This is a genomic window from Stenotrophomonas koreensis (genome assembly GCF_001431525.1).
Taxonomy (GTDB): domain Bacteria; phylum Pseudomonadota; class Gammaproteobacteria; order Xanthomonadales; family Xanthomonadaceae; genus Stenotrophomonas; species Stenotrophomonas koreensis.
Genome location: NZ_LDJH01000002.1, coordinates 115,343 through 166,606, shown reverse-complemented (window position 1 = coordinate 166,606; position 51,264 = coordinate 115,343). Strand labels below are relative to the sequence as shown.

74 protein-coding genes and 1 tRNA gene (2 of these 75 only partly in view) are annotated in these 51,264 nt (G+C 65.4%); 23 read left to right on the top strand and 52 right to left on the bottom strand.

Annotated elements, in window-relative coordinates; genetic code table 11:
• The 3 genes in view from ABB25_RS01085 to ABB25_RS01075 are tightly spaced (each overlapping or abutting the next) and all read right to left on the bottom strand, a layout consistent with a single transcriptional unit that may run on beyond the window.
• Positions 1-24 carry the start of a hypothetical protein gene (locus ABB25_RS01085; protein WP_057662460.1) on the bottom strand. Its footprint begins 657 nt before the window's first position, so only the first 24 of its 681 coding nucleotides appear in the window; it begins with the start codon at positions 22-24; its stop codon lies off the left edge, out of view.
• Positions 24-512 carry a hypothetical protein gene (locus ABB25_RS01080; RefSeq protein ID WP_152980889.1) on the bottom strand — a complete coding sequence of 163 codons (489 nt, stop codon included), beginning with the start codon at positions 510-512 and terminating at the stop codon, positions 24-26. Before ABB25_RS01080 ends, ABB25_RS01085 begins: the two co-directional genes overlap by 1 nt.
• Entirely contained in the window at positions 509-1,306 is a 798-nt protein-coding gene (locus tag ABB25_RS01075; RefSeq protein ID WP_057662456.1) for a hypothetical protein, read from the bottom strand. Before ABB25_RS01075 ends, ABB25_RS01080 begins: the two co-directional genes overlap by 4 nt.
• 795 nt (positions 1,307-2,101) lie before the next feature.
• Between ABB25_RS01075 and ABB25_RS01070 the strand changes: the two genes are divergently transcribed.
• On the top strand, positions 2,102-2,503 hold the full coding sequence (locus ABB25_RS01070) for a Rap1a/Tai family immunity protein (protein ID WP_152980887.1): 402 nt from the start codon (positions 2,102-2,104) through the stop codon (positions 2,501-2,503).
• Positions 2,504-2,505: 2 nt separating this feature from the next.
• A complete protein-coding gene (locus ABB25_RS01065; RefSeq protein ID WP_057662450.1) occupies positions 2,506-2,748 on the top strand; it encodes a hypothetical protein in 243 nt (80 codons plus the stop codon).
• Here ABB25_RS01065 and ABB25_RS01060 read toward each other — a convergent pair.
• The 29 genes from ABB25_RS01060 to ABB25_RS14115 form a co-directional block, all read right to left on the bottom strand.
• A complete protein-coding gene (locus tag ABB25_RS01060) occupies positions 2,745-4,934 on the bottom strand; it encodes a hypothetical protein (RefSeq protein ID WP_057662445.1) in 2,190 nt (729 codons plus the stop codon). The genes ABB25_RS01065 and ABB25_RS01060 overlap by 4 nt on opposite strands.
• Positions 4,934-6,445 (bottom strand): hypothetical protein, encoded by a 1,512-nt coding sequence (locus tag ABB25_RS01055; RefSeq protein WP_057662443.1) that lies wholly within the window; start codon positions 6,443-6,445, stop codon positions 4,934-4,936. Before ABB25_RS01055 ends, ABB25_RS01060 begins: the two co-directional genes overlap by 1 nt.
• Before the next feature lie 24 nt (positions 6,446-6,469).
• Positions 6,470-7,153: a hypothetical protein gene (locus ABB25_RS01050; RefSeq protein ID WP_152980885.1), complete on the bottom strand. Its 684-nt coding sequence runs from the start codon at positions 7,151-7,153 to the stop codon at positions 6,470-6,472.
• A 1-nt stretch (position 7,154) separates the two neighbouring features.
• A complete protein-coding gene (locus ABB25_RS01045) occupies positions 7,155-7,604 on the bottom strand; it encodes a GNAT family N-acetyltransferase (RefSeq protein ID WP_057662438.1) in 450 nt (149 codons plus the stop codon).
• Positions 7,604-8,149, bottom strand: coding sequence for a DUF6445 family protein (locus tag ABB25_RS01040; protein ID WP_057662434.1), 546 nt, complete (start codon positions 8,147-8,149; stop codon positions 7,604-7,606). The genes ABB25_RS01045 and ABB25_RS01040 overlap by 1 nt, the downstream gene beginning before the upstream one ends.
• Positions 8,149-8,370 carry a hypothetical protein gene (locus ABB25_RS01035; RefSeq protein ID WP_057662430.1) on the bottom strand — a complete coding sequence of 74 codons (222 nt, stop codon included), beginning with the start codon at positions 8,368-8,370 and terminating at the stop codon, positions 8,149-8,151. The genes ABB25_RS01040 and ABB25_RS01035 overlap by 1 nt, the downstream gene beginning before the upstream one ends.
• Positions 8,363-10,786, bottom strand: coding sequence for a sialidase/neuraminidase family protein (locus ABB25_RS01030; protein ID WP_057662428.1), 2,424 nt, complete (start codon positions 10,784-10,786; stop codon positions 8,363-8,365). Before ABB25_RS01030 ends, ABB25_RS01035 begins: the two co-directional genes overlap by 8 nt.
• Positions 10,786-11,145, bottom strand: coding sequence for a hypothetical protein (locus ABB25_RS01025; protein WP_057662425.1), 360 nt, complete (start codon positions 11,143-11,145; stop codon positions 10,786-10,788). Before ABB25_RS01025 ends, ABB25_RS01030 begins: the two co-directional genes overlap by 1 nt.
• A 64-nt stretch (positions 11,146-11,209) precedes the next feature.
• The gene (locus tag ABB25_RS01020; RefSeq protein WP_083488036.1) at positions 11,210-12,292 is read right to left on the bottom strand and encodes a phage capsid family protein; all 1,083 of its coding nucleotides are present in this window, start codon (positions 12,290-12,292) and stop codon (positions 11,210-11,212) included.
• Between the two features lie 6 nt (positions 12,293-12,298).
• The gene (locus ABB25_RS01015; RefSeq protein WP_057662418.1) at positions 12,299-13,012 is read right to left on the bottom strand and encodes a hypothetical protein; all 714 of its coding nucleotides are present in this window, start codon (positions 13,010-13,012) and stop codon (positions 12,299-12,301) included.
• A gap of 62 nt (positions 13,013-13,074) precedes the next feature.
• Complete coding sequence (locus ABB25_RS01010) at positions 13,075-14,973, bottom strand: portal protein (protein WP_057662416.1); 1,899 nt, start codon at positions 14,971-14,973, stop codon at positions 13,075-13,077.
• Positions 14,970-16,244, bottom strand: a complete 1,275-nt coding sequence (locus tag ABB25_RS01005) for a PBSX family phage terminase large subunit (protein WP_057662413.1) — start codon at positions 16,242-16,244, stop codon at positions 14,970-14,972. Before ABB25_RS01005 ends, ABB25_RS01010 begins: the two co-directional genes overlap by 4 nt.
• A gap of 3 nt (positions 16,245-16,247) precedes the next feature.
• Positions 16,248-16,673, bottom strand: coding sequence for a terminase small subunit-like protein (locus tag ABB25_RS01000; RefSeq protein WP_057662410.1), 426 nt, complete (start codon positions 16,671-16,673; stop codon positions 16,248-16,250).
• A 29-nt stretch (positions 16,674-16,702) separates the two neighbouring features.
• Positions 16,703-16,990 (bottom strand): hypothetical protein, encoded by a 288-nt coding sequence (locus tag ABB25_RS00995; RefSeq protein ID WP_057662407.1) that lies wholly within the window; start codon positions 16,988-16,990, stop codon positions 16,703-16,705.
• Position 16,991: 1 nt separating this feature from the next.
• The gene (locus tag ABB25_RS14470; protein ID WP_057662403.1) at positions 16,992-17,456 is read right to left on the bottom strand and encodes a lysis system i-spanin subunit Rz; all 465 of its coding nucleotides are present in this window, start codon (positions 17,454-17,456) and stop codon (positions 16,992-16,994) included.
• Positions 17,456-17,764 carry a hypothetical protein gene (locus ABB25_RS14465; protein ID WP_057662400.1) on the bottom strand — a complete coding sequence of 103 codons (309 nt, stop codon included), beginning with the start codon at positions 17,762-17,764 and terminating at the stop codon, positions 17,456-17,458. The genes ABB25_RS14470 and ABB25_RS14465 overlap by 1 nt, the downstream gene beginning before the upstream one ends.
• Positions 17,761-18,195, bottom strand: a complete 435-nt coding sequence (locus ABB25_RS00980) for a lysozyme (protein ID WP_057662396.1) — start codon at positions 18,193-18,195, stop codon at positions 17,761-17,763. Before ABB25_RS00980 ends, ABB25_RS14465 begins: the two co-directional genes overlap by 4 nt.
• Before the next feature lie 260 nt (positions 18,196-18,455).
• Positions 18,456-19,070, bottom strand: coding sequence for a hypothetical protein (locus ABB25_RS00975; protein ID WP_057662393.1), 615 nt, complete (start codon positions 19,068-19,070; stop codon positions 18,456-18,458).
• A 258-nt stretch (positions 19,071-19,328) separates the two neighbouring features.
• On the bottom strand, positions 19,329-19,694 hold the full coding sequence (locus ABB25_RS00970; protein ID WP_057662390.1) for a RusA family crossover junction endodeoxyribonuclease: 366 nt from the start codon (positions 19,692-19,694) through the stop codon (positions 19,329-19,331).
• Positions 19,687-19,845 (bottom strand): hypothetical protein, encoded by a 159-nt coding sequence (locus ABB25_RS14715; protein WP_160319388.1) that lies wholly within the window; start codon positions 19,843-19,845, stop codon positions 19,687-19,689. The genes ABB25_RS00970 and ABB25_RS14715 overlap by 8 nt, the downstream gene beginning before the upstream one ends.
• A 205-nt stretch (positions 19,846-20,050) precedes the next feature.
• Entirely contained in the window at positions 20,051-20,389 is a 339-nt protein-coding gene (locus ABB25_RS00960) for a Ref family recombination enhancement nuclease (protein WP_160319387.1), read from the bottom strand.
• A gap of 8 nt (positions 20,390-20,397) precedes the next feature.
• Entirely contained in the window at positions 20,398-20,712 is a 315-nt protein-coding gene (locus tag ABB25_RS00955; protein WP_057662382.1) for a hypothetical protein, read from the bottom strand.
• A gap of 40 nt (positions 20,713-20,752) precedes the next feature.
• Positions 20,753-20,956 carry a hypothetical protein gene (locus tag ABB25_RS00950; RefSeq protein WP_152980883.1) on the bottom strand — a complete coding sequence of 68 codons (204 nt, stop codon included), beginning with the start codon at positions 20,954-20,956 and terminating at the stop codon, positions 20,753-20,755.
• Positions 20,953-21,429: a recombination protein NinB gene (locus ABB25_RS00945; protein WP_057662377.1), complete on the bottom strand. Its 477-nt coding sequence runs from the start codon at positions 21,427-21,429 to the stop codon at positions 20,953-20,955. Before ABB25_RS00945 ends, ABB25_RS00950 begins: the two co-directional genes overlap by 4 nt.
• The gene (locus ABB25_RS14710; RefSeq protein ID WP_160319386.1) at positions 21,426-21,590 is read right to left on the bottom strand and encodes a hypothetical protein; all 165 of its coding nucleotides are present in this window, start codon (positions 21,588-21,590) and stop codon (positions 21,426-21,428) included. The genes ABB25_RS00945 and ABB25_RS14710 overlap by 4 nt, the downstream gene beginning before the upstream one ends.
• Entirely contained in the window at positions 21,587-22,087 is a 501-nt protein-coding gene (locus tag ABB25_RS00940; RefSeq protein WP_057662374.1) for a hypothetical protein, read from the bottom strand. Before ABB25_RS00940 ends, ABB25_RS14710 begins: the two co-directional genes overlap by 4 nt.
• Positions 22,080-22,964 (bottom strand): YdaU family protein, encoded by an 885-nt coding sequence (locus ABB25_RS00935; RefSeq protein ID WP_152980881.1) that lies wholly within the window; start codon positions 22,962-22,964, stop codon positions 22,080-22,082. Before ABB25_RS00935 ends, ABB25_RS00940 begins: the two co-directional genes overlap by 8 nt.
• Positions 22,961-23,248 (bottom strand): hypothetical protein, encoded by a 288-nt coding sequence (locus ABB25_RS00930; RefSeq protein ID WP_057662368.1) that lies wholly within the window; start codon positions 23,246-23,248, stop codon positions 22,961-22,963. The genes ABB25_RS00935 and ABB25_RS00930 overlap by 4 nt, the downstream gene beginning before the upstream one ends.
• A 184-nt stretch (positions 23,249-23,432) precedes the next feature.
• Complete coding sequence (locus ABB25_RS14115; protein ID WP_083488032.1) at positions 23,433-23,648, bottom strand: hypothetical protein; 216 nt, start codon at positions 23,646-23,648, stop codon at positions 23,433-23,435.
• A 102-nt stretch (positions 23,649-23,750) separates the two neighbouring features.
• Here ABB25_RS14115 and ABB25_RS00925 point away from each other — a divergent pair, with 102 nt between their 5' ends.
• The 20 genes from ABB25_RS00925 to ABB25_RS00850 all read left to right on the top strand — a co-directional run bounded on the left by ABB25_RS00925 (position 23,751) and on the right by ABB25_RS00850 (position 32,504).
• Complete coding sequence (locus ABB25_RS00925) at positions 23,751-24,416, top strand: LexA family transcriptional regulator (protein WP_244477720.1); 666 nt, start codon at positions 23,751-23,753, stop codon at positions 24,414-24,416.
• Between the two features lie 63 nt (positions 24,417-24,479).
• On the top strand, positions 24,480-24,827 hold the full coding sequence (locus ABB25_RS14460; RefSeq protein WP_152980879.1) for a hypothetical protein: 348 nt from the start codon (positions 24,480-24,482) through the stop codon (positions 24,825-24,827).
• 123 nt (positions 24,828-24,950) lie between these two features.
• Entirely contained in the window at positions 24,951-25,379 is a 429-nt protein-coding gene (locus ABB25_RS00920; protein WP_152980877.1) for a hypothetical protein, read from the top strand.
• A gap of 161 nt (positions 25,380-25,540) precedes the next feature.
• Positions 25,541-25,822, top strand: coding sequence for a hypothetical protein (locus ABB25_RS14455; protein WP_152980875.1), 282 nt, complete (start codon positions 25,541-25,543; stop codon positions 25,820-25,822).
• Between the two features lie 219 nt (positions 25,823-26,041).
• Positions 26,042-26,209, top strand: a complete 168-nt coding sequence (locus ABB25_RS14705; protein ID WP_160319385.1) for a hypothetical protein — start codon at positions 26,042-26,044, stop codon at positions 26,207-26,209.
• Positions 26,210-26,212: 3 nt separating this feature from the next.
• Complete coding sequence (locus ABB25_RS00915) at positions 26,213-26,572, top strand: hypothetical protein (RefSeq protein ID WP_057662363.1); 360 nt, start codon at positions 26,213-26,215, stop codon at positions 26,570-26,572.
• Positions 26,569-26,796, top strand: coding sequence for a hypothetical protein (locus ABB25_RS00910; RefSeq protein WP_057662360.1), 228 nt, complete (start codon positions 26,569-26,571; stop codon positions 26,794-26,796). The genes ABB25_RS00915 and ABB25_RS00910 overlap by 4 nt, the downstream gene beginning before the upstream one ends.
• A complete protein-coding gene (locus tag ABB25_RS00905) occupies positions 26,793-26,975 on the top strand; it encodes a hypothetical protein (protein ID WP_057662358.1) in 183 nt (60 codons plus the stop codon). The genes ABB25_RS00910 and ABB25_RS00905 overlap by 4 nt, the downstream gene beginning before the upstream one ends.
• The gene (locus ABB25_RS00900) at positions 26,968-27,279 is read left to right on the top strand and encodes a hypothetical protein (protein ID WP_152980874.1); all 312 of its coding nucleotides are present in this window, start codon (positions 26,968-26,970) and stop codon (positions 27,277-27,279) included. Before ABB25_RS00905 ends, ABB25_RS00900 begins: the two co-directional genes overlap by 8 nt.
• The gene (locus ABB25_RS00895; protein WP_057662352.1) at positions 27,276-27,530 is read left to right on the top strand and encodes a hypothetical protein; all 255 of its coding nucleotides are present in this window, start codon (positions 27,276-27,278) and stop codon (positions 27,528-27,530) included. Before ABB25_RS00900 ends, ABB25_RS00895 begins: the two co-directional genes overlap by 4 nt.
• Positions 27,531-27,693: 163 nt before the next feature.
• Positions 27,694-28,542, top strand: coding sequence for a hypothetical protein (locus ABB25_RS00890; protein WP_057662350.1), 849 nt, complete (start codon positions 27,694-27,696; stop codon positions 28,540-28,542).
• On the top strand, positions 28,539-29,213 hold the full coding sequence (locus ABB25_RS00885; RefSeq protein ID WP_211259270.1) for a lambda exonuclease family protein: 675 nt from the start codon (positions 28,539-28,541) through the stop codon (positions 29,211-29,213). The genes ABB25_RS00890 and ABB25_RS00885 overlap by 4 nt, the downstream gene beginning before the upstream one ends.
• A complete protein-coding gene (locus ABB25_RS14450; RefSeq protein ID WP_152980872.1) occupies positions 29,189-29,380 on the top strand; it encodes a hypothetical protein in 192 nt (63 codons plus the stop codon). Before ABB25_RS00885 ends, ABB25_RS14450 begins: the two co-directional genes overlap by 25 nt.
• Positions 29,356-29,802, top strand: a complete 447-nt coding sequence (locus ABB25_RS00880; RefSeq protein ID WP_057662345.1) for a single-stranded DNA-binding protein — start codon at positions 29,356-29,358, stop codon at positions 29,800-29,802. The genes ABB25_RS14450 and ABB25_RS00880 overlap by 25 nt, the downstream gene beginning before the upstream one ends.
• Entirely contained in the window at positions 29,783-29,983 is a 201-nt protein-coding gene (locus tag ABB25_RS00875) for a hypothetical protein (protein ID WP_057662342.1), read from the top strand. Before ABB25_RS00880 ends, ABB25_RS00875 begins: the two co-directional genes overlap by 20 nt.
• The gene (locus tag ABB25_RS00870) at positions 29,980-30,189 is read left to right on the top strand and encodes a hypothetical protein (protein WP_057662339.1); all 210 of its coding nucleotides are present in this window, start codon (positions 29,980-29,982) and stop codon (positions 30,187-30,189) included. The genes ABB25_RS00875 and ABB25_RS00870 overlap by 4 nt, the downstream gene beginning before the upstream one ends.
• Positions 30,189-30,866 (top strand): hypothetical protein, encoded by a 678-nt coding sequence (locus ABB25_RS00865; RefSeq protein ID WP_057662336.1) that lies wholly within the window; start codon positions 30,189-30,191, stop codon positions 30,864-30,866. The genes ABB25_RS00870 and ABB25_RS00865 overlap by 1 nt, the downstream gene beginning before the upstream one ends.
• Complete coding sequence (locus ABB25_RS00860; RefSeq protein WP_057662333.1) at positions 30,863-31,138, top strand: hypothetical protein; 276 nt, start codon at positions 30,863-30,865, stop codon at positions 31,136-31,138. Before ABB25_RS00865 ends, ABB25_RS00860 begins: the two co-directional genes overlap by 4 nt.
• The gene (locus ABB25_RS00855) at positions 31,138-31,362 is read left to right on the top strand and encodes a hypothetical protein (protein ID WP_057662330.1); all 225 of its coding nucleotides are present in this window, start codon (positions 31,138-31,140) and stop codon (positions 31,360-31,362) included. The genes ABB25_RS00860 and ABB25_RS00855 overlap by 1 nt, the downstream gene beginning before the upstream one ends.
• A gap of 29 nt (positions 31,363-31,391) precedes the next feature.
• Positions 31,392-32,504 (top strand): site-specific integrase, encoded by a 1,113-nt coding sequence (locus tag ABB25_RS00850; RefSeq protein ID WP_152980870.1) that lies wholly within the window; start codon positions 31,392-31,394, stop codon positions 32,502-32,504.
• A 67-nt stretch (positions 32,505-32,571) separates the two neighbouring features.
• Here ABB25_RS00850 and ABB25_RS00845 read toward each other — a convergent pair.
• From ABB25_RS00845 to aspS, 18 genes are all read right to left on the bottom strand, one after another.
• Positions 32,572-32,647 (bottom strand) — tRNA-Lys (locus ABB25_RS00845).
• Positions 32,648-32,692: 45 nt separating this feature from the next.
• Complete coding sequence (queC, locus tag ABB25_RS00840) at positions 32,693-33,376, bottom strand: 7-cyano-7-deazaguanine synthase QueC (RefSeq protein ID WP_057662322.1); 684 nt, start codon at positions 33,374-33,376, stop codon at positions 32,693-32,695.
• A 65-nt stretch (positions 33,377-33,441) separates the two neighbouring features.
• A complete protein-coding gene (gene queE / locus ABB25_RS00835; protein WP_083488029.1) occupies positions 33,442-34,134 on the bottom strand; it encodes a 7-carboxy-7-deazaguanine synthase QueE in 693 nt (230 codons plus the stop codon).
• A gap of 68 nt (positions 34,135-34,202) precedes the next feature.
• The gene (gene ybgF, locus ABB25_RS00830; protein ID WP_057662316.1) at positions 34,203-35,003 is read right to left on the bottom strand and encodes a tol-pal system protein YbgF; all 801 of its coding nucleotides are present in this window, start codon (positions 35,001-35,003) and stop codon (positions 34,203-34,205) included.
• 3 nt (positions 35,004-35,006) lie between these two features.
• A complete protein-coding gene (gene pal, locus ABB25_RS00825; RefSeq protein ID WP_057662314.1) occupies positions 35,007-35,522 on the bottom strand; it encodes a peptidoglycan-associated lipoprotein Pal in 516 nt (171 codons plus the stop codon).
• A 60-nt stretch (positions 35,523-35,582) separates the two neighbouring features.
• Positions 35,583-36,896 carry a Tol-Pal system beta propeller repeat protein TolB gene (tolB, locus tag ABB25_RS00820; RefSeq protein ID WP_057662311.1) on the bottom strand — a complete coding sequence of 438 codons (1,314 nt, stop codon included), beginning with the start codon at positions 36,894-36,896 and terminating at the stop codon, positions 35,583-35,585.
• A gap of 122 nt (positions 36,897-37,018) precedes the next feature.
• On the bottom strand, positions 37,019-38,083 hold the full coding sequence (tolA, locus tag ABB25_RS00815) for a cell envelope integrity protein TolA (protein ID WP_057662308.1): 1,065 nt from the start codon (positions 38,081-38,083) through the stop codon (positions 37,019-37,021).
• Positions 38,073-38,519 (bottom strand): ExbD/TolR family protein, encoded by a 447-nt coding sequence (locus ABB25_RS00810; RefSeq protein WP_057662306.1) that lies wholly within the window; start codon positions 38,517-38,519, stop codon positions 38,073-38,075. The genes tolA and ABB25_RS00810 overlap by 11 nt, the downstream gene beginning before the upstream one ends.
• 21 nt (positions 38,520-38,540) lie before the next feature.
• Complete coding sequence (tolQ, locus tag ABB25_RS00805; RefSeq protein WP_057662303.1) at positions 38,541-39,317, bottom strand: protein TolQ; 777 nt, start codon at positions 39,315-39,317, stop codon at positions 38,541-38,543.
• Positions 39,314-39,760 carry a tol-pal system-associated acyl-CoA thioesterase gene (ybgC, locus tag ABB25_RS00800; RefSeq protein WP_057662299.1) on the bottom strand — a complete coding sequence of 149 codons (447 nt, stop codon included), beginning with the start codon at positions 39,758-39,760 and terminating at the stop codon, positions 39,314-39,316. The genes tolQ and ybgC overlap by 4 nt, the downstream gene beginning before the upstream one ends.
• Positions 39,747-40,796 carry a Holliday junction branch migration DNA helicase RuvB gene (gene ruvB / locus ABB25_RS00795; RefSeq protein ID WP_057662296.1) on the bottom strand — a complete coding sequence of 350 codons (1,050 nt, stop codon included), beginning with the start codon at positions 40,794-40,796 and terminating at the stop codon, positions 39,747-39,749. The genes ybgC and ruvB overlap by 14 nt, the downstream gene beginning before the upstream one ends.
• Positions 40,797-40,838: 42 nt before the next feature.
• A complete protein-coding gene (locus ABB25_RS00790; protein WP_057662293.1) occupies positions 40,839-42,737 on the bottom strand; it encodes a potassium transporter Kup in 1,899 nt (632 codons plus the stop codon).
• Between the two features lie 45 nt (positions 42,738-42,782).
• The gene (gene ruvA / locus ABB25_RS00785) at positions 42,783-43,382 is read right to left on the bottom strand and encodes a Holliday junction branch migration protein RuvA (RefSeq protein WP_057662290.1); all 600 of its coding nucleotides are present in this window, start codon (positions 43,380-43,382) and stop codon (positions 42,783-42,785) included.
• 10 nt (positions 43,383-43,392) lie between these two features.
• Positions 43,393-43,911 (bottom strand): crossover junction endodeoxyribonuclease RuvC, encoded by a 519-nt coding sequence (gene ruvC / locus ABB25_RS00780; RefSeq protein ID WP_057662288.1) that lies wholly within the window; start codon positions 43,909-43,911, stop codon positions 43,393-43,395.
• A gap of 45 nt (positions 43,912-43,956) precedes the next feature.
• Positions 43,957-44,688 carry a YebC/PmpR family DNA-binding transcriptional regulator gene (locus ABB25_RS00775; RefSeq protein WP_057662285.1) on the bottom strand — a complete coding sequence of 244 codons (732 nt, stop codon included), beginning with the start codon at positions 44,686-44,688 and terminating at the stop codon, positions 43,957-43,959.
• A 76-nt stretch (positions 44,689-44,764) separates the two neighbouring features.
• Positions 44,765-45,391, bottom strand: a complete 627-nt coding sequence (locus ABB25_RS00770) for an esterase/lipase family protein (protein ID WP_057662281.1) — start codon at positions 45,389-45,391, stop codon at positions 44,765-44,767.
• 58 nt (positions 45,392-45,449) lie between these two features.
• Positions 45,450-45,968: a GNAT family N-acetyltransferase gene (locus tag ABB25_RS00765; RefSeq protein ID WP_057662278.1), complete on the bottom strand. Its 519-nt coding sequence runs from the start codon at positions 45,966-45,968 to the stop codon at positions 45,450-45,452.
• A gap of 226 nt (positions 45,969-46,194) precedes the next feature.
• On the bottom strand, positions 46,195-47,946 hold the full coding sequence (aspS, locus tag ABB25_RS00760) for an aspartate--tRNA ligase (protein ID WP_057662275.1): 1,752 nt from the start codon (positions 47,944-47,946) through the stop codon (positions 46,195-46,197).
• Between the two features lie 408 nt (positions 47,947-48,354).
• On the opposite strand from aspS, the gene ABB25_RS00755 reads away from it, so the two are divergent.
• Positions 48,355-49,083, top strand: a complete 729-nt coding sequence (locus ABB25_RS00755; protein WP_057662272.1) for a DUF3011 domain-containing protein — start codon at positions 48,355-48,357, stop codon at positions 49,081-49,083.
• Positions 49,084-49,156: 73 nt separating this feature from the next.
• On the opposite strand, the gene ABB25_RS00750 is transcribed toward ABB25_RS00755, so the two are convergent.
• Together ABB25_RS00750 and ABB25_RS00745 are read right to left on the bottom strand one after the other, a co-directional pair.
• The gene (locus tag ABB25_RS00750; protein ID WP_057662269.1) at positions 49,157-49,822 is read right to left on the bottom strand and encodes a hypothetical protein; all 666 of its coding nucleotides are present in this window, start codon (positions 49,820-49,822) and stop codon (positions 49,157-49,159) included.
• Positions 49,823-49,947: 125 nt separating this feature from the next.
• Positions 49,948-51,264, bottom strand: the 3' portion of a protein-coding gene (locus tag ABB25_RS00745; protein WP_160319384.1) for a serine/threonine-protein kinase. It continues 1,287 nt past the right edge of the window; only the last 1,317 of its 2,604 coding nucleotides appear in the window; its start codon lies beyond the right edge, outside the window; it ends in the stop codon at positions 49,948-49,950.

Below are 51,264 nucleotides of genomic sequence, written 5' to 3'. Positions count from 1 at the left end.
GACAATGTTTCCGCTGTATGCCATCACTCCACCCGTGCGTAAATGAGCTGGTTGCCGCCGTACATCAGCAATGGCGGCGTTTCTCCGTTGACCATCGGCAGCACTCCGCCACCGCCGCTTTGCACCTCGGCCCAGCCGCCATCCTTGCGCGCGTATTGCTTGCCGTCCTGCGGCGCTTCTGCCGAACTGGTGCCGGTCACGCGGCCGTAGCCGTCGCGCAGGATCTTGAGCAGCTCGCCGCCGCCGGCGTCCTCCAGCTCGCGCAGGTCCAGGCGCACGAGGCCATCGGAGAGCAGGCCGAGTGACCGGATGGCGCCGATGCCCTGCACGTCACCGGCCACTGCCGGCGTGCGCTCGATCTCCGCCACCTGCTGCTGCAGCTTTTCGATGGCCTTGACGATGCCGGCCATGTCGCCACTGCCGGCCAGCCCGCGCAGGTAGTCCAGCCACTCCCGCGTGGGCACACCGCCAGGCCCGACCATCGGCGCGGTTGGCCTCGGCATCAGGCTCATGCAGCCACCTTGCCGATCGCCACCCATGCCACCGGCACCGGGCTGGCAATGGCGCGGCCGTCGCCGCCGTCGTCGGTGCAGTTGGCATTGATGGTGCAGCCGCTGGAGGCCATGCCGGGGGTGTAGCCGGTGACGGACAGGGTGACACCGGCACCGAAGCTGCCGACCGACACGATGCCGGCGGCCGGGCCGACGTAGAACAGCTCAGTGAACGGCTTCTCGAACGTGATGCCCACGCTGCTGATGTAGTTGGAGCTGGCCGGGATGGTGGCATTGCCGGTCTGGATTGCGAAGCCGCCCAGGACCAGCGTTTTTGCGCCCACATCCCAATCAGGCTCCGGCGGCACAAACGGCGGCGGTTTCGGCGCCCATGCCGGGATGCCGCTGACCACTTCGAGCTGGTGGCCCTCGGCCCCGGTCGGGTCCGGAAGCTCCAGCACCGGCGCCCAAGCAAGATTGCTGCCGTCATTGGTCAGGAACTGGCCGGTGATCAGCGTCGGGATGGCCTGGCCGGCACCGCTGCCGCTGTCCACGTCGCGGGTCCAGACGGTCTGGCCGGCGGCGTCCTTGAGCACCACGGTATAGCCGCCGTCCAGCCAGACGTTGTTGTTCACCCGGCCGGAGCTGTCCAGCGGCACCGGGTTGGGGTTGGGCACCTGCTGCTCGGCATCGGCCCAGGTCAGGCGCGGCGTGGTGGTGCCGCGATCAAAGAACGCAAGGCTGCCACCGGCGCACGGCTCGATGCCCAGCAGGTCGTGCAGCACCGGGGCGGGGTTGTAAAACCTGTAACTCATTCGGGGCTCCAGAAATGACAAAGCCCGCAGATGCGGGCCGTTGGTGGCGTCGGGTTGTGCGATGTCAGCCGGTGAAGGCCCGGACGAGGTAACCAATGCCGAACAGGGCGGCGACACCCACGAGCGAATAGAAGCGCGGCGCGCTGAGCTTGTTGGCCATTGAATGAATCTCCCGAATCAACTTGCTATGATCTGTCAATCGTCTCTCCTTGGTGCTACAAGGGGTTGATGAAGAAAGCCCCGGATCGCCTGCCAGCGCCGGGGCTTTTGCCTTTTCTTGTATACGTGTACCGAAACCCTGGTCTGCGCATCCCGCAGCCTGTCGCCGGTTTCTGCCCTATCCTCGGCCTGCCCATTGACGGGCGATACCAAGGGGAAAGGAAATGGCAGCAAAATGGATCCGCGTACTGGTGGGGACCAGTGACAGCGGCACTATTTACACGCAAGATGCAGTGCAGAACGGAGACGAGATTTGGCTTGTGCCCAGCTGGATGCCAACGCCAGACGACACAGTGCTGATGCCAGCTGTCGCCATTCGCGTGGACTCACTGGGTGTGCAGTGGCTGTCGAATGACCCGTCTGGGGCTGAGGCACTTCTAGAGTCGCCAATTCCCACAGCCGTCCTGCAGGGTGACATGGCAGCTGCAGCAGCTTTCGGGCTGTACGCTGTTGAGGGGCCTGTTCCAGCCCTCGTAGTTGAGCGCCCTTCCATTCAGTAGTCACGGCAGTTCCTGTAAAAAGAAGGCCCCGGAAATCGGGGCCTTTGGGGAAACGGATATCAATGAGAGGTGTGGAATGACCAAGCCCAAGTACGACCTCAGCAAGCCGGCGGCCATACTTTTGGCTGCCATCATGCTTTTCGTGGGCGCGGTGTCTGTTGCGACAGCATCAGAGATTGATGAGTTCAGCAACCCTACTGCCGGCGCCCTTGCCCGCGCCTGCCTGCCTGTACGGCTTTCTGGCGCCGGCGCACGGCTTAGCGCAAACCAAGAGCTGGCCGCTGCCATGTGCTTTGGCTATGCGCTTGCCGATGGTGAGCTGCACAGGGATCCGCCTTACTGCACCCCGCCGTCTGTTGATCTCGGCCAGCGAATACTGGTGTTCTTGAAGTGGGCTGATGAAACACCGGAAATGCACCATGTAGACAGGGCGCTCGCCTTCCGTCACGCCCTCACCCTTGCCTTCCCCTGCAGCTGACCATGGCCGACTACGAATCCCTCGCCCACCTCTCCCGCTGGCGCCGGCTGGTGATCTGGCTGTTTGAGGACAAGGTGGGGTACACGATCACCAGCCTAATCGCCGCCATCATCCTGATGGTGCCGATCGGCCTCTTCGGCTGGTGGGGATTCGCGCTTGTAGCTGCCGGCTTGCTTGGCTTCGTAGCTGGATACAGGCTGGCCAGATCCTATGCGAAATCTGGCCAGCTCCCGCCGGAACTTTAATCCCCTACTCGCTCCTGTAGGGCTGCTTCGGTTGCAGCCGGCAGCGCAGGGTTTGCGCCGTTATACGGCACCATCTGCCCGTTGACGGCCCTGCCTGCCCGGATCGAGTCGCGCACGCCACCAACCGCCTGCACCGTCTCGCCAACGAACGGCAGGCTGCCGCCGATGCGCTGGAACAGCATGCGCTGCAGGCGCTCGGCCGTGCCGCTGGTGCGCGCAAAGTCGCCCTTGGCCACCATCGGCTCAAGCGCATTGGCCAGCCGGCGGATCTCTGCCCACTCGGCATCGGTGTACAGCGCCTTGGCCACGCTGGCGTTGTTGTACTCGGTGGCCCGAATGTTGCGCACGATCTGGCCAGGCGTCAGGGTCTCGCCGTTGTTGCCGCGCGTGAGCCGGGCGAAGTGAGCCGCGCGCAGGCCGCCCATCACGGCCGGGTCATCGTTGGCCGCAGTGCGCAGCCTGGCGATGAAGCGTGCGCCGGCCGACTTGCTGACCTGCGATGCGCCCAGCGCGATGTTCATCAGCTCTTCCGGCGTGCGGCTGCCGTCGAGCATGCCAGTGATGAACCTGTCCGCATCCTTTCCGCCCTCGAACCGGCGGCCGAACTCGGCACGCAATGCGCGGGCCTGCTTGAGCTGGGCCAGTGCGGCCGGGGCGCCGGTCACCAGGGCAGTGTCGATGGCCTCATCCATCCAGCCGTCGAACTCGCGGCGAATGGCCATCAGTGCGGCCCGGTCTGCCGGATTGGATGCGCCACCAACGGCATTGCCGATGATGCGCCGCTGTGTTTCCAGCGCCCGCAGGGTCACGCCGCGCACGTTCTGATTGCCGAGGATGCTGCCGGTGGCCAGCCGCACCTGCTCCAGCGCGCGGTAGGCGCCAGGTGTGGTTGCTGGGTTGATGTCGAAATCGCGTACTGCACCCTGCAGCCGGGCCGGCACTGCGCTCACGGTGTCGCGGCTGACGGCCACGGTGTCGGCTCCGCGCACGTTGGCATAGGCGTCGTCCACCTGCGCTTTCAGCTCATCGGCTTGCTGCCGCAGCCGGCCTGCGCTGCCCTGTACCAGCTCGCCGGGGCTGGCCATGGGCTGCCCGCCAAGCCGGCCGCCGATGCCGTCCACCGCTTCGGACAGGCGTGCCAGGTTGTTGCGCTGCAAACCATCGAACACTGCAGCGCCGCCGGGCGACTGCCGCAGCACTTCCTCCCGGCTGAGCTGGGCGTGCTTCTGCGCGGCATCGGTAAGGCGCTGGCCCTGCGTGTACTGGAAGCCGAACTCGGCATTGCCCAGCGCGGTGCGCGGGTCGGCGCCGAGCCGGATCTGCTCGGCCTGCTGGGCCATCTGTGCCAGCATGGTCGGCGGCGGCTGCTGGATGCCCGCATCAGCCAGGGTGGCCAGTGCCGACTGCCGGTTCTGGCCAGAGCGCGCGCGCGCCAGCTGGCCCAGCTTGCTGCCGGCAGCCGACAAGCCGGTGCCGGCAACCTCGCCCAGCCCGCCGCCGGCCGCGCTGATTGCCGCCCGGCCAATGTCCACGTCGCCACCGCTCACCGCCGCATTCATGGCGGCATCCTGCGCACCAGCGACGCCGCCCTGCAGCACCGCGCGTCCGCCGAGGCCAACATTGCGCGCCTGGGCAATCCTGCCGGCCCATGATGCAGGGACGAAGGCTGCGGCAATGTTGCCGGCCACATTACCGATGTCCGCCGAATCCAGCCCTTCGTCGTTGACCCGGTATTCCTTGCCGTCCTGGCTGATCACGCCATAGCCGCCGTCGCTTGTGCGCACAACCCGGCCGCCCAGCTTCTCGGCCGCATACTCGGCCACGCCCTTCTGGCTGCCGAACATATCCTTGGCCGCAGCGATGAGCTTCTGCCCGCCGCTCAGTGCGATATCGGAGTCGGCCCGGAACAGCGACTTTGCCTCATCCCCCACCCGCACCGGCAACGGCGCACGCATGCTGCCTTGCGCCGCCTCGCTCTCCGGCGTGCCGCCCACAATGTCGATTTCGAGGACGCCGGTGCCGCCCATCTCGCCATTGCCGGAAACCTGCTCATCCTGCGGGCCGGCGATGATCTCGTCCTGCTCCCAGGGCACGGTGCTCCAGCTGGTGAAACCCTTCTGCGGGGCCTGGCCGGCCATCGCCGGCGGCGGCGCCACAACCTCGTCGGCATCCCACGGGTTCTGCATCACTTCTTCCTCCGGGTGGAACCATCCGGGGCGGTGTAGAGGGCGCCGGCCGGCAGTGCGTTGTATTCGGCCGGGCTGTTGACCATGACGGGGCGTTGCTGCCCAGCCTGAGCTGCTGGCCCGGCCGGTGCAGGATCTTGGCCTACGGGCGGCAGACCTGCCCCCGCTGCTGCCCTCATTGCCCGCTCGGTAGTTTTCCTGTTGCGCATCTTCTGCGCGATGACCTCTGGGGTGTCTCCGGGGATTGGGAAGTAATTCTTCCGCTCCTGGTCCATCTCATCCACGCCAATCGCAGCGCCGGACTCCTTGCGCAGGTTTGCACGCAGCCAGTTGTCCTGGGCCTGTCTGTAGCGCTGACCCTCCGGGCTGGCCAGTGGGTTCAGAAACTCACCGCCGGCGGTGTAGTAATCGCGCCGGTTGGTCGGGTCATAACCAGACTGCTCAAGCTGCTGCATCTCGGCATTGGCCGCGATCATGCGCTGGTAGAAGCCGCTTGCATTGCGCTCGCCTTCGCTGATCTTCCCCGGCGGGATGTAGGTGGTCGTGCCATCGCCGTTGTCGATGACCTGCCCGCCTGCTGCAGTAGCGCTTGGCCTGGAAACCACCTGCACCTGACCTGTGGGGCTGCGCTGCGCAACAGTGCCCTCGGGGAGCCCGAGTGCAGCGACCTCGCCGGCAGACAGGGTTGCGTACTGTTCCTGCTGCTTTGGGGGGTTGTACCCGATACGGCCGGGGCGCGCGCCCTGCTGCGGAGGCGCATCGCGATCCGGCAAGGCAACCTCGGTAAGCGTGCCGCCACTTGCGACATCCGCCAGTGCAGCCTGTTGAGCCCACGCGGGCATGCCAGGGTCGAACTGGAACTGCGTCCCATCAGGTGCCCTGCCGCTGCTCAGGATTGTCGGTGAGCCGTCTTCATAGGTACGACCTGAGCCGCCTACCTGCGGCAGATCGCCCAGCTGCCGCGTGCGCGGGTCCCACACCATCTTCATCGTTCCGCCCATGCCGTCCGGGACATCAACAAGGGTCCCGCTGGCCGGGGCAAACGGGACCTCGGCAATCACGTTGCCCGATGCATCGAAACGCTTGGAGCCAGGGCCGAGCGTGAACTGCTCACTGTCGCCGCCTCCAGCTGCCCGCACCAGCCCCTGCGCCGTTTCCATGATCAGCCCGCTGGTTTCGGCGTTGTACTCGGGCGGCAGGTCGCTCAGGCCGTACCGCGACAGGCCCGGAACCATGCGGGCGTACTGCCCGGCGCGGAACTGCTCGGGGGTGTTGACCAGGATGCGCGCGGCGTTGATGAGCCCCTTCTGGCGGCGCTCGTCGGTCATGCCAAGCGCCTTTTCCTGCTCGGCAGCCATCGTCGGGTTCACCTGCTGCATCTGCGCAAGCAGAGATTCGCGCTGCTCAGGCTCTGCGCCATAGGCCTGCCCGGCCAGCCGGTTGATCTGCGTGGTGTCGCGCTGCGCCTTGAGCTGCTGGCCGAACTGCAGCCCGCCAGTCAGCGAGTTCATGAAGTTTTGCTGGAAGTTCACAGATCAGCCCCCGTAGCCGGATTTGCGGTTGGTGGCACCCTGGAACATGCCTGTGAGGTTGTTCATTCCGCCCATGCTCCCGCCGCCACCGCCCATGCCCATGTATGTCCCGGCGGCAGATGCCAGCGCGTTGCCGTAGCCGGCCTGTGCGCCGGCCGTGGCCGATGCTGCCATAGCCTTGGCATCGCCCTTGATGCCCATGGCGTTGGCGTACTGGTTGCCGAAGTTCTGGCCGAGATTGCCCATGTACTGGGACTGGTTCTGCCCCATCTGGGCAAGGTTGGCCAGCCGGCCGTAGTAGTTGCCGTAGTTCTGGCTGGCCAGCCCGCTGGCAAACGCCATGCGGTCGGCATCGGCGCCGCCGGAATAGAGGCCGCCACGGGCCGCCGCGCTGCGGTCCAGGCTTTGCAGGCCCTGGTCGCGGGCAAACTGGAAATCCGGCGATTCGTTGAAGCTGGAAAAGTCGCCGCTGTTGAGCGCCTGCATCTGCGCCAGCGCGCTGCCGCCGGCATCGTAGTACGGCTGGGCCAGTTCCATGCCCTGGTCGTACATCGCCTGATTTTGATCGATGGTTGCCTGCGCGGCATTTGCCTTCGCGTTGCCGGCCTTCTTTGCTGCTGCGCCCTGCCGGTTGGCGGAATACGCCATGCCGGCACCCACCGCCACTGCTGCCGTTACTGCTGCCATGTCAGATGTCCTTCGTGTAGCTGATTTCAGATTCCAGATATCCGCTGCGCTCATACAGCGCGGCAGCCTGGGGCGGGCTGTTTGGCATGTGCACCATCTGGATGCGGTTGGCGCCGGCATCGCGGCATGGCTGCTCGATGGCGCGCAGCAGGCGGTGGGCAATGCTGGTGCCGCGCACCTCCGGGGCAACCCACCAGACGATCTCCACCGCGAACAGCTGGTTGCGGTTGAACAGGAACGGGCACAGCATCACGCCGGCCATGCCGACCAGCTGGCCGTCGCGCTCGGCCACGAGGAAAACGTGGTCGGCGATCAGGCCGGTGGCCAGGTCTGCCACGCTGTCCTCGTCCATCGCCACCCAGTCGGCGTAATGCGTTGTCGGGTAGAACTGCGCGGACATGCGCACGATCGCCGGCACGTCGGCCAGCGTTGCATTGCGGATGATGGTCATCAGCCCCTCAGGGAAAAGAAGGCCACGGCGATGAGCCGGCCGGATTCGGGGTCAGTGCCGAATGCCGCGAACGGCCACCGGCTGTGGAACAGGGCTGACTCATAGATCACCAGCCGGCCCAGTTTCATTTCTGCCAGGCCGACCTGATCCCAGGCGCTGGCGTCGTCCCAGTCACTGCCGACGCGCTCAAGTAGATCCGCCTGCCCGGCGTCGATGCGCTCGGTGCCGGTGGCCTTGTGCCGCCACAGCGCGGTGCCGCCGGGGCCATCGCTCAGGTACAGCACCGCGGCGTGCGTGCCCCAGCCCAGATCCGAATGCACGGCCTGGTTTGGCAGCTCGCCGCCGTAGTTGAGCCGATAGCCCATGCCGAGCATGTCCACAGGCCCCATCGCTGCCTCGATGGCAGCCTGCAGGCCTGGCACATTCACCAGCGCCACCCGCTTGTAGACCTGGCCGTCATAGCCGGGCCAGTCGATGTACGGCGCGCGCAGGGCTTCGGCCCGGAGCCCTGCGGCATCCGGGATTGCGTCATCGATGATGAGCATCAGCCCTCCGTAGGCTCGATAGCGGCCACGCCGCCCAGAAGGTCGCGCTTGACCGGGCTGGACACGCGGATTTTCATGACGGCATGGCGGTAGCGGCCCAGGCGCAGCAGGCGGATGCGCTGTTCGTACTGGCCGACCGCACCCAGCGACCGGCGACGCCAGTTCGACCAGGTGTGGCCGCCATCCTTGGAGACGGCCACCTCGATGTAGTGGTCAGTCATGCTGCAGCTCCAGGATCGTGATGCTCGCGGCATTGCCGTACCCGCTGAACGGCGGGGCGTACTCATCCCACGACTGACCAAAGTCATCAGAGACCCAGAACTTGCTTGCTCCGCTTGATCCGACTACGCGCCCTGCCGCCTCGCTGACTTCGATCATGTTGTCAGCCCCGCTGATTGCGACAGATTGCCATGTCACGCCGTTGTCCACACTGAGCGCCACCGTTCCGTACCCGTTCTGACCGTATGCAAGAACATTGCCGTTGCTCAGCACCTTCAGCTGCGGACTAGCAGGGTTTGCCGGGGAAATGATGCCAACCTGCGACCAGGATTCACCATCTTCGGTTCGCCACACGCGCCGGATGCTGTCCACCATGTAGCCGTATTCCCCAGCAGCCACGCCGTTTTGCGTAGCAAAGTTCCCGCCTGACGCTGCAACTGGCGTCCACGCTGTAGGCGAGTCCTCGTCGCTGTAATATAGATTTTGAGAAGGGCCGGACTGGAAGTGGGCTATCCATCGACCTGAGTTCATGCGCGCCATACCACAGGGTATGCGGCCGAGTGGCGTGGCAATTTCATCAAACGTTTCCCCGCCGTCGCTGCTCAGGTGGTAGCTCCCGTATGCGCCAGCGCTATCCCAAGCCACCACAACGCTGCCGCTGATGCAGAAGTGGTCTGGCAAAAGCCCGGTCTTCGACTCCACTACAGTTGTCGCCGTAACGGGTACATATGCACCCCATGGCGGCGCCTCCGTGCGAACGATCTTCTGAACGTCACCTTGGCCGCGAGAGACAACATCAAGGATCAGGCCGCCAGGAACAGAGTGAACCGAACTAACTGAATTTCCTGCACTTGGGACAAGCGGGTACATGCTCGACCACTCGATCAAATCGCGCGAGATCCACAACCCCTCAACGGCACTGCTTGCAAGGACGTACAGAACGGGGGAGATCCTGACAATGTCCCTGATCTCTGCCCACAGGCCATTGCCATCCGTGGCGCGCACTGCAATAGGGAAGTCGCCTGATTCAAGCGGATCGCCACTTTCGATCACGCCGTTATCCCAGCTCAACCCATTTGGCAGACGGCCATCGGTGATCCTCACCGACCCGACAGGGGCGTCTCCAGCAGTAACGTTGTAGCTGTACCCAGGATATGGCCATCCTGCACTGCCTGTCGGCGCGCTGCCGGTGATCGTCGGCCCATTCGGCTGCTCCGGGAACTCGCCACTGATCACCGCCGGCTGCTGGCCGACTCCCATGATCAACTCGACACTGGCCGCAATGAACGCGCTCTGGTTGTCGGCCATCACCGGGCTGGTGCGCTCGGACACCATGGGCTGGTCGCCCTCGGCCTGGTAATCCCAGTCCAGCTGCCAGATGCGGCCGTTTTGGAAGTCGCCACCGAACCAGGCATTACCCCAGCGCACGGCATCATTGAGCCGCCAGCGGGACAGGCCATAGGACTCGCGGCGATGCCACAGGCCGCACACCACGTCATAGCCCCACGTCTGCCCGTCCGGGAAGGTCAGGTAGTAGCATTTGTGGCCGCGGTCTTCCCAAGCGAAGGCGAAGGCGTCCTGCCAGCGCAGGCCGGCCAGTGCGCGCTCAAGCGGCACGGTGGACACGCGCCGGGCAGCGTAGCCTTCCAGCCGGTAGACGATGCCGTCATCGCCCAGCCAGAAGACGCTGTTGTCCAGGTTGCAGATGGTGTTCCGGGAAGCGCAGCCGCGGTCGATGACGGCCCGCTTTGACTGGAAGGTGCCCGTTGCGCCGCCGGCATTGCCGTAAAACTCGGCCGTGCGCTCGCCGAAAACGATCACTTCGAACTGCGACACGGCCAAGCCGACGATCCGATCCGGCGCGGCCTCGGCCTCGTACCGGTCCAGCGTGTTGTAGTCGGTCGCGTCGGCCAGATTCGAATGGAACCAGAACCGGCCGGCAGGCTCGACGCCCAGCAGATAGCTGTCGATGTAGGCCGTCTGCAGCGAGCCCGGAAACCCCGGATCGGTGATGCGCTCGAACGTCTGCGCGCGGGTGTCGTAGACGTAGCCTCCGCCCGGTGCGCCGTTGCACACCAGCACCTGGTTGCCGCCGCCGAACTGGTTGTGACTGATCGACACGCGGCCAACACCGGGGATCGTGCCCAGCGGGATACCAACGCCGGTATTCGTGATCCGGTACAGCGTGCGGCCGGAGACAACGAACCGCTGTCCCTCGCAGTCGTGCATGCCACGGATCGGGCCGGTTCCGATCTGCTGGTATGGACGCAGGCCCGGAGGCGTGGCCAGCTTGGCCGGCGTCAGCGTGCCAGCCTGCTCGGCCACCACCGGCAACCAGTTGCAGGTGTCCTGCACCGACCAATGCCGGCTTTCGTCGGCGTAGAAGCCGCCGATCAGGTTGATGGGTTGCTGGCGCATCAGAAGTACTCAGCCGGCAGGGTGCTGCCCGCGTAGGGCTTGGCATTGAGACGGTACAGCGTGCGCTGCGCATCTGCGGCCCACAGTGCGAGGTTGGCCTCACGCGGGCCGAACACGCCATATTCGGCCACCATGGCGTGCGCCAGCTTCTGGGCCAGCGGGATCAGGAACGGAGCGGGGATTTCGTCGCCGTCCAAGTCGAACGGAATCAGGCCGTCGCCGTGCAGCGTCTCCAGCATCGATTGCAGGTACTGCTCAGCGTCTGCGGCATCTTCCGCCTCGGGAGCCTCGGTGGCGCTCACCACGTCCAGCATGCGCAATGCGCGGCGGATCAATTCATCGCGGCGATACGTGGCCATCGTTGCTCCATGAAATAGGAAGGGGCCAGCACATGGCCGGCCCCTTTGGGTACTGCTACTGCAGTCAGGCCGCGGCCGGAGCCGAGACGTAACCGGTCACCACAGCCCAATCCTTGGCCGCTGCATCGCCTTCCTTCCACTGCAGCTTCTCGACGCCACGGATCTCCATGAAGCCAACGCCGTGCTTGAAACCGTAGTCGTCTTCCTTGCGCAGGGTGGTCTTGGTGGTCATCGCCCATGCAATGCCCACGGCCTGCGCACCGCACAGGTACATCGGTTCCACCGGGATCGGGCTGGCGGCGGTGTTGTTGAACGCGCCGATGCTCGGAACCTCGCGGATGATCACGTCATCCCACCACAGCGAGTTGCCGCCGGTGAACAGCGGATTCTCCTTGCCGCGCTTCTCGGCCTCGGCCAGCACACTTGCCATGTCCAGCTTCAAATCACGGAAGGCTCGGGTGCCGACAAACAGCACGTAGGTCTCGTGGTCCTCGCCGTAGATGTGCGGGGTGATGCCCTCGCCGTTGGCAGCCTTGGCCGAGCGAGCAATGGCCTTCAGCTTGGATACCGTGGCGCGGTCCAGGGTCTCGGCGGCGGTGATCGCGTTCAGCGCGGTGGCGTGGGTCGCGTTGTAGTTGCTGGCCAGGTGGCCGAAAAGCACGCGGTCGGAGTTGGCGGCGGTCCATGCGTTCTTCTGGGCTGCGCTTGCAGTGGCATACGCCACGCCGTTGATGCTGCCAAGGGCCGTGGTGATGGCGTTGCGCAGGTGGCGGGTGGCCAGCACCTTGAGCGCCGACTTGCCGGCGTCGCGGATGTCGAACGGGCTGGCCTGCTCTTCCATCACGTTGACCACGGTCGCATCGCGAACCACGTCAACCTTGATCTGGTGGCCTTCGTTCGGGAGGGCCTTTTCATTGCCAACCAGGGTGGTACTGCCATCGTTGGGCGCCGAATCGCTCAGGGCGCCCACCAAATTGATGGTGATCGCGTCGCCCTTCTTCTTCGCCAGGTCGGTCTTGACCTGGAAGATCGAGCTCTCGTTCTGGCCCATGTAGCGCTTGTAGGCGTTACCCCGGACGTACTCCTTGAAGAAGCCATCGTCCCACTGCTTTGCGCGCACTGCGGTGCTTACGGTCGTGTCAGCCATTGTTTGTTACCTCGGGAAAAGTTCATCGACGGGGCTCGGCGCGTTCGGGCTGAATTGCCCGGCGGCGTTGCGAACCTGTGAAAGGTCTGGCGGGACTGCGGCGGCGGCTCTCGCCTTCTCGGCAGCCTTGGCGGCGAACTCGGCCTCGATCTTGGCGCGGACTTCGGCCTCGACCTTTGCGCGGTACGCCTCCGGGTCCTGCATCTGCGCCAGCTCAGCGGTTTTCTTGCCGAGCTGGTACAGCGCAAGGGCCGGATTGGCTGCCGACATCACCTGCTGGGCCAGAAGCGGGTTGCCCTGTGCGGCCTCGAGGGCCTTTGCGGCCATGTCGTCGTAGTCGGGGTATACCGCCTTGGCTTGCTCCTCCAGCGCGGCATGCAGGCGCTGTGCGGCGCGCTGCTCGACGATCTGGAGGTGCTGTTCCGGTGCCTCGAAGAACTCGGGCACCGGCTGCTGAGGCTGCTGCTTCAATTCCGCCAGTTGGCGCTCCAGAGCCTGGCGTTTCTCACGCTCGGCCAGCAGCGCCGGCAGCGGCACGGTCTTGTCCTCTTTGACTTCCGGGGCCGTCGGCGCCTCGGGGGCCGGTGTTTCCGGCTGTTCGACCGTTGCGGCGGGTTCCGGTGCGGGTTGCGCTTCCGTCAGCTCGGCGGCCTCCGGGGTTGCTGCAGCCGCACTGGCATCAGCCATGTCATCGAGAAAATCGCGTTCCTGATCTGCCATGTTTCATCACTCCTATCGACCGTTCGCCGTCGTCACGATCGAGCCGTAGCGCGCTCGTCCGCTCACCTCTGCCCAACAAAAACCCCGCCGGGTGGCGGGGTCAGTGCGGGATTCATCGGCGGCTGCAAGAGCCGCATTCGTTCGGTTTCTGCCCGGAACCGCTCCAGCTCCAGGCGCTGGGCGTCCAGCTGCAATTCGCCCTGCTTGACCTGCAGTTCGGCCTGCTTGATGTCGTTACCAGCCAGCTTCTGCTCGGCCTCCTGCAGCGCCTGCTGCATCTGCTGCATCTGCTGCTGGATCTGCGGTGGAATGCCGCCCTGGTCCAGATGCTCCAGAACCTGCTGCTTGTTGCGGATGCTCGACGCCTCGATGATCGCCCGCGTCGGGATGCTGGACGGGTCGGCCTGCTTGAGCTGGACCAGCTGCTCAAACTGCTCACTCTGAATCGTGATGCTGTCCGGGCCATCTTCGAGGATCAGGTCAACGTCCAGCTCGGCCAGTTCGTTCTGGACATGCACCACCTGCTGCAGCATCGGGTCAGCCTGCATCTGCTGCAGCTGCTCCGGCGGGATCGGCTGCCCGGCTTCCTCGGCCTGCTGCACCATCAGCTCCCACTGACGTACCGGCTTGTTGATGCCCACCCAGCGCAGGTTCTTCTCGTCGTCAGTGACGCGCACCCAGCGTTCGTCGGTCCAGTACTGCCGCACGCGATACCAGACCTGGCGGTACACGTCCCACGTCCAGCTGCGCAGGCCGCCCAGTACCCGGCTCATTTCGGCCAGGCCTGACTGCAGCATCATCTCCTGCGCACGGCCAGACGGCGCTGACTGATCCCCCTGCAGCGCAGGATTCACGCCGCTGGCGTCGATCTCGGCCTTAGCCTCCTGCAGTAGGTTGAACTGGCCCATCGCCAGGTCGGCATTGCGATCAATCTCGAACCGCATGCCCTGGCGCGTCATCACTACGCCGTCCGGGCGGTTCACCTCGCGCCGGGCTCGCTCAATGCTCTCGACCGCGCCCTCCTCGGTGATGATTGTGGTCGTGCTCAGCAGGTGCAGCGCCTTGCTGCGGCGCTTGTTGATCTCGTCCTGCGGGCTGATCATCCGCCGCACACAGCCGTAGCGCCGGTTCTCGCGGTCAACGTAGGCCGACACCGCAACCAGGTCGCACTGCGGCACGCCGTCCTCGTCAACGTAGGGGGAAACCTGCGGATCGCGCAGGAAGCCCCCGCCGCACACGATCGCCGTGTGCCACTGGCCCTTGTGCTTGAACCGGTGCTGCAACACGCGCACTCGCTTGCGGCTGCGGTCAGACCACAGCATCCTCGGCTTGTCGTCGAAAGTCTCGCCGGCAGTGTCTGCCGCATAAGCAGCACTGATCACCGCATCCCGGTCAGGCCAGCGCTCCAGCGCCTCGGCCTCATCCATCCACAGCACGACGCCCAGGTAGTTGGCGTCACTGAAATCCTGGCGACGACTGGCCGGGTCGTAGTAGAACCGGTCCCACGGTACATGCGTGATCACCACCTCCGCTTTGTCCCCGGCGTTCTGCACAGTCACCGTGGCCGCGCCGATGCCCTCGATCAGCAGGTTGTCACATGCATCCGAGCGGATTGCCCGGAAATCGGACTGATCGCACACGAAGCGGATGGCGTCGGTGACGCTCTCGGCCTCCTGCTCATGCTTGGGCGTGCGCGGATAGGCGCGTGGATCAGCGTGCATCCGGTCCGCATGACCGCGCAGGGCGTCGATTTTCGGGCCGATGCGGTTGAACACCACTGGCGGCTGCTTGCGCTGTGCCAGGGAGGCCAGCTCTGCCTCTGACAGCTGCCTGCCGTCGTAATAGTCGCGGTCGCGCTCAGCGTCGGCGCGCTCCTGCTGGTTCGTGTCCTGTGCCTCGCGGAACTGCGCGCACAGGGCCTCATGGCCGATCACCGGCTCTTTCTTTTCGGTCTCGGTCATACGGTTTTCCAGCTCTCCGCGCCGTGATCGGCGTCGATGTCGTAGTCGTCGTCACGGGTCTTGCTGCGCCCAGTCTCTGGCCGCGCCGCGTTGGTCATTTCGTCCAGGCCGCGGCCCACCAGGCTGCACACGTCCACCGCGTCATCCTGCCGGCCGTCCTCGCCGTTGAAGGCGCACAGCTGATTCAGCAGGCGCATTGCCCACGGCGCGGTGCGCGGAAGGTGCACAGTGCCGGCGCTGGCCCTGGCTGCGAAACCCAGGGCGCGCTCGGCCTTGCTGCCGGCAGATGCGAGCGGCACGCGACGCACGAAGGTCTGCGTCTCCCGCATGCGCTTCGTGATCGCCCCGTCAACCGCCCGCAGGATCACGCCCTTTTCCTCGAACGCCACCAGCGGACGGTGCTGGCCGATCAGCTCGATCCACTTGTCGATCCACTCTGCCGGGTCGGTCTGCCCGTACCACCAGTCCACCGCATAAAGGTCGCCGTTGTCGGCCAGCCCCCACACGCCGTGTTCCGTCCAGTCACCACCCTCCGGCGTGACCGCGTAATCGCTGGCGATGTAGAGGTTCAACCGGCTCGGCAGAACGTCGTAGTGCTTGAACCAGTCGCGCTTGAACATCAGGCCAGCAGCGCTTCGGCACTTGCCCTCCCAGACGTGCGCGTACAGATCCGGATTCAGCCGCTGCAACTTTAGCCGCTCTTTCTCCAGCTCATCCGGGAACCAGGGGTTGTCGCGCCAGTTGATGTCGATGACCAGTGTGTCCGGGTCATCGAGGCCGGCCAGCTGGTGCACAAAATCCTCGTCCTGCTCCGGGTTGTAGCTCCACCACAGCTCCGAGCCGGGCTTGCGGATCGTGGGGATCAGCACCTGGGCGGATCGCTCCGTTACCGTGTGCGCCTCCTCGATCCAGCAGATGTCGAACCCCTCATAGGATTTCAGGCTGTCAGCCGTATGGTCCTGCAGGCCAGCAAACGCGAACTCGGTGCCGTTCGGGCCTTTGATCACCTGCTGCTGCACGTCATACCAGCCGCCCAGACCCATGGACTGGATGGTGTCGGCCAGCAGACGGTGGCTGGATTCCTTGATCGACTTCTGCACCTCACGCACGCAAAGCACGCGCAATGGCTGCGCATAGCCGCGGATGGCCAGCAGCCGGGCGATGGACCAGGACTTGCCCGAGCCGCGCCCGCCGCGCGCGACCTTGTGCCGGCGCTCCAGCTGCCAGAAAGGCAGCATCTTCGCCGGGATGTCCAGGCGAAGGGTGCCCATCCGTCAATCTCCCCTGCTCGGCTCCACGCCGACGATCTCGACCTTCGTCACGACTTCCACCGGCCCACCACCCGGCGCGCTGATCTCTTGCGCGATCCGGTCGCCGTATTTTTTCGGGGCCATGCGAGCAGCGACCCATTTTCGGGCATCGACGCGCAGTCGATTGCGAGCGACGGCCGTGGCGTCCAGCGCCAGCGAAACGTCCTCTCCCTCGTGCTTGATGGTCACCGCAGCTTCGTCAGCGATAGCCACGATGTCATCAACCAGCGTGTCGGCCTGCTGCTCCCGCGCGCAGGCGTATTGGTCACGGAAAGCGGCATTGCTCGCCAGCCACCGCATGACCGTCGTTTTCGACGGCATCGCCTTACCGCTGCAGATAGACCGCAGGCTCTCGCCATCAGCAAGCCTTGCGCAGATCACGTCCGCCATCTTCTGCGTGTAGCTACTCGGCCTGCCAGTCACACAACCTCCAACAACCCCAGGCCCAGCAGGCGATCACCGCCCCTGACCCTCAGTTGATACAGCCCGCGCTGCAGCTTCGACCCAGCCGGGACAACCCACTCCAGCCGGCCGCGATCATCCAGAGACGCCGGCCAACTCTCAGCAACTGACTGCCCCCGGTACGGGACGGCCTCCACCTGCAGTTCGGCATCGGGCGCAGGCAGCGGCCCCTGATCGTCGCGCAGGTATACGCCGCACGGCACATCGAAGCGCCGGAACGTTTGGGCCATGATTTGCTGGCGCATGTCAGCGGCTCTCATATTCTCGGATCACGGCCTGACAGGCCCTGACCTGGTCGTCTGCGTCTCGGCCGACTCGAACAAGATCTGCCGCACCCTGCTCTCGTAGCCGGGCGGCCTCATCACGTTCGGCGGCGCCGGCGGCGGCTTCGGACAATGCTCGGGTCTCACAGCCGGCCCAGTGCTGGCGCAGCCGGAGGACATCAGCGCGCAGGCCAGCCACAACAGCAGCAGGGACGGCCTCGGCCGCTTCCCGGTCTTCTTCATGCTTGGCTCCGATTTCGGCCAGTGCCTGGCCCTGTTCGCGCTCGGCCTGCCGGGCGTCCTGCACTGCCTCGACCTGCCCGGTGAGCTGGGACACCCGCTGCCGGCTCTCGGCCAGATCAGCAGAGCGGTCGCGCCACTCACGGCCCGCAAGGAAGCCAGCGAGGAACAGGGCGATGCCGGCGAGGATGTGCGCCCTGGTGACCATCAGTCCGTGCCTCCGGGATTGCTCACGTCCGGGTCAAACGGCGGCGGCTCGATGCCACTGCTGCGCATCAGCCCCTCCAGCCTGTAAATGTGGTTCAGCATGCGACCGCTGCGGCGCTCCAGCGCGCGGACCTGTTCAGTCAGCCGGTCCAGCTCCAGCCGGACCGTTTCGTAAAGCCGGCTTTCCGTCGTGGTCGCCTGCTCGTCGCGCCTGCGGCCGCCACGACCGTGGAACCACGCGCCGATTGCCGCGGCTGCGCCAGCGATCCAACCGATCAGGCCCGGCGGTGTCTGTGATGGGTCAATCATGCGCCGCCCTCGAATACCCTGCGCTCATCGGCCCTGCGGTTGACCAGGCCCTGCAGCACTTTCCCGCCTGCCCGGCGCCACACAGCGAACTGCGCAGCGGCCAGATCCGTCTGACCGGCGTTGAACAGCCGCAGCAGCGTAGAGCTGCCGAACGCGCCGATGCCGATGTTGTAGGCCAGCGAGGTCATCGCGCCCAGCTGGGCCTCGGTAACCGGCCGGCGCAGCAACTTCCGCACGCCGACCATGAATTTCTCGACATCCCGCGCCAGACGCTCATCGGCCTGAGCCTGCGTCCAGCGCACGCCCTCGGCGATCCCAGGGCCAGTGCTACCCCAGCCGATCGTCCAGATGCCCGCCGGGCATTTGTACGCGACGAGCCTGCACCCCTCCCAGCGCCTGATGAGCGCCATGGCGTGAGCGAGTGCTGTCATATGGCCTCATTAGGGAGCTGCCCGCCCCGCGTGCCGGCTGGCCGCAATGCTTGCTCCGGGCTGGGAGCGGGCATGAAAAAGCCCCGGACAGTGCCGGGGCGATTGATTTCCGCTGCGTACCCGCTCGCATCGCCGCACGTCTGCGGGTCAACCCTGGATCGCGGGAAGCGGCAGCGGATAGCTGCTGGCGCGCGACAGACGCAGTGCGCACGCGATGGTACAAATTTAGCCCCCCAGAGTTGGTATGCGCAAAACCATACTCAGGCGACCCCCTTCCTGACTGCGTCCGCCAACTGCATGGCCGCTACAGACTCGGCTTCCACCATTCGCTGCAATAGCCACCGGTACACCGGGCGCCAGAGCTTGGCGTAGTTGGAAGGGTCGATCCTCACGGCCACCGCCGTCGCATGATCAGACCGGCCCAACCCTTCCCGGATCTCATCCACCGCGGCCCGGGCCAGCGCCGGCAGATGCTCCACGGTGTTGGTCGGCCAGGTCTCGGCACGAACCTGCGCCAGCACCTGCCGCGCCCGATCGACGTGCCGCCGCTGCTCGGCCGTTGCCGAGTTGCTCCACGCAAGCGCGGCTTCGGCCAGCTGCAGGTCGAGATGCGCCTCGCACAGCCGGCGCGACTGCCGCTGCAGCTCCGGCACGACCAGGCCAACGACCACGTCCCGGAGCTTGTGCCGGCGCATGGCCGCCACGTCCGGGCACCACGCGGCCTCCAGCACCTCCCTGCCCAGCCCGGCCGGCACCATGCCCAGCGCCCCGGCGATGTCGATATTCGTCAGCTCAGCCACGCCGCCACCTCGGCCCACGTCAAAACGGATATTGGTTGGGCCCAGCCGGCCCAGCAGTTCGCGCACGTCAGACATGGTTGACCTCCCTCAATCCGCACTGTCGGCATCCGCGCTCGCGTGAGCCGAATTCCTCCCATGTATGAAGCCCGTATGCGCAGCAGTAGGCAGGCCCAATCAGGGCGAACGCAAAAAAGACATCAGCTCCAAGTGTCTGTGCGGCTGCAATCGCAGCCCGGCTCGTGATCGTCGTGGATCTGAGCCCGGCAACCGCCGGCACGGCCACCCCCGGCGCTGACCCATCGCCGCACTCCCATCGCAGTTCGCGCACGTCGATCATTCCGTATCCCCCTTTTTGATCGTCACAACCACCTGCCCGCCCCTGCGCACCTCGTCGCGCACATAGGGGTGGCTCACGAACCGCCGGTCATCGATGCCCAGGGCGTCGGCAATGCCGTCACGCGCCGGCTTGAACCGGGCCAGCATGTTGTCGTCGTCGGGCCGCATCCGGGTCGGCGGGTAGAAATCGACCTGCAGATGGATCCGCCCTGCCGGCATCGGAACGGCCTGCCAGCCGGCAGCTACTGCGGCCAAACCTGCCTGCTGGCGGGCTTTCTTCGCCGCACGCCCGCGCACGGACCAGTGCACGCGGGCATTGGGCGACAGGTCTTTGCTGGGCCAGGGCAATATCAGCTCAAGCACTGGCCGACCTCCGCATCTTCTTCATCTGCTTCCGCGCCTGATCGGCCAGCCGCTGCAGACGCGCCGCTTCCGATTGCGCCCTGTCTGCCTTCGCCTGCAGATCGCTGGCCGTGGCCTTGAGTTCGGCGTAGATCGCGTCCTCGATGGTCATGCCATCACCTCGCCGCCGCCGGGGAGCGCGTACACCAGCCGGCCACCTCGCCGCATGGGAGCTGGGTCAACCGCGTTCCGGCTGCTGTCGTGCCCGCTGATCCTCCCATCTGCGCCGACCTGCAGCTTCACCGGGCAGCGGATCACGCCGCACTCGGTCACCAGCTGGAGGTGGGAAATCAGGCCCTCGCTCGTCTGTGTCGCACTCATCGCACACCCCCAATGGTCGAATCTGCCCAGGCCGCAATGGCCCGGTCCTGGATTTCCAGCAGCGCCTCGTCGTCGCCGAATTCCTCACGAAACGCCTGCGCCTCATCGGCATAGCTCGGCCCGTACTGCTCGCGCATCTGCTCAGCGGCCGCGGTGCCGACGGACTTGGCGCCCTGGTGGTGGTAGCTGCACAGGCCGACCGTGTGCCGCTCGCCCAGCCGGCGGCCGTTGCCGTGCCGGCCAGTGCTCAGCAGGTGATGCTTCTCGCACTCGCTGCGGATGCCGCGCTGCAGGCAGCAGATGCAGCCGATTTCTCTCAGGGCGAAATCGCGCATGGCCGGGGTCATTTCTCACCCGCCAGCAGGTCGATGATCCACTGCGGCCGCGCCCGAACGTAGCTTTTGAGCGATGCGCGGACTTGCTTTGCTGTCTTTCCGTGACGCTCGGCCATCGCAGCAAACGCGCTGTCTGGTGCGGCGTCGAATCGGCGGCGAGCCTCAGCGATCAGCTGGGATTTATTTGCCCGGTGTGCCGCATCGGCCGCTCGCCTGGCTTTCTCCTGCTCGGCTTTGTAGCGATCAATCTGTGCGTCGATATTCCCGCGCTTGCTCAGCGGGACGTTGACGACCGCCGGGTCTTTCGTGAAATCGAAGCTCATGACTTCACCCCGTAATCCGCCAGCTCGTACAGCTGCATCGTCATGCCGAACCCCCGAACAGGTCGAGCTGCAGCGGTCCAGCAAGATCCGGCTGGACAGGCTCAGCGGCTGGCGTAATGCAGGCGGCAGCCCGTCGCCGAGCGTTGCCGGCCCACTGCAGCAGCGTCCATGAAAACGCCGTGCCGCGCCGGCTGATGGCCTCGCGCAGGTAGACGCGGGCGGTGTGAATGTGCCGCTCCTTCATGCCGCAGCCCTCCCCGGCTTCGCCCACATGGCTAATTCCTCGGCCGCCTTCGCCGACCAGCGCACGCCGCGATCAGCCCCGAATGCGTGCGCGAACTCGATGAACTCGCCCATGCGGCGTTTGCTGTATTGGCTGGTTCGTGCGCCGAGCATCACGGTGCCGCCGGCCACGCCCTGGGCCATGCGGGTTTCCTGCTCGAAGCCGGCGGTCAAAACGGCCTTCCAGCTCTCCGGCGTCATCTTGCCAATCACCCACCGGCCAGCCGAATCGGTGTGCGGCCAATCGACCTGCTGGGCGATATCGGCCAGCGTGGCCCACATGGCCGAATTTGCGCACAGCGTTCTGGCCGGCTCGCGCAGCAGGATTTCAACATCGTTGCCTGCCTCGATCTGCTCCATTGCCGCTTCATAGGCGGCCACGGCAATGGCACGGGACCGCGGGTTGTCGCGCATGGCGCGGAACAGGCGCTTCATTTCTTCCCCCTGATTTCCTTGTCAGCGTCGTGCCAGCCCTGCCGCCAGGCATCGCGCTGGCTCGCCCCTTCGTCGCCCATCTGGTAGAAAGGGCAGCGGCTCAGCTCGCGATTGGCCTCACGGGCCCAGCGCCCGGACTGGTATTCCTGCAGGAAGTTCATGCCCGGCCTCCCAGCAGCTCACTGATCCCGGCCAGGTGGCCCAGCATCTGCTCGCGGCTGGCCGGCACCGGATTGCGCTCGGCTGCCTGCTCCAGCGCAGCAACCGGTTCGGCCGGCAGCTCACCGCCGCGCATGACGTACTCGCTCGCCGCGGCGTAGGCCTCGGCAATCAACCGATCGGCCTTCTCGGCCGGCGCGTGCCGGAACCGGTAGGCGTCGATCTGCTGCCACACCAGCCGGGCGAAGGCACTGAACTGAGAGCCTTGCCGCTGCAGCTCGGCGCGCACCGCGGCCAGTGACGGGATGCCCAGGCACATCTGGCGGAACTCCGGCAGCGTCGGCGGCCACGGCTGGGCGCTGGCGATGCAGGCGCCGATGCCGGCCGCCAGCTGCTGCGGGCTGATCCCGGCCAGGCCCTTGGCCCAGGTTTGCCCTGCACTGCTGGCAGGGTCGTCGCCGTAGCTGCTGGCCCAGCGGTGGCCGTAGATCTCAGTCATGCGCGCCCACAGCGTGGCAATGGCCTTCGAGGATGCCGGGGCCGGGGTCGGCTTCGGCGCGCCGCTGCTCGGCGTCGAGCATGCGCTGGGCGTTGAGGTGGACGCGCTCGACGGCGCTGAGCGAAGTGCTGCGGACAGGGGCTGCATTGCGGGCTCCGGAGATCGGGACAACGGTTGATGGGCCTTCGGCGTTGCGGGATCGGGCGGCACTGATCGCCCAGGCAAACGGGCGGCCAACGGGTGGCGAGCGGGCCAGGCCCTCGGCCACGGTGTCGGCCAGCGCCTCCGGCGTGACGCCCTCGGCCAGCGCGGCCAGTAGGTCGGGGTGGCTCGGGTTTGTCGAAACACACCCGGCCTGCCGCATCAGCAGGCACGCACGCCCGGCGTCGCTTTGCGCCTGCACACCGCGGGAACTTCCCGAAGGCGTGTGCTTGCTTTTGTTTGGTTCTTGGTTATTGGTTATTGGTTCTTGGTTAGCTTTCTGCTGGGTTTCTTTTTCAAACCCAGAGGAAACCGGCTGGGTTTCGTTGGGTTTCTGCTGGGTTTCGGAAGTGCGTCGCGGTCTGCCGCCACGGCGCCCGTTCTCGCGTGCCGCTTCGGCCTTCTCGTGGTATGCGGCGATCTCGGCATCGGCGCGTTTGTTGTGCCAGCCGTCCGTTTCCAGGGTGAAGAACTCCTCCAGCACCACCTGGACGGCCTCCACTTCTTCTGGGCTTCGGGCACCGGCCAGGCGCGCAACCTTGGCGACCTCTTCCGGCAGCGCCGACTCCTGCATGTAGTAGCGGCGCAGCAGGCGGCCGTAGATAGCGTCTTCCAGCAGCGAAAGGTGCGCCGTGGCGGCAACGTAATCGCCAATGTGCAGGTTGAAGTAGTTCATGCCTGCACCGGCCACCAGGTCGCCGCACTGCGGCCGGAAATGCTGCAGCGGCGGGCATCGCCTCGCACCACGCGATCGCTGTCGCACAGCTCCGGCAGCCGGCGGGCCAGCATGTAGCGGTCGAAACCGGAGGCGCGGGCCAGCTCGCTGCTGGTCAGGCCGGGGTGGCAGGACACCGCGTCGCGGGCCTGTTCCTGCTGCAGCGCCTGGGCGCCGCTGGCAACGATGTGCCGGGCGGCGTCGTGGCTGGTCTGTGGGTCGGTACTGCGGGCTGGATGGCTCATCACTCCCCCCTGCTCGGCCTGCAGCCATGGGGCACGCCGATGAGCCGAGAACTGGCGCTCGGCATCTGCGTGCGGTTGTCGTTGCGGGCGAATTGCCCTGGGTTCCATTGCCGCCACGGGTGCGGTTTTTTGCTCACCGCGCTATCACCCTGTGCGGCGTAGCGTCCGTTCCCCCGGTTGGTGGTCATGCGGCGCGGCTCCTGCGCTGCTTCGGCGCCGGGCCGAATACGTCGGGGCGGGTCACTCGAATGAGTGGTGGTATCCCCCGGTACTTCCAGTTCTGTACCCGCTGCGTTCCGCCTGGCATATCGAAGCCCAGGCGTCGGGCAACATTGGCTGGTCCGCCGAGCTTTTCGATCAGCTCGGAATCCTCATGCATCTGGTCGGTTGGCTTGTTCATGCCAACAATTAAACACCACGTTTAATGATGAAGTCAACGTGGCGTGTAACAACGCCGTGTTTAGTCGCCCCACAATTGGACATGGCCGATATGCACCCATCAATGACGCGCCTCTACCTCGCTGCCGCACAGCTGAACCCCGCCATCCGGGGCCAGTCAGCGCTAGCGCGAGCGCTCAGTCAGTCCCCCCAAACCGTCAAGAACTGGGAGTCACGCCCTACCGGCGTTTCCGCCTCCGGCGCGAGCAAGGCTCAGCAGGAGCTCGGCATAAGCTCCACGTGGATACTTGACGGCGACGCTCCGATGTTTGTCTCCACACGGGCGGTCGCACCCACTGAGACGCCGCCCGGCTACCTTCGATTCGATCTGTACGAAGGAGCGGCAGGCATGGGGGCTGGCGTGGCCAACAGTGACTACCCGGAGGTGATCCGCACGGTTGACGTTGCTGAGTGGGAAATCCGCAAGAAACTGGGCTTTTTGCCTGCGCCTGGGCGAATGCGGTTGATCACCGGCCGTGGCCCGTCGATGCGCCCGAAGATCGAGGACGGCGACGTGGTGATGATCGACACCAGCGTGACCTGGTTCGACGGCGACGACTACTACCTGATCAGCGTAGACGGCGAGGCGCAGATCAAGATGCTGCAGAAGCGCGTGGACGGCATCTATGTGGTCAGCAGCAACCCGGATTTCAGGGAGTGGCGGATCGCCACTGATGACCTGGTCGTGTGCGGCAAGGCGCTTATTGGGATGGGGCTGCGGCGGCTTTGAGGCTGCGGAATAGCTTTGATCGGTTCAACTGAGCAGGAACTTTGGTTCCGGAGCGTGAGTAATATGGATTACAAGCACATCAAATTTGATGATGTCATGAGGTTTTTCGATGCGGCAAATGCAGCCCGCCTCTGCCCAGTTTGCAGCTCTTCTGAGTGGACGCTTCAGTTTTCCAGACTGAAGGACAAGCCCGAGTTGGTATTCGCCACGAATGCCCTTGGCCTTGGGGCTCCATTTCTAGATCCCATGTCTCCAAATTATTCAGCCCAACTTCTGCCGTTTGGCCGGCCTGTGCTCCCCATGATTTGTAAGAAGTGCGCGTATATGAGAATTCATGACTACGCACCAATCAAAGAATGGATTGAGTCGAACCCTATGCCCGATGCGGAAGGCTCAGAAGGGGGTGAGTGAATGTCTGTTTCACGGCCAGACATCCTCCCTATGGCCCATCAAGGCCCTCTCGGGTCCTGGCGCGAGCATGTGCAGCCCCCTCCGCCTGTTGCGCCAGAGCCCCTATGCGACGATCATGTGGTCATGAGCGATGTCACACGCCACGAAATGAATGCAGCTATTGCTGCCTCGGAAGCTCGGGTTGCGTCCGCCATTGCTGAAATGCGCTTGGATAACGCCAAGTTCCTGGGCGAGCTGGGCGCATTCAAGGGGGATGTTCTAACCGCACTTTCCGGCATCAAGTCGGACGTAACTTCCGGCATAGCTGGCGTTAGGGCGGACAATGCAAAGGAGCAGGTCACTGCAACGCGCTGGCAGGTCGGCCTGATCGCGGCCGTCATCCTTGCCTCGGCCTCGACCATCGCCACTGTTGTCCTCAGAACCAAGCCCACAGCTCCACAGCAGGTGGTGATGCCGCAGGCTTCAATGCAACAGCCTGCGCCCATAGTCATACAGTTGCCGGCCAGCCAGGCAGCGCCTCCAGCTACGCCGCAGGCAGATCCGCCTAAGTAAGCGCCACACACCCCGCTCCGGCGGGGTTTTTTATGGCAGCCAAAGTCGGTTTGCAAGCATGCCCCATCCAGCTTAGTGACAGACGTCACAATTCACGCCCGATACATGCAAAGATAGCCCCGGGCAACACTCTGCCCATCTTCACCAATCAAGGAATGAACATGAAGGTTCGCTTTTTGGTAGCCGCTCTGGCTGCCCTGGCTGTCTCCGGTATTGCTTCTGCCCAGACCTATGTACAGGGGCACACTCGCTCTGATGGAACTTACGTGCAGGGCCACTACCGCTCCGCGCCCAACAGCACCAAGCTGGATAACTACTCCACCCAAGGCAACCGCAACCCGTACACCAATGAGCGCGGCACCGTGAACCCGTACCGCCCGTCCTCGAGCAACCCGACCGGTAGCCCGTACAACCAGCCGCGCCGCCGTTCGTCGTACCCGTAACGGCCACTGGAAACCCAGCGAAGCAGTAAAGAAGGCCCCGCTCTTGCGGGGCTTTTTTGTGCCCGGCGAACAGATCTTCCGGGCCGGTGGTGCGGTGCAGGATCGCAAGTTGAAGAAAAATATTAAACACCCTGTTGACTTGCGATTAAACGCTGTGTTTAACTAGCTCCATCGCCCCACGACACCGGCACACCGCCGACAGGGGCAGGGAGACGAGCCATGTACGAAGCAATCGAAATCGCCGAGGCCATGTGGGTTGTTGCCAAGAACGGCGATGTTTGCACCCGCTCAGGCATCTATGACAGCGGCGAGCAGGCCCGCGATGCCGCGGCCGCTTTCAACACCATCGATGAAATCGCCGCGACCCTCGTCGCCGGGGAGGGCTGAGCCATGCACAGCTACCACGCCAACTGCGGCTGCTTCACCTGCGGGCAGGAAGAAGCGCTCACCGAGCGCCGCAATGAAGCCATCGCCGCCGCTATTCCGGCACTGATCGCGCTGCCGTCGTTTGTCGGCGAGGCACTGGGCGAAAACCCGATGAGCTGGGAGGCCGAAGTAACAGCCGCCCTGGCATCCGGCGATGACGCACAGGCCGGCCGCATCCTGCGCCGCGAGGTTGCCGAACACCTCGCCCGCGAAATCGATCGACTGCAGGACGCCCGCCGCTGCGAAGTGGACGAGGCAGTCCAGAGCCTGATCTACCGCCACACGCCCATTGCAGCCTCGCTGCAGCTGCGGGGTGCCGCATGAGCCGGGTTATCGACGCGCTGCACGCGCATGTGATCGACGTGGAGCAGATGGCTATCGATGCCGGGGACTCCCTCGCGCTGTCGTCCAGCCTGCAGCAAGCCCGCCGCGCCGTTGCCAGCATGGCCCGGCTGACCAACGCGGCTGAAACCGCGCTGCTGTTCCTGCAGGGCGAGCCGGCCGACCAGCTGCGCGCCGCCCTGGCCGACGCGGTAGGTGGCGCATGAGCCGCGCCGAACGAATCGCCTGGACGCTGACGATCGCGCTTGCCGTTTACGTCGTGCCGCTGCGCATCGCAGAGCTGGCCGCCCACCGCGCCGCCTACATCGCCGAAATGAGCGCGCCGGCCGCATCCCAGCCGAACAACACCCATCACAACAAGAAACAGGAGAAGGATGATGAGTAAGCACACGCCGGGGCCGTGGTTCCATGACGGCAATGGAAATGTCTGGCGCCGGGACCCGAAGGATCTGTACCAAAACGGCGGCACCGTGGCCGGTGACAAGTCGCTCGCCACAATCCACAAGGGGTGGCATCACGATGGTGCCGAGGGATATCCAGTTGAAGCCAACGCCCGCCTGATCGCAGCCGCGCCGGAGTTACTGGAGACGCTGGAGGGCTTCGTGGCCTGCTGGGATACGTGCGCATCTCCTGTTGAATTCGCCGAGAAGGCCCGTGCCGCCATCGCCAAGGCCAGGGGTGAAGCATGAAGCCCGCCGACGCCCTCGCCTTCATGCTCTACGCCGCCGGCATTGGCTTCTGTGCATCGGTCGGCAGCACTGCCTACCGCGTGGACGCGCACAGCGTTGTCGTGGCCCTGATCGCGCTGGCCCTGCTGTTTGCGTGGCTGATCCTGCGCCGCTGGCGCGCCGTGGCCCTGCGCCAGCGCGCCAAGCGCCGGCAGCTGCGGATGTACAGCAACGCCGCATGGCCCGAGCGGACGTGGTCTGACAACCACTGAATCCCCGCGGCCTCCCCTGCCGCAATCCCGCGCCGGACGGGCTCCCCAAATCCGGCACCTACAGCCCAAACGGGTGGCGAGCGTCACGCCAGCACAGGAAGTGCAGGAGGACGGCCGAGCCGGCGGCCATGACGCACCGGCATCCATACCCAAGGAGAAAGACATGAACCAGGTAGTCGCATTTCAGCCAGCGGTTGAGGCCTACGGCTCCCGCTCGCTCACCGCCGCCGACATCCGTGCGCAGGTCAACCTGATGCAGGACGTAATGCTGGAGGTAATGAAGGACGGGACCCACTACGGAAAGATCCCAGGAACCCAATCGAAGAGCCTTTACAAGGCTGGCGCCGAAAAACTGATGGCCACGTTCCGCCTGGCGGCCAAGCCGGAGGTGGAAGACCTGTCCCGCAACGGCGAGATCGCCTATCGCGTGACCGTGAACCTGCTGTCGCCAGGCGGCGCGTTCGTTGGTGCCGGAATCGGCGAATGCAGCAGCGCAGAAGAAAAGTACAGCTGGCGCCGGGCCGTGTGCGACGAGGAATTCGAAGCCACGCCAGAAAATCGCCGACGCATCAAGTTCAGCAAGTACCAGGGGCGCGTCGAGCAGGTCAAACAGGTGCGAACCAATCCGGCCGATGTGGCCAACACCATCCTCAAGATGGCCAAGAAGCGCGCGCAGGTCGATGCGGTGATCACCGCCACTGCCGCCAGCGACATATTCACCCAGGACATTGAAGACCTGCCGGAGGAAGTGGTGGCCGAGATTGTTGGGCGCACTGCTGGCCCTGCCAGCAATGTAGCCGCTGCGGCTGTGCAGCAAACCATCCCGACCGGCCCGGAGCGCGACGCCGCTGACAACGAAGCCCGCGCCGTGGCGAAGGACGGAGTGCAGGCCTTCCGCGAGATGTGGGCAGCATGGCCGAAGCAGCGCCGCGCCCTGGTGGCTGACCTGCTGCCCGAGTATCAGGCCATTGCCGAGAATGCTGGCGCGGAAAATGCCGAGGTGCAGCCGTGATCGAGCAGCGATCAGACGATTGGTTTGCCGCCCGAGCAGGAAAGATCACGGCCAGCCGGATGCACGACGTGATGACCGAGCGCGAGCGCGGCGAGTTCAAATCTGGCCCGCGCAAGGGCCAGCCGAAGCCGCAGCCGCTGGCCCTGGTCAACTACGCCCACCAGCTGGCAGCCGAGCGCTTGACTGGCAAGCCGCGCAAGCAGGTCAAGGCCGCTGCGCTGGCATGGGGCCAGACGGTCGAGCCGGCAGCCGTGGCCGCATATCAGGCCGAAACCGGCGTGATCGTTGAGCTGGCCGAGTTCACCCTGCACCCGGTGCACGATTTCATCGGCGCATCGCCCGACTTCCTCGTCGGCGATGACGGCGGCGGCGAAATCAAATCGCCCGAGTCGAGCGAGGTGCATTTGCAGACCCTGCTCACCGGCCTGCCGCCGGAGCACATCGAGCAGATCCAGGGCGGGCTGTGGGTGACGGGCCGGCAGTGGTGGGATTTCGTCAGCTACCACCCGGACTTCGGGCCTGACCTGCGGCTCTACATACAGCGAGTGCCGCGTGATGACGAATACATCGCTCGGCTGGAGGAAGCCTGCCTGCTGATGGAAGACGACGTGCAGGAAATCGTTAGCGCAGCAATGGCCAGGACTGCATGGAACCCCTTCCCGGCCAGCTAGACCTGCTTGACGACCTGGCCGAGCTGGCCGCGATGAATCAACAGGCCGCAACGGCCGCACAGCTTCGGGGCGACCCGGAGACATACGAAATCTACCGCGCAGAGGCCGAACGGCTGATGCGCCTGGCAAACAAGGAGCAAGCATGGCACGCGGCATCAACAAGGTGATCCTGGTCGGAAATCTCGGCAATGACCCGGAAGTGAAGTACACGCAGGGCGGCATGGCCATCACCCGCTGCAGCCTGGCCACAACCTCTGTGCGCAAGGACCGTGATGGCAACCAGCAGGAGCGCACCGAATGGCACCGCGTGGTGTTCTTCGGGAAGCTGGGCGAGATCGCCGGCGAGTACCTTAAAAAGGGCAGCTCGGTCTACGTCGAGGGTTCGATCCGGTACGACAAATTCACCGGCCAGGACGGCATCGAGAAATACACCACCGACATCATCGCAAACGAAATGCAGATGCTTGGCGGTCGCGGCGATGGCCAGAGTGCGCCGCGCCAGCAGGAGCGCCCGCAGCGGCAGCAGCAGGCCGCGCCATCCGCCAGCCAGGCCATGGATGACTTCGCCGATGACGAAATTCCGTTCTGAGCAGTTGGACATCTTCCGCGATGACCCGGCGCGCAGGGCACGGGCCTATCGCATCGCCGCTGATGCCGCACTGGCCCAGGGCGACAACCAGTTCTTCACGGCGCAAGAGCGCCACGACAACTACATCGCCGAAGCCGAGCGCCTGGAGCGACTGGCCGGCATGACGAGGAATGGAACATGACTGACATCATCGAAGTACGGGAGCGGTTGGCGGCCATTTCGGGCATCGCCGGTGCGCGGGTATCGGCGGAAATCGACGCCATCCGCGTACTGGACGAAACCGGACGCCTGCCCACCGCGGTGGCAGGGGTGCAGCAGGTCGTTGCGCTGGATGGGCGGCCAGCCGGGCCGGTGCCGATGCGCATGATCTCCGGTGGTGGCCGGTGATGCACGTTCGCATCATCGAGCGCATCCGCGACCTCGCGTCGAGAGGCCTGTGCATCTCGCACATCGCCACCGAAGCTGGCATCACCCGGCGCACGGCGCGCCGGCTGGCTACCGAACACGGGATCGCGGTTGTCCACGCAAAGCCGCCTGCAATAAAGCCGAGGCGGTGGACCGCCGACGAGGATGCCGTTCTCGAGGCTCGCTACCCGCACGAGTCAACTGTGGCGGTGGCTGCGGCGCTCGCACGGACGGTGAACTCCGTCTACCGGCGGGCCAACATGCTCGGCCTGTCAAAGACCGAGGCATATCACGCCGCCCGTGGCGTTGTGGCTGAGGGATCGACATATCGCCGCATGGGAAATTGGCGGCTGCAACGAGGCGTCCTGGAAAAGCGCATTGGCCCTGAACGCTGGGTTTCGGCCCCGCTTGCGGTCTGGACCGAGCATCACGGCGAAGTGCCGGCCGGCATGGTCGCGACATTCAAGGAAGGCCGGTCATCTGTCGATCCTGGCGCAATCAGCGTTGACGACATTGAGCTGCTCACCCGCGCCGAAATGATGCGCCGGAATAGCTACTGGGTGAACTTCCCGCCAGAGGTCGCGAGGGTTTTCCAGCTCCGCGGCGCACTGGCCAGAAAGATCGGCAATCGAATCAAGAAACTGGAGGAAACGGCATGAAGAACAGGGCAACAGACGTGGCAGATCACCTGATGGCGCAGCTTGAGCGCCTGGGCGATGAGGGGATGCAGACCGAGGCGCTGGAGGCCGAAATCAAGCGGGCAAGCGCCATCGCCAATATCGCGCGCGAGTGGACATCACTGCAGCGCACGGCCATTGACGCGGCCAAGGTGATGCACGAAACCAGTGTGCTGCCGGTCGCGTTTGTGCAGGGTCTGTCTGCCGTGGACAAGTCCGGCCAGGCCAAGCCGCTGGCCATCGGGGTGGAGTGATGACCGCCCCCGGAATCGTCAGCTATCCAGAGCTGCAGAAACTGTGCCGCCCGGATGGGCCGGCACCGCGCCTGGCCACTGTCGAGCGCTGGGCGCGCAAGTCGGGCATCCGGATCCAGTACGACGGACAAGGCGGCGTGTGGACGACCATGACGGCCCTTGACGCTGCGCTGGGCATAGGCAGCGCAGCATCCACCGAGTCATACCCGGCCGAGCTGATATGAGCCCCCGTCCACGCAAGCAGCAGCCCGGCATGCCCGAGCACATCGATGTCACCAAGCTGCCGACTGGCGTCTACTGGGACGCCAGCGGCCTTGGCCGGTGGTATGTGTTCGAAGAGGTGGCCGGCAGGAAGAAACGCAAAACCGTGGCCGGCCCGCAGGCGCGGCTTTCCGACCTGCACCAGATCGCGGACAGGCGAGCGCCAGACGGGCGTGGCACCGTTGCGTGGCTGTGCGCCCAGTACCAGGACAGCCCGAAGTTCAGGAATCTGGCCGATGGCACAAAGAAGGCGTACAGCTACGCCCGCGACGTACTCCTGGCACAGCGCACGGCATCGGGAGGCGCAGTTGGCGAGCTGGTGGCCGACAAGCTGCGCACGCACCACCTGCAGCGCCTGGTGGATCGGATCGAATCAGAAGGCACGCCGACGAAGGCCAACCAGGTCAAACGGTATGCGTCGATCGTGTTCCGCTGGGGCTTGAACCGTGGGCTGATTTCGGCAAACCCTGCCCAGGGCCTTGAGCAGGCCAAGGAGCGCCCGCGCCAGCGCCTGCCCACCACGGCCGCTTATGACCGGGTTCTGTCGCTCGCCAAGCAGGGCGGGCAACTGACTGCGCGTACCCCTGGCAGCGTCGCGCCCTACCTGTGGATCGTGATGGAGCTGGGCTATCTGTGCCGGCTGCGCGGCATCGAGACGCTAACCCTGACTGAGGCGGCGGCCACGGTCGATGGCCTGGTCACAAACCGGCGCAAGGGGTCGCGGGATAGTGTGGTGCTGTGGGATGAGAGGCTGCGGGCCGCGTGGGATGCGGCGCTGGCGCAGCGGGCGGCCATCGTCCAGGCCCGGCGGCTGCCGGTCGCGATGCGGCCAGAGGATCGCCGCGTATTCCTCGCCGAAGGTGGCGAACCGCTGACCAAGCACGGCCTTGACTCGGCCTGGCAGCGACTGATTCGGCGCGCGATTGCCGATGGCGTAATCACTGCAGACGAGCGTTTCAGCCTGCACGATTTGAAGCGCAAGGGCGGCACGGATGCGGCCGGCAACAAGGCCGAGCGGCAGGATGCGCTGGGCGTGTCCGATGCGATGATGAAGGTGTACGACAAATCAAAGCCGCGCGTAAAACCATCCGGCTCACAGCCCTGAATTACGGAGGCAATTACGGAGGCAAAGAAAAAGGCCACCCGAAGGCAGCCTAAGTCGTTGATGCGTATGGTGGGCCGTGATGGATTCGAACCATCGACCAAAAGATTAAAAGTCTTCTGCTCTACCGACTGAGCTAACGGCCCATGACACCCGGCCACAAAAGCCGAGCGCAAATTATACATCAACAATCACACCATGCGAAGCCCATCAACATAATGGGTCGGGTCGCTCAAGCCTGCCGCACGGAAACCTTCGGCGCGCAGCTCACAGGCATCGCACTGCCCGCAGGCCCTGCCCCGGGCATCGGCGCGGTAACAGGAAACGGTCAGGCCAAAATCCACGCCCAGACGTGTACCTTCGGCAGCAATCTGCGCCTTGCTCAGGTGCTGCAGCGGTGCATGGATGGTAATGCCCGCGCCTTCGACCCCGGCCTTGGTCGCCAGGTTGGCCAGATGCTGGAAAGCGGCGATGAACTCGGGCCGGCAGTCCGGGTAACCGGAGTAATCCACGGCATTGACGCCACAGAAGATGTCCGCAGCACCGAGCACCTCGGCCCAGCCCAGCGCCAAGGACAGCATGATGGTGTTGCGCGCCGGCACGTAGGTCACCGGAATTCCCTCACCGCCGGCAGCCGGCACCTCGATGTCGGCGGTCAACGCCGAGCCACCAATGGCGCGCAGGTCGACATCCACTACCTTGTGCTCGGCCACACCCAAGGCAGCGGCCACTCGCATGGCCGCATCCAGCTCGGAGGTGTGGCGCTGGCCGTAACGAACGCTCAGCGCATGCACTGCAAAGCCCTGCTCGTGGGCCATGGCCACCACCGCGGCCGAGTCCATGCCACCGGAAAGGAGCACGACGGCTTTGTTCATGGGAATCTCCATTGGAAAGGAAGGCCAGCGCGCTGTCCCACGCCGACGACAAAACAAAGGACGGCTCAGCGCCCGGGCTCGTCGTTCCACAGCAGCTTGTGCAGCTGCAGCTGGAAACGTACAGGCAGGCGGTCGGCAACGATCCAGTCGGCCAGCTCACGCGCCGACACCTGGTCCTTGCTCGGCGAGAAAAATACCATGGTGCGCTGGTGCAGTTTCTGCTCCAGCACCCTCTGCCGCGCCCACTCAAAATCAGCGCGCGAGCAGATCACGAACTTCAGCTGGTCGTGCGCGGTCAGCAGCGCCAGGTTCGCTTCACGGTTGCGAGCCACTTCACCGGAGTCCGGCGTCTTGATGTCGATAACCCGGCTCACGCGCGGATCCACCGCCGACACATCCAGCGCGCCGGAAGTTTCCAGCGACACCGACAGCCCGGCATCACACAGCTTGCCCAGCAGGGCCAGGCAACGCTTCTGTGCCAGCGGCTCGCCACCGGTGACACAGACATGCCCGACCCCATAGCCGAGCACTTCGGCGACGATGTCATCGATATCGCGCCACTGGCCACCATGAAAGGCATAGCTGGTGTCACAGTAAGTGCAACGCAACGGGCAGCCGGTCAGACGGACAAACACCGTCGGCCAGCCAATGCTGTCGGCCTCGCCTTGCAGCGAGAGGAATATCTCGGTGATCTTCAATCGCGGCAACGGCGATTGTTCGATATGACTGGGCAGGGCGACGGCATCGACCGGATTCATGGGGTACATCCTGATAAACGAACAGGCCGGCACAGTGGCCGGCCCTGTAAAACGGGACATTGCAAGGCTCAGCGCAGCGTGTGCTGGCCCAACTGCAAGGAACGCAAACGCTCACGCGCGATGCCTGCGGCATCACTGCCCGGGTAACGCTGCCCGACCTGCTGCAAGGTCTGCTCGGCGGCCACCCGGTCACCTGCAGCCTGCAGCGACAGGCCAACCTTGAGCAGCGCGCCGGCCGCCTTGTCATGCGTCGGGTACTGGCTCAGCAGGTGCTCGAACTGCTGCCGCGCCTGGACATACTGCCCGGCGGCATAGTGACTCTCGCCCAGCCAATACAGCGCATTGGGCGCATAGACACCGGCCGGATAAAGCTCCAGGAAACTCAGAAAATACTGGGTCGCATCGGCATAGCGACCGGCCTTCAGGGCATCAAAGGCAACATTGTAGGAGGTGCGCTCATCCTGGGTGGCCGCCAGTGCACCGGCATCACCACGCACCGTCGGCGCACGCTCGGCCACTACGGCCGGGGGTGCAGTGGCGGCAGCCGCTGCTGTCGGAGCCGCTGCGGATACAGGGTTGCCAGCGCCTTCAATGCGCTCCAGGCGGCCATCCAGGTCCAGGAACTGGGCCCGGTTGAGCTGCTTGAGCTGCTCGTTTTCATGCTGCAACTGCTCGATCGCCGATTGCATCTCGGTCAACTGCGAACGCAATTGCTGCAGCTGGTTGAGCATATCGGTATTGGCCTGGCTATTGAGCACATGCTGCTCAAGGCTGGCCACACGATCAGCCAGCGAGGCCCGTTGGGCCTGCGCCGGTGCAGCGGCCATGAAGGCCGCTGCGAGCATCAGCGAAATGATCCGCTGCTTCATCGCTTACTTGGCGGTGTAAACGATTTCGACGCGACGGTTCTGCGCCCAGCAGGCTTCGCCCGAATCGGTGCAGACCGGACGCTCTTCGCCGTAGGAAACCACGGTCAGCTGCGAAGCGGCGCCACCGTTGGCCTGCAGGGCCGAGTTGACGGCATTGCCGCGGCGCTCACCCAGGCCCTGGTTGTAGGCGCGCGAACCGCGCTCGTCGGCATGGCCTTCCAGGGTGATGCGCGAGGACGGACGGTCACGCAGGTACTTGGCATGGCAGCCCATGATGGCCTGGAATTCCGGCTTCAGCGCTTCCTGGTCCAGGTCGAAGTAGACAACGCGCTGGCGCAGGCAGGCATCGCTGTCCAGATCGTTCGGGCCATAACCGGTAGCAACCGGAGCCGGGGTCGGAGCAGCCGGGGTCGGAGCCGGAGCAGCCGGTGCCGGTTCTTCCTTGACCTTCTTCGAGCAGCCCGCAAGGACGGCAACAGACAACAGCGAAACAAGCAGAACGCGAGTGGACTTGTTCATGGTTAACCTCAGGCTCCTGGCCAGTGGGATGGGTGATAAGGAAAAAATATTAACACTTATTTAGCGCTGATTCCGGTAGGGAGACCATGCCGGCTCACGCACATCACCGTCGGCAAGGACCAACCGCTGCCGGACGCGCCCGTCGGCAGAAACGGCATACAGCACGCCACGGCGCCCCTCACGGGCGGCGTACAGCAGCATGCTGGCATTGGGGGCAAAACTGGGTGATTCATCCAGCGAGCCGGGCGAGAGCGTGCTCCAGCGCGCGCTGCCCAGGCTGCGGTCCATCACGGCAATACGGTAGGTATTGCCACTGCCCTGTGCCACGGCAATCTTCTTGTCATCAAAGGAGATCGAGGCGGTGGCGTTGTAATTGCCCTGGTAGGTCACCCGGGTGGCAGTGCCACCGGTGACGGGCACCTGGTAGATCTGCGGGCGACCACCACGGTCGGAGGTGAAGTAGATCGTGCTGCCATCGGCACTGAAACGCGGCTCGGTATCGATCGAGAAATGGTTGGTCAGCTGGGTCAGGCCCTTGCTGGCCAGGTCCATGACATAGATTTCCGGGTTGCCCGAACGCGACAGGGAGACGGCCAGCTTGCTGCCATCCGGGGAGAACGACGGCGAAGCATTCACCCCGCGGAAGGTGGTCACCGGCTCACGCGCACCGGTAGCGATATCCTGGATGTAGATGGCCGAATTGCCGCGCTCGAAGCTGACATAGGCCAGCTTGCGGCCATCCGGGCTCCACGAGGGCGACAGCAGCGGCTCGGCCGAACGCACGATGGTCTGCGGGTTGTAACCGTCAGAATCGGCCACCATCAGCGCATAGCGCATTGCATTGCCGCTGCCGGTGGCAGTGACGTAGGCAATCCGGGTCCAGAACGCACCGCGCACCCCGGTGATCTTTTCATAGATCGCATCGGCCATCTGGTGGGCGACATCACGCATCGCATTGCTGCGCGCGGTCATCGCCAGGCCCAGCAGGCGCTCAGCACGGGCAACGTCATACAGCTCATATTCGACCCGGTAGGCACCGGCGCCGGCATCGAGCACGCGACCGATGACCAGATAGTCCTGCTTCAGTGCACGCCAAGTGGCGTAATTGACCTCGCTGCCACGTACCGGCCGCTCGATGAGCTGGGCTTCGGGCAGGGTGCGGAATTGACCGGAACGGTCCAGGTCGGCACGCACGACCGCAGCGACATCGGTCGATGGCGGGTTGGCGCCTTCATAAGGCATCGGTACCACGGTGATCGGCAACGCCGAAGCGTTGCCGCCGACGATATCGATCTCCAGCCCTCGCTGCTGCGCCATCGCAACAAAGGGCAGCAGCAGCAAAGTAACAACAGCAAGCCAGCGGGGCATTTTCATTTTCAACACTCGATCCGCTCTCGGGGAGCCAGAAGGCATAACAGGGGATGGATTAACCGCCGCGCAATCATGAACCAAGCGAGGTGAAGTTGCAGCATCAACGCCCTCCATGACCGATGCGATCAGCGGTCCTTTGCCTCGAAGTTGAAATTCAACGTGCGCTGGAAAACCGATTCAAAACCACGATACGGCAATGGCTGGGCACGCAGGATCGCCGCCTCGACCGAACGCCGGCCGGCCTCGTCATAGGGGCAGCCACTGGTGAAGGTGACACCACCCTCCGGCACTTCACCGCCGGGCAACTGACGGATGGTCAAGCGGCAACGCTGGCCGACCGGGATGCTGTCCGGACGTATCCATTGGTTGAGCACGGCCTGCTGTACGGCCGCAACATACTTGGCGGTCAGATCCTCACTGCTGCCACCGGCGCCAGCGCGCGGCGTGCTGGGTGCAGTGGCGGCGGCATTGCTCGATGCCGTCTGCGCCCGTGCCTCGGCCAGCTGGCGCAGCCGGGCCTCGGCGGCCTGGGCTTCACGCTGCGCGCGTTCGCGCTGACGGCGGATTTCGGCCAGGCGCTGCTCACGCTGCGCCTGTTCAGCGGCCTGGCGGCGCTCCTCGGCCAGCTTCTTCTCACGCTCTTCAGCCTGCTGGGCAGCGAGTCGCCGGCGCTGTTCGGCCTCCTCCACGCGCTTGCGCTCGGTCAGGTCGATCTGTTCCTGGCGGCGCTTGGCTTCCTGCTCCTGCCTGGCCTTCTGCTCGGCGATGGCCAGGGCGCTGACCCGCTCCTGCTCCACCGTATCCGGCTGGGCAACCCGCTCCTGGGCGTTGTGCTGCATCGGCGTGGCCGCATCCATCGGCCGCGGCTCGGGCTCCGGCTGCGGTGGTGGCACCGTGTCCTCCGGGGCCGGCTCCGGCAACGGGGTCGGCTCCGGCGCCGGTTCGGGCAAGGCCTCCAGTTTCTCCGAGGCCGACAAGGCCCGGCGCACGGCGCTGGCTTCGGCCGCGCTCACCTCCAGGCTGGCCTGCAGCGGATCACCGGCAGCCGGCTCGACCGTGCGCTGCGGCGACCACCACCAGGCCAGCACAAACACCAGCAGCAGCAACAGGTGCACGCCAATGGCCAGGGCCAGATCGCGTGCCAGCGAAGGCTGTGGCGGACTCGGCAACGGGGGCAGATCAGCGTGCATTGCTACCCAATTCGGTTACCAGGCTGACCTTTTCCACCTTGGCGCGCGTGAGCGCATCCATCGCCACTACAAGCTTTTGATACGGCACCTGAGCATCGGCCCCCAAAAATACGCGCAACTGCTTATCCTGGGCCACCATCGCTGCCAGCCGCGCCTCCAGCTCCGCCGGCTCCATCGCCTGGACAGTAGATTTTGGAAGCTGTAAACCCAGCTGGCCATCACTGCGCACGGTCACGATCACCGGGTCGCTTTTGGCCTCCAAAGCCTTGGCCGCAGACTGCGGCAACTGGATATCGGCAGTCACCGACAGATTGAGCAGCGGCGTGGTGACCATGAAAATGATCAGCAACACCAGCATCACGTCGATATACGGCACGACGTTGATCTCACTTTTAAGCTTGCGGCGCTTGCGCCGGTTGAACACCGAGACGGTCATGGGCTGTGCTCCGGTGCAGGATCAATCTTCGCTGGCCGACTGGCGCTGCAGGATCGAGCTGAACTCTTCGGCGAAGGTTTCATAACGCACCGACAGCCGTTCCAGACGGGTGGTGAAGCGGTTGTAAGCCCACGAGGCCGGAATGGCCACGAACAGGCCGATCGCGGTGGCGAACAACGCTTCGGAAATACCCGGCGCGACCGCGGCAATACCCGCCGACTCACCGCTGTTGACCATGTCATGCATGGTCACCATGATCCCGAACACGGTGCCGACCAGGCCGACATACGGCGCGGTGGAGCCGATGTTGGCCAGGGTTTCCAGGTTGCGCTCCAGCACATCGACCTCGCGGGTGTAGCTGGTGCGCATCGCCCGCTGCGCCCCTTCCAGCTGTGCACGCGCATCCAGCCGGCCGCGGCCACGCAGGCGGGTGTATTCGCGATAGCCAGCCTCGAAAATCGCTTCCAGGCCTTCCACCGCGCGATTGCGATCGCTGGCCGCACTGTACAGCTTGCCCAGATCGGCGCCGGACCAGAAACGGTTTTCGAACTCGTCGGCGGCCTGGTTGGCCAGCTTCAGGGCACGCTGCTTGCGGAAGATGATCACCCAGCTCATCAGCGAACCGATCAGCAGCAGCAGCACGATCAGCTGCACCGGCAGGCTGGCCTTGGCCATCAGGGACAGATAGTTGATGCCCTGGTGGCCAGGGCCGGTGGCGGCCTCGGCGGCCAGTCCAACCGCCTCCTCAGGCAGTGCTTGCACCACGGTTGCCGGCAGTGCCAGAAGCGTTGCGATCATCCCTTGTTCCTCGGTAATTCGGTTTGGACTTGTAAAGATTCAAAAACGGCAAGCATCCCGGCGTTGATCGGCTGCGGCCGGAAATCCTCCGCCCCGACCGCCGCCAGGCGCACCTGGGCAGTGGCCAGCAACTGGCCATCGCGGTGCACCTGCTGGGCCATCAGCAGACTGGCGCGACGGCACTGGGTCAGGCTCACGCTGACCTGCAGCAGGTCATCCAGATGCGCCGGCTTGTGGAAATCCAGGCTCATCGCGCGCACGACGAACACCTGCCCGCCGCCGCGACGCATCGCTTCCTGGCCCCACCCCAGCGCACGCATCCACTCGCTGCGCGCCCGCTCCATGAAGGCCACGTAGCGCGCGTGGTAGACCACACCACCGGCGTCGGTATCTTCCCAGTAAACCCGGGCCTGCCAGATGAATGGTTGCTCAATCATGGTCATCACCCTCGACGCTGGCCGAAAACAGGTCAATCGGTGGATTGCGCGGTTTCAGTCCCAGGTGCCGCCATGCCTTCTGGGTGGCCATCCGCCCGCGGGCGGTACGCACCAGGAAACCCTGCTGGATCAGGAACGGCTCGACCACGTCCTCCAGCGTGCCACGCTCCTCCGACAGCGCGGCGGCCATCGATTCAACCCCGACCGGACCTCCCTCGAAGTAGTCGATCAGGATGTGCAGCACGCGGCGGTCGAGCTCGTCAAAGCCTTCCGGGTCGACCTTGAGCATGGCCATCGCCGCCTGCGCCACGCTGCCGTCGATCCGCCCATCGGCCTTGACCTGGGCATAGTCACGCACCCGCCGCAGCAGCCGGTTGGCGATACGCGGCGTACCACGCGAACGCCGCGCGATTTCCGCTGCGCCGTCAAGGTCGCAGGCGATGCCCAGGATCTGCGCAGAGCGGCTGACGATGCGGGTCAGCTCCTCGGCCGAATAGAACTCCAGCCGCTGCACGATGCCGAAGCGGTCGCGCAACGGTGCGGTCAGCAGGCCGGCACGGGTGGTGGCGCCGATCAGGGTAAACGGCGGCAGGTCGATCTTGATCGAACGCGCGGCCGGGCCTTCGCCGATCATGATGTCGATCTGGAAATCTTCCATCGCCGGGTAGAGGACTTCCTCCACCACCGGCGACAGACGATGGATTTCATCGATGAACAGCACGTCATGTGGCTGCAGGTTGGTCAGCAGCGCGGCCAGATCGCCGGCCTTCTCGATCACCGGGCCGGAAGTCATCCGCAGCGCCACGCCCAGCTCGTTGGCAACCACCTGGCTCAGCGTGGTCTTGCCCAGCCCCGGCGGGCCGAAGATCAGCACATGATCCAGCGCATCACCGCGGTGCTTGGCGGCCTGGATGTAGATGTCCATCTGCTCGCGCACCGGCTGCTGGCCAAGGTACTCATGCAGGTGTCTGGGGCGGATGCTGGCGTCGGCGGCCTCGTCTTCGCGGGTGGCGCCGGCGCCTATGATGCGGTGCTCTGTCATGCCGCCATTATGCGCCGAGCGCCCTGCCTGCGGTGGCCAGCATCAGATTTCCACCTGCGCGCCGAGCTCGACCAGACGGTTGCCGGGGATACGGAAAAAGCCCGATGCCGGCGCCGCATTGCGGTGCATGAAGGCAAACAGTTTGTCCCGCCACAGCGGCATGCCCTTCTTGGCACTGGCCACGATCGTCTCGCGGCTGGCGAAATAGGTCGTGTCCATGGCGTCAAAGTGGATATGCCCGGCAAGACAGAACTGCTCCAGCGCCATCGGCACGTCCGGGGTTTCCATGAAGCCAAAGCGCAGGGTCAGGGCATGGAAACCATCGCCCAGGGTGGTAACGCTGACCCGCGCGTTGGCGGCGGCATACGGCACCTGCAGCACCTGCACGGTCAGGAACACATTGCGCTCGTGCAGCACCTTGTTGTGCTTGAGGTTGTGCAGCATCGCCTGCGGGGTGGTGTTCAGGTCGGTGGTCAGGAAGATCGCCGTGCCGGGCACGCGCACCGGCGGCGAGATCATCAGCGCCGGGATGAAGGTGGCCACCGGCAGGCCGTCGCGTGCCATTTCCTCGGCCAGCAGCTCGCGGCCACGGCGCCAGGTCCGCATCAGGGTGAACAGCACCACCCCCAGCACCACCGGGAACCACGCGCCCTGGGCCAGCTTGGCCCCGTTGGCGATGACGAAGGCCAGGTCGATCAGGAAGAACGGCACGCACAGTGGCAGGATCCACCTGCGCCAGGCCGGCCACAGCGCGCGTGCCACCAGCGCGAACAGCAGGGTGTCGATCAGCATCGTCGCCGACACCGAGATGCCATAGGCCACGGCCAGGTTGGACGAAGAACGGAATACCAGCACCAGGCCGATCACCAGCGTGGCCAGCCCCCAGTTGATGCCGGGCACGTAGATCTGGCCGATGGTGTCGCTTGAGGTGTGCTTGATCCGCATCCGCGGGATGTAGCCCAGCTGCATCGCCTGGCGCGATACCGAGAACGCGCCGGTGATCACCGACTGGCTGGCAATCACCGCCGCCATGGTAGCCAGGATGATCATCGGATACAGCGCCCAGCCCGGCACCGACTGATAGAAAGGGTTGGCCACTGCCTCCGGATGAGCCAGCACCAACGCCCCCTGGCCAAGATAGTTGAGCAGCAGGCAGGGCAGCACGAAGAAATACCAGGCATGGCGGATTGGCGGCGCACCGAAGTGGCCCATGTCCGCATACAGGGCCTCGCCACCGGTGACCGCCAGCACCACCGCGCCGAGGATGAAAATGCCCTGCCACTGGTGCTCGGCAAAGAACTTCACCGCCCACCACGGATTGAAGGCCTTGAGCACTTCCGGCTCGGCAATGATGTTCCACAGGCCGATGGCCGCCAGCGACAGGAACCAGACCGTGGTGATCGGCCCGAACACACGCCCGACCTTCTCGGTACCAAAGCGCTGGGCGGCAAACACGCCCAGCAATACGGCGATGGTGATCGGCAGCACGAAGGGCTTGAGTCCGGGCGCGGCCACTTCCAGTCCCTCGACCGCACCGAGTACCGAAATGGCCGGCGTGATCACCCCGTCACCGAAGAACAGCGAGGCACCGAAGATCCCCAGGATGCCGACCACATAGGCACTGCGCGAGCCATTGCGCAGGCTGCGCTGGGCCAGGGTCATCAACGCCATGATGCCGCCCTCGCCGTCGTTGTCGGCGCGCATGATCACGGTCACGTACTTGAGCGTGACCACCAGCATCAACGACCAGAATGCCAGCGAGAGCACGCCCAGGACGGTGTCATGGTCGCTGCTCAGGCCGTAGTGCCCGGAAAAGGCCTCCTTCAGCGTATACAGCGGGCTGGTGCCGATATCGCCGAAAACCACGCCGATGGCAGCGATGATCAACGGCAGCCCGGCCTTGTTCGGGCCATGCGCAGCAGAGGGTGCGGGTGTCGACATGCTGCCGAGCCTATGCAAGGAAAAGTTAAAAAAAAGACAGTGCGCTCAGCGCAATGCCGACTGCAATGCCTTGCGGATCACCACCGCCACATCATCCCCCTCCAGCGCCGCCTCGCGCGCCATCCGGGACGCCTCGGCCGGCTTGTAGCCCAGCTGCTGCAGCGCGACCACGGCCTCGGCGACCGGATCCTGCCCCGGGGCTGCGGCCAGCACCGGGCCACCGCCACCGCCGGTACCGACAAAGTTGCCGGCCTTGTCACGCAGTTCCAGCACCATGCGCTCGGCGGTCTTCTTGCCGATGCCCGGGATCCGGGTCAGCGCGGTGACATCGCCATGGCTGATCAGCTGGCCAAACGCCTCCACGCTGACCCCGGACAGTACCGCCAGCGCGATCCTGGCGCCGATGCCTGAGACCTTCTGCACGTCACGGAACAGCCGGCGCTCGTTCTCGCGCAGGAAGCCGTACAGGTTGACGCTGTCCTCCTTCTGCGCGTAATGGGTATACAGGGTGACCTCACGGCCGACCTCGGGCAGGTCGTAGAAGGTGCTCATCGGCGCCTCCAGCTCGTAGCCGACGCCACCGACATCCACCATCAACCACGGTGGTGCCTTGTAGACAATCACCCCGCGCAGCCGTCCGATCATCGTGCTCTCCTTACTTGCGCCAAGCCTGGCGCGTGTTCACACCCAGTCGCTGCGCGGTGGCGCGGACATGGGCATGGGTAATGGCCACCGCCAGCGCATCGGCGGCGTCGGCCTGGAGCTTGCCGGGCAGGCCCAGCATCAGCCCCACCATATGTTGCACCTGGGTCTTTTCGGCGCCACCACGTCCCACCAGCGCCAACTTGATCTCTGTCGGTGCGTATTCGGCCACAGGCAGGTCATGCAATACCAGTGCGGAAATCGCCGCTCCCCGCGCCTGGCCCAGCTTGAGCGCCGAATCGGCATTCTTGGCCATGAATATCTTCTCGATGGCCACCTCATCCGGGCGGTACTGCTCGACCAGCTCGCGCAGGCCCAGCACCAGGGTCTTCAGGCGCTGCGGGAAATCGTCGGCGCCAAGCAGCACCAACGGGCCGTGCCAGACCGGGGTGACCCGTCCGTCGGCTGCCACGTCGATGATGCCCACGCCAGTGCGCTGGGAGCCGGGGTCGATGCCGATGATACGGGTCATGTGCAATGGACGCGGGCCGGCATCTGCACCAGCCCGCCGTCACCCTCAGCCGTACAGGTTCTGGTCCAGCTCGGCATTGGAATAGACGTTCTGCACGTCATCCAGGTCCTCGAGCATGTCCAGCATCTTCTTGACCTGGGCGCCGGTCTCGCCCTCGACCTTGATGTCGTTGTCGGCGCGGAAGGTCACTTCGGCGTGGTCGGCCACGAAGCCGGCCGCGGCCAGGGCGTCCTTGACGTCGGTGAAGGCTTCCGGGGCGGTGACCACGTCGATCGAACCGTCATCGGGGTAGACCACGATGTCATCGGCGCCGGCCTCGATGGCAGCTTCGGTGATGGCATCCTCGTCGGCGCCCGGGGCGAAGGTGATCACCCCCAGCTTCCTGAACATGAAGGCCACCGAGCCTTCGGTGCCCATGTTGCCGCCGCACTTGTTGAAGGCATGGCGCACGTCAGCCACGGTGCGCACGCGGTTGTCGGTCAGGCAGTCAACAATCACCGCCACACCGCCCGGGGCATAGCCCTCGTAGCGCACGTTCTCGTACTCGACGCCTTCCAGCTCGCCGGTGGCCTTCTTGATCGCACGCTCGATCACGTCCTTGGACATGTTGGCCGACAGGCCCTTGTCCATGGCCGTACGCAGCGCCGGGTTGTTGTTGGGGTCCCCACCACCACCGCGTGCGGCCACGCTGATCTCACGAATGATCTTGGTGAAAATCTTGCCGCGCTTCGCGTCGGACGCGTTCTTGCGGGCTTCGATGGAGGGACCACGACCCATGGGGATTTCCGTACGTTTGACAGGAACAGGAGCGCGGATTCTACCCGATCGCCATCAATACGGCCCGGATACGACCTCAGCCCGGGGCAACTCCGGGTACAAAGCATCCGTTGCGCAGGAAATGCACGACCTGCCCGGCTGCCTGCCGGTTGAACGGCAGCCCGGTATGGGTGGCGGGCACCACACAGTGGTCGGCCAGCCCCGGCCAGTGCGTCTCGGCCAGGCCGACGGTCCCGTCCGAATCCCGGCCCTGGGCACCCAGCAGGCGGCCCAGGCCGAGCGGCCGGTTGCCGGCGACCTGGCCGATCCGGACTGCGCCGGTGCCGCGCTGCTGCGCCTGGCCCAGCAGCTGTCCGCTGCGGCCCAGCAGCCGGCCAAGGCGCAGCTGGCACAGCTGGCGCGCGGTCTGGCTGCCGGACAAGGGCGTGCCCAGACAGACCAGGGTAGTGACCGGCAACCCCGGATGCTGCTGCAGGGCCTGCAGCGCGATCAACCCGCCAAGGCTGTAGCCGACCAGACCGGTAACCGCCTGCGCCTGAATGCTTGCCGCCAGGGCGGGCACCGCCGCTCCAGGTCCGCCCAGGATGCTGTCATAGCCAAAGCTGTGCGCATCGATCCCGGCCCGACGCAGACGCCAGACCAGCGGCAGCATCCAGCTACGGGTATTCCAGATGCCATGCAGCACCAGCACGCGCCCACTCATGCCGGCCCGCCTGGCAGCTGCGGATCGACAGGCAACGCGCCGGCCTGCCCTGCCGCAGTCACGGTGCGCCCTGCGCCGGGCGACGCAGGATGTATTCCAGGTCACGCGCCTGTCCGACCGGAAACTCGTACTGCCCCACCCGCTCAAAGCCATAACGGGCATAGAAGCGCTGTGCGCCCAGGTTCTCCGACCACACCCCCAGCCACTGGCGCGCGGTGCGTGCGCTCAGCCAGGCCATGGCCTGATCCATCAACGCCCTGCCCCAACCGGCATTGTGGTGGGCGGCCAGCACATACAGGCGCTTGATCTCGCCATCGGCCGGATCGGCCTGCGGGTGTGGCAGGCCGCAGGGGCCGACAAACACGAAACCGGCCGGCTCACCGTCCAGTTCGAGGATCCAGGCCGCGTAATCGCCGCTTTCCAGCTGCGTCCGCTGCAGGTCCTGCGGGTAGGCGACGGCCAGGTAGGCGGCCAGATCCTCCGGCCGGTAAAGGTGGCCGAAGGTTTCCACAAACGTACGCGTGGACAACTCACACAGCAGCGCGGCATCGGCGGGGGTGGCTTGGCGGATGGGCATGGGGCGAGAACGAGGAACGAGGAACGAGGAGAGAGGAGTGAGAAACGAGAGGAGGCAAACGGCTGGACAACGGCGACAGCAACGGCGACAGCAACGGCGACAGCAACGGCGACAGCAACGGCGACAGCATGGGCCGGGGGCGGGAATACGACAAGGGCGGGTCCGTTGCCGGTCCCCGCCCCTGCAGTGCAGCACAGCCGATGGGTTGCCCCACCCTGCCGGCGGCTTACTTCTTCGGTTCGCGCACCTGCACGTGCACCTCGGCCAGCTGCACATCGGCAATCGGCGAGGGCGCATCGGTCATCAGGCACTGGGCGCCGGTGGTCTTCGGGAACGGGATCACGTCACGGATGGACTCGGTTCCGGCCATCAGCGCGGCAATGCGGTCGATACCGAAGGCGATGCCACCGTGCGGCGGGGCGCCGTAGTTCAGGGCGTCGAGCAGGAAGCCGAACTTGGCGCGAGCTTCTTCGGCACCGATGCCCAGCAGCTCGAACACCGCGCTCTGCATGTCCGGACGGTGGATACGGATCGAACCACCGCCGATCTCGTTGCCGTTGAGCACCATGTCGTAACCGCGCGAGACGGCGGTACGGGCATTGGCGCGCAGGTCCTCGATCGAATCCACCGCCGGCGCGGTGAAGGGATGATGCAGGGCGACATAGCGCTGTTCTTCTTCGTCCCATTCGAACATCGGGAAGTCGGTCACCCACAGCGGACGCCAGCCGTCAGCGACCAGGCCGAAGTCGCGGCCGGCCTTCAGGCGCAGCGCGCCCATGAAGTCGGAGACCTTGTTGTAGGCACCGGCGCCGAAGAACACGATGTCGCCATTGGCCGCGCCAGTGGCAGCGACCAGCGCCGCGAAGGCAGCCTCATCGAAGAACTTGGCGATCGGCGAGGAGACCGCGCCGGCCTCGTCGATCTTGATGTAGGCCAGGCCCTTGGCGCCGTACTTGGCGGCGTGGGCGGCATATTCGTCGATCTGCTTGCGCGACAGGGTGGCGCCACCCGGAATGCGCAGCGCGGCGACGCGGCCGAATGCGTCATTGGCAGCGGTAGAGAACACGGCAAAACCGCAGTCCTTGACCAGCTCGGCCACGTCCACCAGCTCCAGATCGATGCGCAGGTCCGGCTTGTCCGAACCATAGCGGCGCATTGCCTCGGCCCAGGTCATGCGCGGGAACTCAGCGGCCAGCTGTACATCCACCACTTCGGCGAAGATCGAGCGGATCATCTCTTCAACGAAGTCCTGGATGTCGCGCTCGCGGACGAAGGCGAACTCCATGTCCAGCTGGGTGAACTCCAGCTGGCGGTCGGCGCGCAGGGCCTCGTCGCGGAAGCAACGCGCGATCTGGTAGTAGCGGTCGAAGCCGGCCACCATCAGGATCTGCTTGAACAGCTGCGGGCTCTGCGGCAGGGCGTAGAACTCGCCCGGGTGCATGCGCGCCGGCACCAGGAAGTCGCGTGCGCCTTCCGGGGTGGCCTTGGTCAGGATCGGGGTCTCGATGTCCTGGAAGCCACGTGCATCCAGATGGCGGCGCAGCGCCTGCACCAGCTTGATGCGGGTGCGCTGCATGCGCTGCATTTCCGGCCGGCGCAGGTCCAGGTAGCGGTACTTCAGGCGGGTGTCCTCGCCCGGGTTCTCGTGGGCGTGGAACGGCAGCGGCGCGGCCTTGTTGAGCAGGGTGATCTTCGAGGCAATGACCTCGACCTTGCCGGTGGCGATCTTGTCATTGACCGCATGGCGGGCACGCACCACACCCTCGACCTGGATCACATCCTCATAGCCCAGGGAGGCAGCCACGGCAAACACCTCGGCATTGTCGATCTCGACAGTGACCTGGACGATGCCTTCGTGGTCACGCAGGTCGATGAAGCAGACGCCACCCTGGTTGCGGGCCACGTCGGTCCAGCCAGCAAGGGTCACGGTTTGGCCGATCAGGGTCTCATCGACCAGGCCGCAAAAATGGGTACGCATGGAAAACTCCGCAGGGGGCCGGCCATGGAGCGGGCCGGAAACGCCCTATTTTGGGCCTGCGATGCAAACGGAGCAAATAGGGGCTGATCGACCCGTTGCGGCCAGCCCTGGCCATGGTGGCAGCGGAGGCAACTTCCCCCCTGCACGCCGCGGCCGCAGTGTCGATCCGCGTCGCGCGCGCTACTGACGGCACAAACGCCCTGCTGCGCGCCGGGGGAACGCACGCCCGCTGGCGCCGGCCCGGACCGGGGAACCAGCCAGGCGCCGCGCCGCTGTGCCCGGATGTTGGCCCACCACCGTTGCGGTCACCGCGCCAGGACAGGCGCTGTGCCAGGGTCCGACCCGAGTCAGATCCGCTTAAGACAGGCTCTGGCTATAGTCCGCTTACAAACTGAATAGGTGACCGCCATGTTCCGACTGCTGACCGCCCTTTCCCTGGCTGCCCTGCCGGCGCTGCTGCTGTCCAGCGGGTCGGCGCAGGCCCAACCGGCAGCAGCCGGCTGGCAGGAGCAGACCATCCGCTGCGAAAGCAACGACAACCGTCAGCGCCAGTGCACCACCGGCTGGCGCAGTGCCCAGCTGGTACGCCAGCTTTCCCGTACCAACTGCGTGGAAGGACAGAACTGGGGCAGCCGCAACGGCCTGGTCTGGGTCAGCAACGGCTGCCGGGCAGAGTTTGCCGCCAGTGGTCGCTGGCAGGGCAATGGCGGCAACGTCTCCAGCGCCGGCAACAACGGGGTGGTCCGCTGCGAAAGCAAGGACAACCGCCGCGCCACCTGCCACACCGGCTGGCGCAGTGCCACGCTGACCCGGCAGCTGTCGCGCAACCAGTGCGTGCAGGGCCAGAGCTGGGGCGTGCGCAATGGCGCGATCTGGGTCGACCGCGGCTGTCGCGCCGAATTTGTCGCCAGCCGTGGCGGCCAACGCCCGGGCAACAGCGGCCAGAACAACTACTCGGTGACCTGCTCCAGTGATGACAACCGCACCCGCACCTGCAACTGGGAGCGACGCGCCGGGCGTCCGCTGCTGGTGGAGCAGCTTTCGCGTACCCGCTGCGTGGAGAACCGCAACTGGGGCTGGAACGGCGACACCCTCTGGGTCAGCCAGGGCTGCCGCGCACGCTTTGCCAGCCGCTGAGCGGTACGCAGCGCAGACAACAAGGGCGCCGGAAGGGCGCCCTTGTTGTGTCACGGATTGAACATCAGGCAGCTCAGTCCTGGCTGCCCCACGGGGCCGGCGGCACGGCTACCGGCTGGCTCAGGTCAAACTCGACCTTGAACAGACGGCCACTGGGGCGGGCAAGTTCGTACAGGAAGCGCTTGCCCGGCTCGATCTCCATCGCCCAGATATTGCTGGTGGACTGCTGCAGGCCTTCGCGTTCGAACAGCTCGACACTGTAGGCGTCGACCGGAAATTCCTGGCGTACGGCGCTACCGGCAACCACGGTGTCGCCGCCATACATGGTCTGGATGTCCTCACTGCCATCAGGGTGACGGTGATCATGCTTCAGGCGCAGGCCGCCCTCGGTGCGGGTAAGAATCCAGGTGCGCGAACGATCCTCGCCGACATGGAACGGCACCCGCAGCTCTTCGGCCGGGTTGTCGCAGCCACGCACATGCATCACCAGCGCCTTGCCTTCAAACGCATCGGGTTGGCCGGTGGCCGGCTCGTTGGCGATGATCCGGCCGGCAAATGCCTGCCCGCAATGCGTTGCCAGTGCCGCCAGGAAGGCATCGGCCGGCGCCTGGCCCTGCTCGCTGCCGGCAGCCAGGTTGGCCGCCGAGGCGGTGGCGGGGGAGGTATCGGCCGTGTCGCCGCAGGCGGACAGGGAGAGTGCCAGCGCCAGGCCAGCCAGGGTCAGTCGGGTCTTGTTCATGCCGCCATCCTTGCCGCTCAGCCGGCCGGATGCAAGCCGGCGCCAGGCCCGGCAACCTGTCCAGGGTCCTTGGCAGGCGCGCCCTGCCCCACGGGCCAAGACGGATAAGCACACCGACAAAGACGTCAACCCGCAGCGGGCTGCTGCGCGGTGGCCGCCTGCTGGCGCCACTGCACGGTCCATGCCGAGGCCGGGCCATACAGTCGGGTTGCCGCCTGGATCAATGCCGCCCATGCGTCGGGCGCGCGCGCATCGGCCCGGGTCGAAAGCAGGCGTGCCTGCAGGGCCTGTTGCTGCAGGGCCAGATGCGGGGTCAGCGCCCGGGCATCGGCCGCACAGTCCTGCAGGGCCTGCTGCGCCTGGGACAGCTGGCCCTGCTGCAGCAGCCAGGCCACCCAGGCCTGGCGGATACGCACGCTGTTGCTGCTGCGCGCGGGCAAACCCGGCAACCAGTGCTGACGCACCTGCTGCAACAACGGCCCGGCACCGGCATCGCCCTGGGCAAGGAGGATGCCGGCCAGTTCCAGCCGGGCATCCTGGCTGTCGGGGTGGTCGGCGCCGAGCACCTGCTCGCGGATCGCCAGCACCCGTGCGGCCAGTGTCCGGGCTCGTTCGGCCTGTCCCGCCGCGGCCGCCCATTGCGCCGAGCTGGCCAGCACCAGCGAATAGCTGTAGCTGTCCTGGCCCAGCAGCTGCTCGGTCAGGACCAGCGCCTGGTCAAGATGGCCACGTGCCTGCGCCAACTCCCCCTTGCGCAGCAATGCCGCCCCCAGCCGGTGGGTTTCGCTGGAGACATACACACTGTCGGGGCCGAAAATCCCGGGAGCGCGCTGCAGATTGGCCCGGAACAGCGCGATGGCACGGTCCAGCTGACCGGCCTCGACCAGGGCCATCGCGTATTCGGTCGTGCTGGCCCAGTAGTCATACGAGCCCTCGCCGACGCTGCGCCTGAACAGCGGGGTGGACACGGCAAACGCCTGCAATGCCGCCTGCGCATTGCCGGCACGACGATTCAACATGCCGATGTTGTCGGTGGTCACGCCGACATAGAACGGGCGGTTGGCCTGCTGGTGGTTGGCCAGGGCCTGTTCAAAGGCTTCCAGCGCCGGCCCGTAGCGTTGCTGGGCCAGCAAGGCCAGCCCCAGTGAATTGTAGGATTGCGCCTGGCGGAAGCTCCCCGGCTGAGCCGGCCCGGTCAAGGCCAGGGCGCGCCGCGCCATCTGCTCGGCGGCCACGCCATCGCGCTGCTGCGCCAGCGTGCCCGACAGCAGGTTCCACAGCCGCGCCGCCTCATCGTCATTGCCGGCATCGCCATCCGTGGCCAGGGCCTGCGCCGCCTGTTCGATCAACGGCATGGCCTTGGGCAGGTTGCCCATCGAGCGATAGGCCAGACCGATCACCCCCTGCAGGCGCGCACGCACCTGCGGCGCCTGGTCCAGCTG

Excerpts from the sequence above, each read along its gene's own strand:
- ABB25_RS00775 (WP_057662285.1), bottom strand. The coding sequence starts at position 44,688 with ATGGGTCGTGGTCCCTCCATCGAAGCCCGCAAGAACGCGTCCGACGCG.
- ABB25_RS01040 (WP_057662434.1), bottom strand. The coding sequence starts at position 8,149 with ATGCTCATCATCGATGACGCAATCCCGGATGCCGCAGGGCTCCGGGCC.
- ABB25_RS01050 (WP_152980885.1), bottom strand. The coding sequence starts at position 7,153 with ATGGCAGCAGTAACGGCAGCAGTGGCGGTGGGTGCCGGCATGGCGTAT.
- ABB25_RS01075 (WP_057662456.1), bottom strand. The coding sequence starts at position 1,306 with ATGAGTTACAGGTTTTACAACCCCGCCCCGGTGCTGCACGACCTGCTG.
- ABB25_RS01055 (WP_057662443.1), bottom strand. The coding sequence starts at position 6,445 with ATGAACTCGCTGACTGGCGGGCTGCAGTTCGGCCAGCAGCTCAAGGCG.
- ruvB (WP_057662296.1), bottom strand. The coding sequence starts at position 40,796 with ATGACAGAGCACCGCATCATAGGCGCCGGCGCCACCCGCGAAGACGAG.
- ABB25_RS00895 (WP_057662352.1), top strand. The coding sequence starts at position 27,276 with ATGAAGCCCGCCGACGCCCTCGCCTTCATGCTCTACGCCGCCGGCATT.
- ABB25_RS00875 (WP_057662342.1), top strand. The coding sequence starts at position 29,783 with ATGACGAAATTCCGTTCTGAGCAGTTGGACATCTTCCGCGATGACCCG.
- ABB25_RS00850 (WP_152980870.1), top strand. The coding sequence starts at position 31,392 with ATGCCCGAGCACATCGATGTCACCAAGCTGCCGACTGGCGTCTACTGG.
- ybgF (WP_057662316.1), bottom strand. The coding sequence starts at position 35,003 with ATGAAGCAGCGGATCATTTCGCTGATGCTCGCAGCGGCCTTCATGGCC.
- ABB25_RS00910 (WP_057662360.1), top strand. The coding sequence starts at position 26,569 with ATGAGCCGGGTTATCGACGCGCTGCACGCGCATGTGATCGACGTGGAG.
- ABB25_RS01005 (WP_057662413.1), bottom strand. The coding sequence starts at position 16,244 with ATGGGCACCCTTCGCCTGGACATCCCGGCGAAGATGCTGCCTTTCTGG.
- ABB25_RS01070 (WP_152980887.1), top strand. The coding sequence starts at position 2,102 with ATGACCAAGCCCAAGTACGACCTCAGCAAGCCGGCGGCCATACTTTTG.
- ABB25_RS00955 (WP_057662382.1), bottom strand. The coding sequence starts at position 20,712 with ATGAGCTTCGATTTCACGAAAGACCCGGCGGTCGTCAACGTCCCGCTG.
- ABB25_RS01035 (WP_057662430.1), bottom strand. The coding sequence starts at position 8,370 with ATGACTGACCACTACATCGAGGTGGCCGTCTCCAAGGATGGCGGCCAC.
- ABB25_RS00950 (WP_152980883.1), bottom strand. The coding sequence starts at position 20,956 with ATGAAGGAGCGGCACATTCACACCGCCCGCGTCTACCTGCGCGAGGCC.
- ABB25_RS00925 (WP_244477720.1), top strand. The coding sequence starts at position 23,751 with ATGACGCGCCTCTACCTCGCTGCCGCACAGCTGAACCCCGCCATCCGG.
- ABB25_RS00890 (WP_057662350.1), top strand. The coding sequence starts at position 27,694 with ATGAACCAGGTAGTCGCATTTCAGCCAGCGGTTGAGGCCTACGGCTCC.
- ABB25_RS01020 (WP_083488036.1), bottom strand. The coding sequence starts at position 12,292 with ATGGCTGACACGACCGTAAGCACCGCAGTGCGCGCAAAGCAGTGGGAC.
- ABB25_RS00940 (WP_057662374.1), bottom strand. The coding sequence starts at position 22,087 with ATGACTGAGATCTACGGCCACCGCTGGGCCAGCAGCTACGGCGACGAC.
- ABB25_RS14460 (WP_152980879.1), top strand. The coding sequence starts at position 24,480 with ATGGATTACAAGCACATCAAATTTGATGATGTCATGAGGTTTTTCGAT.
- ABB25_RS01060 (WP_057662445.1), bottom strand. The coding sequence starts at position 4,934 with ATGCAGAACCCGTGGGATGCCGACGAGGTTGTGGCGCCGCCGCCGGCG.
- ybgC (WP_057662299.1), bottom strand. The coding sequence starts at position 39,760 with ATGACCATGATTGAGCAACCATTCATCTGGCAGGCCCGGGTTTACTGG.
- ABB25_RS00810 (WP_057662306.1), bottom strand. The coding sequence starts at position 38,519 with ATGACCGTCTCGGTGTTCAACCGGCGCAAGCGCCGCAAGCTTAAAAGT.
- aspS (WP_057662275.1), bottom strand. The coding sequence starts at position 47,946 with ATGCGTACCCATTTTTGCGGCCTGGTCGATGAGACCCTGATCGGCCAA.
- ABB25_RS00870 (WP_057662339.1), top strand. The coding sequence starts at position 29,980 with ATGACTGACATCATCGAAGTACGGGAGCGGTTGGCGGCCATTTCGGGC.
- ABB25_RS00855 (WP_057662330.1), top strand. The coding sequence starts at position 31,138 with ATGACCGCCCCCGGAATCGTCAGCTATCCAGAGCTGCAGAAACTGTGC.
- ABB25_RS01025 (WP_057662425.1), bottom strand. The coding sequence starts at position 11,145 with ATGGCCACGTATCGCCGCGATGAATTGATCCGCCGCGCATTGCGCATG.
- ABB25_RS14465 (WP_057662400.1), bottom strand. The coding sequence starts at position 17,764 with ATGATTGACCCATCACAGACACCGCCGGGCCTGATCGGTTGGATCGCT.
- tolB (WP_057662311.1), bottom strand. The coding sequence starts at position 36,896 with ATGAAAATGCCCCGCTGGCTTGCTGTTGTTACTTTGCTGCTGCTGCCC.
- ABB25_RS00960 (WP_160319387.1), bottom strand. The coding sequence starts at position 20,389 with ATGCGCGATTTCGCCCTGAGAGAAATCGGCTGCATCTGCTGCCTGCAG.
- ABB25_RS00900 (WP_152980874.1), top strand. The coding sequence starts at position 26,968 with ATGAGTAAGCACACGCCGGGGCCGTGGTTCCATGACGGCAATGGAAAT.
- ABB25_RS00975 (WP_057662393.1), bottom strand. The coding sequence starts at position 19,070 with ATGTCTGACGTGCGCGAACTGCTGGGCCGGCTGGGCCCAACCAATATC.
- ABB25_RS01015 (WP_057662418.1), bottom strand. The coding sequence starts at position 13,012 with ATGGCAGATCAGGAACGCGATTTTCTCGATGACATGGCTGATGCCAGT.
- ABB25_RS14455 (WP_152980875.1), top strand. The coding sequence starts at position 25,541 with ATGAAGGTTCGCTTTTTGGTAGCCGCTCTGGCTGCCCTGGCTGTCTCC.
- ABB25_RS14115 (WP_083488032.1), bottom strand. The coding sequence starts at position 23,648 with ATGAACAAGCCAACCGACCAGATGCATGAGGATTCCGAGCTGATCGAA.
- ABB25_RS00980 (WP_057662396.1), bottom strand. The coding sequence starts at position 18,195 with ATGACAGCACTCGCTCACGCCATGGCGCTCATCAGGCGCTGGGAGGGG.
- ABB25_RS01080 (WP_152980889.1), bottom strand. The coding sequence starts at position 512 with ATGAGCCTGATGCCGAGGCCAACCGCGCCGATGGTCGGGCCTGGCGGT.
- ABB25_RS00915 (WP_057662363.1), top strand. The coding sequence starts at position 26,213 with ATGCACAGCTACCACGCCAACTGCGGCTGCTTCACCTGCGGGCAGGAA.
- ABB25_RS14705 (WP_160319385.1), top strand. The coding sequence starts at position 26,042 with ATGTACGAAGCAATCGAAATCGCCGAGGCCATGTGGGTTGTTGCCAAG.
- ABB25_RS00865 (WP_057662336.1), top strand. The coding sequence starts at position 30,189 with ATGCACGTTCGCATCATCGAGCGCATCCGCGACCTCGCGTCGAGAGGC.
- queE (WP_083488029.1), bottom strand. The coding sequence starts at position 34,134 with ATGAATCCGGTCGATGCCGTCGCCCTGCCCAGTCATATCGAACAATCG.
- ABB25_RS00905 (WP_057662358.1), top strand. The coding sequence starts at position 26,793 with ATGAGCCGCGCCGAACGAATCGCCTGGACGCTGACGATCGCGCTTGCC.
- tolQ (WP_057662303.1), bottom strand. The coding sequence starts at position 39,317 with ATGATCGCAACGCTTCTGGCACTGCCGGCAACCGTGGTGCAAGCACTG.
- ABB25_RS01065 (WP_057662450.1), top strand. The coding sequence starts at position 2,506 with ATGGCCGACTACGAATCCCTCGCCCACCTCTCCCGCTGGCGCCGGCTG.
- queC (WP_057662322.1), bottom strand. The coding sequence starts at position 33,376 with ATGAACAAAGCCGTCGTGCTCCTTTCCGGTGGCATGGACTCGGCCGCG.
- ABB25_RS00755 (WP_057662272.1), top strand. The coding sequence starts at position 48,355 with ATGTTCCGACTGCTGACCGCCCTTTCCCTGGCTGCCCTGCCGGCGCTG.
- ABB25_RS01000 (WP_057662410.1), bottom strand. The coding sequence starts at position 16,673 with ATGGCGGACGTGATCTGCGCAAGGCTTGCTGATGGCGAGAGCCTGCGG.
- ABB25_RS00930 (WP_057662368.1), bottom strand. The coding sequence starts at position 23,248 with ATGAGCCATCCAGCCCGCAGTACCGACCCACAGACCAGCCACGACGCC.
- ABB25_RS00920 (WP_152980877.1), top strand. The coding sequence starts at position 24,951 with ATGAGCGATGTCACACGCCACGAAATGAATGCAGCTATTGCTGCCTCG.
- ruvA (WP_057662290.1), bottom strand. The coding sequence starts at position 43,382 with ATGATCGGACGGCTGCGCGGGGTGATTGTCTACAAGGCACCACCGTGG.
- ABB25_RS01030 (WP_057662428.1), bottom strand. The coding sequence starts at position 10,786 with ATGCGCCAGCAACCCATCAACCTGATCGGCGGCTTCTACGCCGACGAA.
- ABB25_RS14715 (WP_160319388.1), bottom strand. The coding sequence starts at position 19,845 with ATGACCATCGAGGACGCGATCTACGCCGAACTCAAGGCCACGGCCAGC.
- ABB25_RS00880 (WP_057662345.1), top strand. The coding sequence starts at position 29,356 with ATGGCACGCGGCATCAACAAGGTGATCCTGGTCGGAAATCTCGGCAAT.
- ABB25_RS00790 (WP_057662293.1), bottom strand. The coding sequence starts at position 42,737 with ATGTCGACACCCGCACCCTCTGCTGCGCATGGCCCGAACAAGGCCGGG.
- pal (WP_057662314.1), bottom strand. The coding sequence starts at position 35,522 with ATGAACAAGTCCACTCGCGTTCTGCTTGTTTCGCTGTTGTCTGTTGCC.
- ruvC (WP_057662288.1), bottom strand. The coding sequence starts at position 43,911 with ATGACCCGTATCATCGGCATCGACCCCGGCTCCCAGCGCACTGGCGTG.
- ABB25_RS00770 (WP_057662281.1), bottom strand. The coding sequence starts at position 45,391 with ATGAGTGGGCGCGTGCTGGTGCTGCATGGCATCTGGAATACCCGTAGC.
- ABB25_RS01010 (WP_057662416.1), bottom strand. The coding sequence starts at position 14,973 with ATGACCGAGACCGAAAAGAAAGAGCCGGTGATCGGCCATGAGGCCCTG.
- ABB25_RS14710 (WP_160319386.1), bottom strand. The coding sequence starts at position 21,590 with ATGAACTTCCTGCAGGAATACCAGTCCGGGCGCTGGGCCCGTGAGGCC.
- ABB25_RS00995 (WP_057662407.1), bottom strand. The coding sequence starts at position 16,990 with ATGCGCCAGCAAATCATGGCCCAAACGTTCCGGCGCTTCGATGTGCCG.
- ABB25_RS14450 (WP_152980872.1), top strand. The coding sequence starts at position 29,189 with ATGGAACCCCTTCCCGGCCAGCTAGACCTGCTTGACGACCTGGCCGAG.
- tolA (WP_057662308.1), bottom strand. The coding sequence starts at position 38,083 with ATGCACGCTGATCTGCCCCCGTTGCCGAGTCCGCCACAGCCTTCGCTG.
- ABB25_RS14470 (WP_057662403.1), bottom strand. The coding sequence starts at position 17,456 with ATGGTCACCAGGGCGCACATCCTCGCCGGCATCGCCCTGTTCCTCGCT.
- ABB25_RS01045 (WP_057662438.1), bottom strand. The coding sequence starts at position 7,604 with ATGACCATCATCCGCAATGCAACGCTGGCCGACGTGCCGGCGATCGTG.
- ABB25_RS00750 (WP_057662269.1), bottom strand. The coding sequence starts at position 49,822 with ATGAACAAGACCCGACTGACCCTGGCTGGCCTGGCGCTGGCACTCTCC.
- ABB25_RS00945 (WP_057662377.1), bottom strand. The coding sequence starts at position 21,429 with ATGAAGCGCCTGTTCCGCGCCATGCGCGACAACCCGCGGTCCCGTGCC.
- ABB25_RS00765 (WP_057662278.1), bottom strand. The coding sequence starts at position 45,968 with ATGCCCATCCGCCAAGCCACCCCCGCCGATGCCGCGCTGCTGTGTGAG.
- ABB25_RS00860 (WP_057662333.1), top strand. The coding sequence starts at position 30,863 with ATGAAGAACAGGGCAACAGACGTGGCAGATCACCTGATGGCGCAGCTT.
- ABB25_RS00935 (WP_152980881.1), bottom strand. The coding sequence starts at position 22,964 with ATGAACTACTTCAACCTGCACATTGGCGATTACGTTGCCGCCACGGCG.